This window comes from Amycolatopsis sp. NPDC005961, assembly GCF_040629235.1.
GTDB lineage: Bacteria > Actinomycetota > Actinomycetes > Mycobacteriales > Pseudonocardiaceae > Amycolatopsis > Amycolatopsis camponoti.
Genome location: NZ_JBEXVF010000066.1, coordinates 1 through 53,245 on the forward strand (window position 1 = coordinate 1; position 53,245 = coordinate 53,245).

Genomic DNA, 53,245 nt, shown 5'->3' on the forward strand with positions numbered 1-53,245 from the left:
GTGTTTTTGTCGGGGTGGCGGGCTGGCGGGCTGGCGGGCTGGCGGGCTGGCGGGCTGGCGGGCTGGCGGCCACACTTTACCCCCGCCAATACTTGGCAAACGACCACAGTCAGCATCACGCAACGACCAGTTGCAATTGCGAATACGCCAGGTCTTGACGCAAGTCGATCACTAGCGGCAAGTGACTCGCACCATGATCCGCAAAAGCGGGTGTCGCAGGTTCGAATCCTGCCGGGGGCACCTTCGGGTCGCGTCAAGCGCGGGCCAGGCGTAGGGCGACGTCGAGCATTACTCCTGAACCCACGACGAACACCAGCGTCACCACTGCGAGCAGCACGGTTTCGCCGCGGCGACTTGCGTTGCGCAGGCGATGGTTCGCGGCCAACGCGACCACAGCGGCGACAATGGGCAGGACCCACGACCAATGGGGATAGCGGACGATGCCCCAAATGGCGAAACCAACGAAGACGAGGCTCAGTAGCCACACGCCGAAATACGCCTTGCGCAGGATGGCGTCGGTGTCGAACAACGGTGATTCGTTTCGCGGGTCAGCCATCGAGCCAGTCCACCTCGGAGAAATCCTCGTCGTCGACGGAGTCTTGCCGTCCTCTGCGGGACGGCGCGGGGTTGTCGTCGGATGCCAGCTGTGACAACGCATTCCGCCCGGCTTCGGCTTGCGCGTCCTTCTCGGACTCGGACAGGTTGCCGTACCACTCGGTGAAGGCGGATGTGCTTCCGGCGAGCAAGTCGGCGTACGAGTTCGAGCTCAACACTCCGCGCGGGGTCACGTTGCCGGCCAGGAGCTCGCGGGCCAGCTCGGCCGCCGCCGGGTTGGTTGTGTTCGCCGCCAGCTTTGTCAGGAGTGCGTGACGGGCGCGGTTCTTCACCGGGTCCGGGGAGAATTCCTGGGACACGCTCAGACTCCGGGGTGGTCGTAGCCGGCCGGCAGGGGGTGGGCTTCGAAGGTGCCGCCCGAACCGATGATGTCGAGGACACCGCCGTGGATGAGACGGACTGTGTTCTGCACGTTCATCAGCAGGTTTGTCATCTGCTTCCAACCGTCGACGACGTTTTTGCATTCCAGTGCGGCAAGGCTCCAGAGAACGGCCGGGCCGACCACCGTTTCGGCAAGAACACCGCCGGCCGCGAGCTCGATCGCGCCCCAGAAGATGCTGTCGAAGATGTCCTGGATGACGTCGTTGATCGTTTCGGAGAACTCCCACACGCCCTGAGCCGCTTCGCGGTACTTGTCGCGCAAGGCGCCGAGACCCTCCGCGTAGCCGTTCACGGTGTCGGTCAGCCCGCTGAAGTACCGGAACGCTTCGTTGGCCGCGTTGCCGGTCCAGCTCGTCAAGAGGACGGTGATGTTCGTCTTCAGGTCCTGAGCGAGATCAGCGGCAAAGAAGGACAGGGAGTTCAGTGCGTCCGACGCCTTGGCGAACTGTTCCCAATCGCCGGCCACCCAGTTCGAAAACTCCTCGACCGGATTGACCTGGATGGTGGCGTCCAGGAACTGCTGCGCCCAGTAGCCCGCGCTGATCAGGTTGCCCAGGTCGTTGACGAGCTGGATCGGATTGCTGAAGTCGGCGGCCTGCGGAGGCTTCAGCCGTTCCGCCGGAAAAGCGGTCTGCCGGACGGCCTGCGTGCTGGTGTCCGCGGGCAAGCCCGGCACCGACGGCATCTGCGGCGGACGTCCGGGATCGGGATACGTCTGGTCCAGCCGCTCGGCTGAACCCGCGTCGACACGGTCGTACATCTGGCGGGTGCGATCGAGTTCGGCGCTGCTCGCCTCGCACACCGTGGCCAGGGCCGTCAGCGCTTTGACGATTTGGCCCTTGGCCTGCTCGTGGCTGCCGACCAGTTCGGCGATCAACCCGGGTTGCGCGCCGATCTGCAGGTTCGTCTCGGCGAAGCCCTCCGCGACCTTGGTGCCGTCGTGGTGGTTTCGCACGATGCCGCCGTACGAAGCGATCTGGAAGGTGTCCACCGTGAAGCCCACGCGAGCAGTATGCCCAGGACCAAGCCGCCGGACTGCCCGGTTCACTCGTCCGTGCCGCGCCAGCGGGCTCCGTACGCCAGGCCCGGCATGAGGCCGCGGAATTTCAACCCCACCTCCCCCGACGAGTCGACCGCGAGAGGGCGGCCTTGGTAGCCCGGGTCCGACACGTCCCTCTGGAACGCCCCGTCCAATGCCCAGACCTCGGGAGACGGGAGCCGACCGAAGCGGACCCGCAAGTCGAACGAATCGCACGGCTGACGCGGCACCGTGACCATGTACGGCCGCAACGACGGCGGCCGGAACAAGATCGCCACCTCCCACGACTCACCCCGCGTCAAGGGGCGGGGCAGCTCCAACCCGTATCCCCAGCGGGTCGACGTCTCCATCCCGCGATCCACCAAAGTCCCGCCGTAGAGAACAGTGGCCGAGGGGCATCCGGCGGGGAGCGACACCGCCAGATCGACAGAGCGGAGCCCGTCCTGGTCGGCCACGATCCGGCGCTGCTCGAGAACCACAAGCTCGTCCAGCACCAGCGCGATCGACAACGACGACGTGTGCCAGTCCCCAGAAACAGCCGGCGGGGACGACGACGCCGAAGCCAGCTCCGCCAGCAGGTCGATCGCCTCGTCGACACGCCGCCGGACCGTTCGGGGGTCGCGGTCCAGACGATGAGCCGCCCAACGGACTCTGTCCTGGTATAGCGGCTGGCGGGCTTCCGCGCAGATCGCGAAAGCCGCCAGCGCCGCCACTCGCAGGTCCTCCGGGAGGTCCTCCGCCAGGCCCGTCAAACGATCCGACACCTTCTCGCGGATCGCCACCATCCCGTCCTCCGCCGAGACCGCGCATGCCGAACGAAGACACGGCCCCACCCGGTCCTCGACGCGGCCCGCCAAGCCACGACCCTTGCGCAGCGTTTTCAGCTCCTGGACCAGCTCAGAACGCCCCACGGTTGCTCTCCTTCAGTGCGTCTCCATGGCCAGCACCCCCTTCTAGGACAGCGTGCGGCCGGGCGGTGGACCGGAAGTGGACAGAACGTGCATCACCGAGGCGATCAGCGCCGTCCCCAGACGGACGCCGTCGCGGCTCAGGTACGTGCGGAACGTGCCGATGCGGCCCAGCGCCTGCTCGTCCGCGTCGCCCACCCCGAACGCCACCACCCGGGGGCGGCGCGCCCAAGCCGGGTCGCACAACGACGAGAACGCCGACGGCCAGGTCACCGGATCCGTCGGCTGGCCGTCCGACAGGAAGAACACCAACGGCCGGTGGACCCGCACCCTGTGTGTCTCCAGGAGCCGGACGTCCACGTCGATGACCGAGCGCAGGAACGTGAACACCGGTCCGAAGTTGGTGCCCGCGCACGGGCTTGGCGGCGGCAGTTCGGCGACCTCGGCCGCGAGGTACAGCCCGTGGACCGCCGACGGCTCCTCCCCGAAGCCGATCACACTGCACAGGACCCGGTCGGCGACCGACGCGTCGGCGTGGACCGCCCCCCGGAACTCGCGTAGTCCCTTGTTCAGCTCCTCGATGTGGTCGGCCATCGAAAGCGAGATGTCGCACGCGACGTAACACGGCAACACGTCGGACCCCATACCGGTTTCTCCTTCACCCCTGATTCGACCGGCGGAGTCTGGCAACCCGGTGTGTATCGAACGTGCAAGAAATGCGGATTACCGAAACTCCAACGGCCGATTGCGCGACACAACCGGGGAAAGCAACCTGACGCCGGGGAGGCCGCGTGGAGTTTCGGATGCTCGGCCCGCTGGAGGCGTGGCACAACGGCGTGCCGGTGCAGCTGGGTGACCAGCAGCAACGGTTCGTTCTCGTCGTGCTGCTCCTGAACGCCAACAAGCCGGTGTCGAGCGCCCGCCTCGCCGAGATCGTCTGGGCCGACCGCGAAGCCAAGCCCACGCTGATCCGCGGGTACATCAAGCGGCTGCGCGACGTCGGCGTCGGCATCGAGACCACGCCGACCGGCTACCTCCTGCGTGTCGGCGACGACCAGCTCGACACCGTCCGGTTCGCCCGGTTGCGCGCCGAGGCCGGCCGGACCGACGACCCGCGCCGGAAGATCGAGCTGCTGAGGGAAGCCGTCGGCCTGTGGCGCGGGCGGTTCCTCGAGGACATCGACATCGACCGCGTCGGCGGGCCCGAGGTCGGGTTCCCGGAGGAGAGCCTGCCCGACGCCGTCGGCGACCTCGCCGAGCTGGAGCTCGACACCGGCGACCACCGGTCGGCGCGCGACCGGCTGCGGCCGCTCTTCCGGTCCGATCCCGCCAGCCAGAAGCACGCCGGTTTCCTCATGCGCGCCCTGCTCGCCGGGGGTGATCAGGTCGGCGCGCTGCGCGTCTTCAGCAGCACCCGCGACGCGCTCGCCGAGCTGCGCATGGAGCCCGGCCCGGTGCTGCGCAACCTCGCCGCGCGCGCCGAACACGGCGAACCGCCCAGCTCGCTGCCCTCCCGTCCCGGCGGGTTCACCGGCCGCGCCGCCGAGATCGCCGCGATCGAGACGGCCGCCGCGGCCGGGCGCCGCGCCGTCTGGGTCAGCGGCGCGCCGGGCGTCGGCAAGACCGGCCTCGCCGTCGAAGCGGCGCACCGGCTGCGTGACCGCTTCCCCGACGGCCAGCTCCTCGCCCGCCTGAACGGGTTCACCCCGGGCGTCTCCGAGACCAGCGTCGGCGACGCGCTCACCGAGCTGCTGGTCGAGCTCGGTGTGCCGGCCGAGCAGATCCCGGCCACCGTCGGCCGGAAGGTCACGCTCTACCAGACGACGTTGTGGGGTACGCGCACGCTGGTCGTGCTGGACAACGCCGCGTCGCCGGAGCAGATCCGGCCGTTGCTGCCCGAGGCGGACGGCTGTCTCGCCGTCGTCACCAGCCGGCGGATGGGTGACGTGGGCGAGCCCGTCCGGCTGTCACCGCTGCCGCCGGACGAAGCGACCGAGCTGTTCCACGCGCTGACCGACCCGTCGCGGGTGCGCGGCCGGGCGGCCGAGGTGGCGCTGATCGTCAAGCGGTGCGGGTTCCTGCCGATGCCGATCCGGGTGGCCGCCGCGCTGTTCCGGCGGCACGACCGGTGGCCGCTGGAGCACCTGCTCCACCTGCTCGAAGAGAACGGCCCCTGGGGCGAGGAAGACGGCATCGCCGCCGTCCGGGTGTCCTTCCAGCAGCTCGGCGAGCCGCAGCGGGCCCTGTTCCGGCTGCTCGGCAGCCTGCCCGGGCCGGACGTCGACGTCGTCGGCGGCGCGGCGCTGGCCGGGTGCGACGTCGCCGAGGCCCGGCGGCTGCTCGACGACCTGCACGAGGTCAGCCTGCTGGAGGAGGCCGCGCCGGAGCGGTACCAGATGCTGGACCCGCTCAAGGAGTTCGCCGCCGTCGAACCGGCGCCCGGGCCGGCCCTGGTGCGGCTGCTCGACTTCTACCTCGTCACGCTGGCGGCCGCGGTCGGCGCCGCGTACCCGTTCGACCGGGCGCAGCTGCCCGCGTCCGACCGGTCGTGCGCGGTGACCCCGGACTTCGCCGACGCCGGCGCGGGCCTGCGGTGGATCACCGCCGAGCGCGACAACCTCGTGGCCGCGATCCGGTACGCCGCGCGGCACGACCTGCCCGAGCACACGTGGCGCCTGGCGGTGCTGCTGTGGCGCTACTTCAACACGACGAACCAGTTCGAGGACTGGATCGGCACCCTCGAACTCGCTTGGGAGACCGTCGCGGCCGATCCGGGCAACGACTACGGCCAGGCGCACGTGCTGCTGCGGCTGGCCACCGCGCACGACCGGCGCGGGCAGCTCGCCGAGGCTCTGGAGCTGGCCGCGAAGGCGCTGCCGAAGTGGCGCCGGCTCGGTGACACGCGGGGCGAAGCGGCGACGTTGTGCGCGCTCGCGATCCCGACGATGGAGCTGGGCAAGCACGAGCAGGCGATGGCCCACCTCGAGGTCGCGTTGACGAAGTACGAGCAGAGCGAGGACCTGCGCGGCCAGGCCCACGCGCTGAGCATGCTCGGTTATCTGAACGAGCAGCGCGGCCACCTCGACGTCGCGCTGCGCCAGCATTCGGCGGCCGCGCGGATGCTGCGCGAAGTCGGCCACGTCCAGGGTGTGGCGCACACGCTGAACAACCTCGGTTCCGTGCAGGAGAACCTGGGTCTGCTTTCGGAAGCGTTGGCCAGTTACACGGAGGCGCACGCGCACGCCGCCGAGGTCGGGGATCACTGCGTCGAGGCTTACGCGCTGAACAACATCGGCAACGTGCACCGGCAGCAGGGCCGGCTCGCACACGCCGTGCGCTACCACGACAAGGCGCGTGAGGTGGCGGCGAACGTGCCGGACGCCGACCTGCGCACGCAGTTGTACCTCGACCGCGGCGCGACGGCGCTTGCTCGCGGCGCGCGGCGGGACGCCTTGACGGCGTGCAAGGCGGCTTTGGACTTGGCTGACGGCAGCGGAAACCGCGCTTACCAGGCGCGCGCTCATCGCGGTGTCGCCGAAACGCTCCACGCGATGGGTGAGCATTCCGGGGCTGTGACGCATTGGGCTGCCGCCGAAACCGGATTCGACGCGCTTGACCTGCCGGAAGCCGGGGACGTGCGAGAGGAACGCGCGGCGCTGGAATGCGCCTGCAGCGCGCGCTGACGCATTCCGGGCCGGCCGGGGTGCGGCCGGCCCGGGGCGTGTCAACCGTGCCAGGGGTTGCCGTTGGTGCCCGCGGGCGGCGGGCCGGTGGTGGTGGGCGGCGGGGGCGTGCCGCCGTCGCCGTCCGCGAACGCCGCGGTGGAGCCGATCAGCGGCGCCGCCGCGATGATGCAGAGCGCCACGACGGGGCCGCCGATTCTGGCCAGCTTCTTGGGCATGGACATGACGAATCCTCCAAAGGAATGGTGGTTTTCAGGGATTCCGGAGGATTTCCGGGCCCTGCAACCAGGATTCGTCAGGCGGGATGCGTCAACAAGGCGTTTCCTGTTGCCTACGGGAATAGGAAACAGGAAACAGGAAAGCGCCGGCGAGCAGGACGATCGCCGCGACGATCAGGGCAGTCGTGGCGGTCGAGAACGCACCCAAGATCGCCACGCCCAGGACCGCGCCCGTCTGGCGGGACGCGTTCAGTGCTCCGCCCGCGACGCCGGTCAGCTCCGGTGGCGCCGATCCCACCACCGCCGTCAGCAGTGAGGGGATCGTCAGGGATACGCCGAAACCCAGCAGTGCCAGCGCTATTACCGACCAGGGCGTGAATGCCTGCAGGAGCGTGCCCGTCGACATCAGGACGAAACCCGATATCGCCGGGATGCGCGGGCCGATTCGGGCGACCAGACGGCCTGTGAAGATCGGGTTGAACGCCGTCGGGATCGTCAACGGCAGGAATGCCAGACCTGTCGATGACGGTGAATAGCCGCGCGTCTCCTGGAAGTACAGCGACAGCACGAACAGCACGCCCGACAAGGCGAAGTTCACGATCGCGCCGGCCAGGAGGTTCCGGGAAAGCAGGGAAACCGGCAGCATCGCGCCTGGGCGGCGTTGGGATGCCACGAACGCCGCGGCCGCGATCATCGGCAACGGCAGCAACCAAAAGTTGCCCTCGACCAGCGTGTACGTCAATGTCGACAAAGCGACTACGGCCGTGATTTGGCCGATCAGGTCGACTTGTCGCGGCTTGGGCGGCGTCGCGGGGGCCGAGCGGGACAGCGCCAGTGCCACCAGCGCCACCGGGACGTTCACCACGAAGATCGCGCGCCAGCCGAACGCCTCCGTCAGGAGGCCGCCCAGGAGGGGGCCCGCCACCAGGCCCGTTCCGCTCACCGCCGCCCACACGCCCATCGCCTTCGCCCGGGCGGACGCGGATGGGTAAGCCGAAGCGATCAGGGACAGCGATGACGGCACCAGCAACGCGCCCGCGACTCCGAGCAACGCGCGGAGGGCGATCAACACGGCCGGCGAGAACGCGAAAGCCGACAACAACGACAACGCAGCGAACGACGTCAGGCCCGTGAAGAACACGCGACGCGCGCCGAAGCGGTCCGACCACGCGCCGGCCGTCAACAGGAAGGCCGCGAACGTCAGCGTGTAGCCGTTCGAAATCCATTGCTGGTCCGGCAAAGACGGCGACATCGACGGCAGCGCCACCGTCACGATCGTCGTGTCCAGCATGACCAGGAAGTAGCCCAGCGAGAGGCCTGCGAGGAGTCTTGCCACAAACGGAAGCCTGGACTCTCCGTGACACCGGCGGAAGCAGGCAGTTACGATGGCCGGTATCGGAAACGCCGATGGGGGTCCTCATGGAACTGCGTCACCTGCGCACCTTCCGCGTCGTCGCGCGGACGCTCAACCTCACCCACGCCGCCGCCGAGCTGCACTACGCGCAGTCCAGCGTCAGCGAACAGATCCAGGCCCTCGAAGCCGAGCTCGGCGCCAAGCTCTTCGACCGGACGAACCGGACGCTCACCGCCGCCGGGAAACGTCTGTCCGGGTACGCCGACCAGGTGCTCGAACTCGTCGAAGAAGCCAAGGCAGCCGTCGACGACGAACGCGGCGAGCCCGACGGCGACCTGACCATCGGCGCGCTCGAAACCCTTTGCGCGCACTGGGTTCCCGGCATCCTCAGCCACTACCGGACGCGGTGGCCCGGCGTCAAGCTGACGCTGAAGGAAGGCGGCCGCGGCGAGCTGTACCACGGGGTCCGGGAGTCCGAAATGGACGTCTGCTTCACCTTCGGCGACGCGCCGGGCGAGCCCACCTTCGCCAGCCGGAAGATCGGCGAGGTACCGCTCGTCGTCATCGTCCCGCCGGGACACCCGTTGGCGAGCAAGGAAAAAGCCGTACCCGGAGATCTTCGCGGGGTCGGGTTCCTGGCGACGCCGAAGGGGTGCGGCTTCCGGGAAATGCTGGACCGGCTCGACGGACCCGTCATCGACACCGAGGTGGGCAGCCTCGCCGCCCTCGGGCGGTGCGTCGCCGCCGGGATGGGCTGCGGGATCGTGCCCGCCCTGGTCGACCACCCCGGCGCCGTCGCCGTTCCGCTCGCCGGCGAGACCACCGACGTCACCCTGACGTGGCGGCGGCGCGACGAACACAAACCCAGCATCGCCGCGCTGCTCGCTAGTGCTTGACCACGGACAAGCCGTCCGCCACCACGACTCCGTCGTGGACGACTGTCCGATCGCGACCGCGGTCCATCACCGCACTGGCCGGCGTTTCGCCGTCGACCAAGACCAGGTCCGCTCGATCACCGGCGGCCAGGCCGGGGCGATCGGAAACGCCGGTCAGGCGCGGGACGTCGTGGCTCATGATCGACGCGCCACCCATCGTCGCCACCGCCAGCGCCAGCTCGATGTCCGCGTCACGGCGGAAGCCGCGGGTGAACGCCAGCTGCCACGTCCGGTCCAGCAGGTCGCAGTTGCCGTACGGGCTCCAGTAGTCCCGCTGGCCGTCCTCACCGAGTCCGATGCGGACACCCGAAGCAACCAAGTCCAAAAGGGACAGTTGACCGGCGGCAGAAGGCGCCACCGTCGTCATCGCGATGTCCAGCGACGCGAAGTCATCGATGACCCGGCGGCTCACCGACTCGGAGATCGAGCCCAGGTCGTACGCGTGGGACATCGTCACCTTGCCCCGCATGTCCAGCGCGCGTACGCGCTCGATCACCAGGTCCGTCGAGAACAGGCCGAGGTGCCCCGGCTCGTGCAGGTGGATGTCGATCTCCGCGTGGTGCTTTTCCGCCAGGCCGAACACCGCGTCCAGGTGTCCTTTCGGATCGCGATCCAGCGTGCACGGGTCGATGCCGCCGATCACCGTCGCGCCGGAGCGCATCGCCGCGTCCAGGACGTCCAGCGTGCCCGGTTCGCGCAGGATGCCGGCCTGCGCGAACGCCATCACCTGCACCTCGGCCTGGTCGGCGAACTTCTCCCGCGCCGCCAGGACGGCGTCGAGCTTCTCCAGCTCGCAGTCGACGTCGACCTGCGCGTAGCTGCGGACGCGCGTGGTGCCGTGCGCGATCATCCGCTCAAGGGTCCCGGCCACCCGTTCCGGCAGCGGGACCTCCGCCGTGCGCCAGTTCTCGCGGTCGTTCGTCATCATCGCCACCACGCCGGGCCCGCCGGTGTGCGGCCGGAACGGCAGCCCGATCCGCGTCGAGTCGAGGTGCACGTGGACGTCGCTGAACGCCGGGAACAGCAGCCGGCCGCGGCCTTCGACGGTCGCCGGCCCAGGCGAGTGCGGACGGACCGCCGCGATCCGGTCGCCCCGCACCTCGACGTCACTTCGCGCACCGCCCCACGGGCGGACATCTCGGATCAACATCGATGACACGCTACTTGCCCAGCGCGTCCACACCGGCCTGCGCGAACGCCTCGTCCTGCGCACCGGACGGCGCCCCGGCGACACCCACCGCGGCGATCGGGGCGGAACCCGCGGTCACCGGGACCGCGCCGGCCAGGAACAAGGTGCCGTCGATGTCCTTCAGCGTCGGGGTCTGCTGCAGGCGGCCGACCAGTTCGGACGTCTTCGCGTTCCAGGACACCGCCGTGAACGCCTTTTCCTGGGCGGAGCTGTAGGACTGCGGGCCCGCGCCGTCGCCGCGCAGGGTCAGGATGGTGTTGCCGTCGCGGTCCACGACGGCGACCGACACGTGCTGACCGGCCTTGCCCGCGGCGTCCAAAGCGGCCTGGGCGGCCTTCGAAGCGGCGGCGATCGACAGGTGCGACGTCTGGATGACGCCCTTGGGCGCGGCCGGGGCCGCGGTGGCGGACACAGCGCCGACGGTCGTGGCGCCGACCGCGGCGAGTCCGGCAACGGCGGCGGCGATCCGGGTACGGGTCGAGATCATGGTCTGCTCCTCGGGTTCGGAAGTGCGATGACTCCAGCTTCACCCCGCCGCGGGCACGATCCGGTCGTCGTCCCGGCCGACAACCGGGTCATCCGATCGGCTGATGCGCGGCCCTTCCGCCGGGCTGAGGCTGGTCTCGGACGAGGAAGGAGCCAGCATGGACGGCATGACCGGAGCCGACGCCGACACGAGGTGGCTCGCCGTGGTCATGCACTCGGCGTTCTTCCTGCTGGTGCTCGCCTCGGCGGTCCGCTTCCTGACGCGCCACGACGGCAACCCGCTGACCCCCTGGGTGATCGCGTTCACCGCCGCGCTGGTCCTCGCGTACGGCGCGGGCCTGGTCTTCCGGCCGAGCAGCCTGCTCTGGCTGACCGTGGTCCTCGCGCTCTGGGTCGTGCTGGTGGTGCTCGCCCCCAGCTTCGCCTGGTCGGCCATCCCGCTGTTCGTCACCGGCCTGCGCACGCTGCCGACCGGGCAGGCCCTCGCCCTGGTCACCGTGATCACGGTGCTGGTGGTCGTCTCGCAGAACCGGCTGGCCGACGGCTTCGACCCGAACCTGACCATCGTGCCGATCGCCATCGCGGCGGTCACCGCCGCGGTCATCACCTACATGCGACGCCAGGCCGAGCGGCTGCGCGAATCCGAGCGACGCGCCGGCGTGCTGGCCGAGCGGCACCGCGTGTCCCGGGAGCTCCACGACGCGCTCGCGCAGGGCCTGTCCAGCCAGGCGATGCTGCTGCAGGCCGCCGACCTGGCCTGGGACCGGCCCGACCTCGCGCGCGAACACGTGCGTGCGGCCCAGCGCATCGGCGCGGGCAACCTGTCGGAGGCACGCCGGCTCGTCCAGGACCTCGCTCCCGCCGACCTCGTCGACGCCACGCTCGAAGAAGCGCTGCGCGCGGTGGCCGGCCGGGCCGGGCTGCCGGTCGACGTCCGCATCGACGGCGCCGAGCGGCCGCTGCCCGAGCGCGTCCAGTCCACTGTGGTCCGGATCGCCCAGGGCGCGCTGGCCAACGCGCGCGAACACGCCGACGCCGGCCGCGTCGTCCTCACCCTCACCTACCTCGACGACCAGGTCGTCCTCGACGTCGCCGACGACGGGCGCGGTTTCCTCGAATCCGCGCCCGAGGGCGAGCGGGGCCACGGGCTGCCGGCCATGCGCGTCCGGGCTCAGCAGCTCGGTGGCAGGCTGACCGTGGAGTCCGCGCCCGGCCAGGGCACGGTGATTTCGGCCGCGATCCCCTGGGAGACCGTTCGATGAGCATTCGCGTGCTGGTCTGCGACGACCACGCCGTCGTGCGCGCCGGCCTGCGCGCCCTGCTGGGGGGTGCGGACGGCATCGAGGTCATCGGGGAGGCGGCGAGCGGCGAGGAAGCCGTCGCGACCGCCGCCGCCACGCACCCCGACGTCGTCCTCATGGACATCCAGCTCGGTGCCGGGATCGACGGGATCGAGGCGACGCGGCGGATCCGGAGCACCCCCAGCGCGCCCCGGATCCTGGTACTGACGACCTACGACACCGACGCCGACATCAGCCGGGCCATCGCCGCCGGCGCCACCGGGTACCTCCTCAAAGCCGGGTCCGCCAACGAGCTGTACACGGCGATCGAGGCGGCCGCGGCCGGGCGCACCGCGGTGTCCCCGCCGGTCGCCGACCGGATGATGGCCCAGCTGCGCGCCCCACGGCCCACGCTGACCGACCGCGAAGGCGACATCCTCCGCCAGCTGGCCCAGGGGCTGGGCAACAAGGAGATCGCCCGCGCGCTGTTCATCAGCGAGGCGACGGTCAAGACCCACCTGGGCCGGATCTACGGCAAGCTCGGCGTCGACACCCGGGCCGGCGCGGTCGCGGTGGCCAAGGAACAGCGGCTGCTGGACTGATCACGCGTTGTCCAACAGGGACAGGTGCTCGTCCGGCAGCGCCAAGGTGAACGCCGGCGCGATCGACTCGTAGTGTTCCCAGGTCCGCGGGCCGATCAGCGGAAGCACGCCCCGGTGGAGCAACCACGCCAACGCCACCTGGTTGCCGGACGCGCCCAGCGCCGAAGCCACCTTCGCCACCGCCGCCAGCCGCGTTTCCGAGGCCGGGCCCGCATACGCACGCCAGATCCGCGTCGACTCGCGGTAGGCCGCGTCGTCGTAGATTCCGCGCAGCAGCGACGAATACGCGGCCAGCGAGACGTCCGGGTGCAGCGACAGCCAGTCCAGCAGCTCGCCGCCCGCGATCGAGGGGACGTCGGGGCCGGTCGGGCGCAGGTACGAGTGCTGGACCTGCACCGCCGCCGGGGGCGCCCAGCCGTTGGCCAGCGCCAGGGACCGGATGCGGTCCAGGCGCCACGTCCGGACGTTGCTCCAGCCCGTGTAGCGGATCTTGCCCGACCGGACCAGACCGTCCAATGCGGACAGCGTCTCCTCCAGTGGTTCACGGCGGAGGTCGACGTGGACGTAGTAGAGGTCGATGTGGTCGGTTCCCAAGCGCCGCAGGCTTTCCTCCACCTCGCGCCGGATCACCGCGGCGCTCGCGCCTTCGTACGTCCGCTCGCGCGCCTCCCAGTCCGTCGTGCCGTCCGCACGGACGGCAGCGCGGGCCGCGGGGAGGTCCGTGGGCTGCGCCGAGACTTTCGTCGCCAGGAAGACGCGATCGCGGCGCCCCTTCAAGAGGCGGCCGAGGAGGGCTTCGCTTTCGCCGCCGGTGCACGACGGGCCCGCCCACCACGCGTAGCAGTTCGCCGTGTCCAGGAAGCCGCCGCCGGCGTCGAGGTACGCGTCCAGGATGCGGGCCGACGTCGGCTCGTCCGTCGACGTGCCCATCGTCATGCAGCCCAGCGACACCTGGCTCACCCACTGGCCGGTCCGGCCCAGTTCCACCTTCTTCATGCGACGAACCTACGACCGAATCGGTCCGGTACTACAGTCCAATGGTGTGGCCGGATCACAGACCAATTGGGGCGTCCTGCTGGACCTGAGCGGTCCGGGGCCGAAGCACGAACAGCTCGCGCGCGCCCTGCGCCGGGCGATCCGCGGGCTCGACGACGGCGTCTCCGTACCGCCGAGCCGGCAGCTCGCGGCCGACCTCGGGTGCTCGCGGTGGGTCGTCACGCAGGCCTACGCCCAGCTCGTCGCCGAGGGCTACCTCGACGGGCGCGCCGGTTCGGCCACGCGCGTGCGGCGGGTCGGGGACGCCGTCACGGCCAAGCCGCCGGCCCGGCCGGCGCCACCGCGGTACGACCTCGCGCCCGGACTCCCCGACCTGCGGCACTTCCCGCGGCAACGCTGGGCGGACGCCGTGCGCGGGGTGCTCGCGACCGTGCCGCACACCGACTTCGGGCTCCCCGATCGAGACGGTCATCCCCGGCTCCGCAAGACCCTCGCCGGCTATCTGCGGCGGGTCCGCGGCGCCGAAACCGACGACGTCGTGATCTGCGGGGGCGTCACCGACGGCGTGACCCGCGTCTGCCGTGCCCTGCAGGCGAACGGCGTCACGCGGCTGGCCGTCGAAGATCCCGGTTGGACACGGCTCCGGCGCGCCGCCGCGGCGACCGGGATGGCGATCGATCCGGTGCCGGTCGACGACGAGGGCGTCGACGTCGGACGGATCCCGCGCGGGACACGGGCCGTGCTCGTCACGCCGGCGCACCAGTTCCCCACCGGCAGCGTCCTCTCGCCCCGGCGGCGCGCCGACCTCCTCGCCTGGGCGCGGGAGGTCGACGGACTGATCCTCGAAGACGACTACGACGCCGAGTTCCGCTACGACCGGCGGCCCGTCGGCACGGTGCAGGGCACCGATCCGGGGCGGGTCGCGCTCTTCGGTTCGGTCAGCAAGACGCTCAGTCCCGCGCTCGGCCTCGGCTGGGTCTCGCTCCCTCCACAGTGGACTCTTCCCGGACACGCGCCGCCGGTGGTCGACCAGCTCGCGCTCGCCGGGTTCGTCGACAGCGGCGGCTACGACCGGCACCTCCGGGCCGCGCGGCTGCGGTACCGCGCCCGGCGCGACCGGCTCGTCGAGGCGCTCGGGCCCGGGCGGCTTTCCGGGGTGGCGGCCGGGCTGCACCTCCTCCTGCACCTGGACCGGGACGCGGCCGAAGTGACGAAGAGGGCGCGCGCCAAGGGCGTCAAGGTGGCCGATCTCGACGACTACCGCGAGGCTCCCGGCGAGCCCGCGCTCGTCCTCGGCTACGGCAACCTGGCCGACAACGCTGTCGGTGCCGCCGTCCGGTTACTGCGCGAAGCGGCCGGTTGAGGTCTTCTCAAACGCCCATCGAGGTGGAAAGCTGCTGACCGAACGACGGGCCTGACCAAAGGTCCGGTTCTGACAACGTTGTCATCTCCTGAGAGGTGCGCCCATGTGGTCGCAGAGCAGACGGCTGGCCGCCGCGGTGGCCGTGGGGGTGGTCGTCACCGGGCTGGCGCCGGCCGTGGCGGAAGCCGCCCCGCCGAGCGCGGATCCGGTGAGCCTGGTCAACCCGTTCGTCGGCACGCAGAACTTCGGCAACACGTTCCCCGGCGCGAGCGCGCCGTTCGGAATGGTGCAGGTCAGCCCGGACACCGGCGGTCAGGGCGGCTACGACTACCTGCAGAACGCGATCTACGGCTTCAGCCAGACGCACCTGTCCGGCGTCGGCTGCGGCGTGATGGGCGAGCTGCCGATCATGCCCACCACCGGCGCCGTCGACAACGTTGACAAAAACGCGTACAGGTCCGAATACAGCCACGACGACGAGCACGCCGAGCCCGGCTACTACCGCGTCGGCCTCAAGAAGTACGGCGTGAACGCCGAGCTGACCGCAACCGCGCGCACCGGCTGGCAGCGCTACACCTTCCCCTCGACCGGGCAGGCGAACGTCCTGTTCAACACCGGCCAGGCCAACCAGTCGGTGAAGGACTCCGAGATCCACGTCGTCGGCGACCGGACCCTCGAAGGCCGCGTCCGCGCCGGCGGGTTCTGCGCCGGCCACGACGAGCACACCGTCTACTTCACCGCCACCTTCGACCGCCCGTTCAGCTCGTACGGCACCTGGCGCGACTCGACGCGCACGCCGGGCAGCCGCGACGCCGCGGGCACTGGCGGCAACGGCGCCTGGGCCAGCTTCGACGCGAGCACCGACCACGACGTCGTGCTCAAGGTCGGCCTGTCCTACACGGGGCTCGACGGCGCGCGGAAGAACCTGGCGGCGGAGACTTCGAACTTCGACTTCGACGCGACGCGGGCGGCGCTGCACCAGCAGTGGGCCGACCGGCTCGGCGCCATCAAGATCGGCGGCGGCACGACCGAGCGGCAGACGGCGTTCTACACCGCGCTCTACCACGCGCAGCTGCACCCGAACCTGGCCGGCGACACCGACGGCGCGTACACCGGCTTCGACGGCAAGGTGCACACCGCGAGCGGGTACACGCCGTACCAGAACTTCTCGCTCTGGGACACCTACCGGCCGCAGAACCAGCTGCTCGAAATGCTCGAACCGCAGGTCGCGCGGGACGTCGCGCTGTCGGTCGTGGCCATCGGGCGGGACGGCGGGTGGCTGCCGCGCTGGGCGCTGGCCGAGAGCGAAACCAACATCATGACCGGCGACCCGGTGACGCCGTTCCTCGTCGAAGCGTGGTCGAAGGGCCTGCTCGCCGGGCACGAAGAAGAGGCGTACGCGCTGCTCAAGAAGAACGCGACGAGCACGCCGCCCGCCGACTCGCCGTACAACGGCCGTTCCGGCGTCACCTACTACAACGACCGCGGGTACATCCCGAGCGGCCTCGAGCTGGGCAAGGACTGCGCGGCCAAGGGCGGCGACAACGACTGCGAGCACCCGGCGTCCGCGACCATGGAGTACTCGGCGGCCGACGCGGCGCTCGCGCTGATGGCCCGCGGGCTCGGCCACCAGGCCGACGCGCGGATGTTCGCCGACCGCGGCCAGTGGTACCGCAATTTGTGGGACTCGGCCACGCAGCAGTTCCGCCCGCGCACGACCGAGGGCACGTTCCTCACGCCGTACAACCCGGTCGACGCCGACCACCAGTTCCACGAAGGCGGCGCGTACCAGTACCAGTGGCTCGTGCCGCAGGACCCGGCCGGGCTCGTCTCGCTGATGGGCGGCAAGCCCGCGACGCAGAAGCGGCTCGACTCGTTCTTCGCCTACGACAAGCTGTTGCAGGATCCGGCGGGCACCGCGCGCAACGACTGGATCGCCAGCCCGTACGACTACTACGGCAAGCCGACGTACAACCCGAACAACGAGCCCGACCTGCTCGCGCCGTACATGTACAACTGGGTCGGCGCGCCGGCGAAGACCGCGACCGTCGTCCGCGCGGCGATGACGCTGTTCACCACCGGCCCGGACGGCATGACCGGCAACGACGACCTCGGCACGATGTCCGCCTGGTACGTCTTCTCCTCGCTCGGGCTGTACCCGACGATGAGCGGCGCGAACTTCCTCGCGGTGTCGAGCCCGCAGTTCGAGTCGGCGACCGTCCGGATCGGACAGTACGGCCGGTCGCAGGGTGGCACGCTGACCGTGAACGCGCCGGGGGCTTCCGACGCGAACCGGTACGTCCAGAGCGTGTCGCTCAACGGCCGGGACGTCCGGCAGACGTCCCTTGATTGGTCTTCCCTGGCGCACGGCGGCGTCTTGAACCACAAGCTCGGGTCGAAGCCCTCCTCGTGGGGGACATCCGCCAGTGCCGAGCCGCCGTCGGTGAACAACGCCGTCGGTGACCTGCGGCGGCACGTCGACGCGTCGCTGCGGCAGTCGTCCGTGGTGATCCCGGCGGGGGCGGCGCAGCAGGTGCACCTCGACCTGGACGTCCTCGCGCAGAACCCGGCCCTGCAGCCGGTGACGGTCTCCGTCACCGCGCCGGCCGGGTGGAAGGCGAAGGTCCAGCCGGTCGACCTGATCTGGTCGGGACGGCTGCCGGTGCAGAAGACGGTGCCGATCACGGTGACCGTGCCGGCGGGGACCGCGCCGGGGACGTACGCGGTGCAGGTCAAGGTGTCCGGGCTGGGCGCGAACAGCGTGTCCCGGTCGGCGACGGTCGAGGTCCGGACGCCGTCGGCGTGTGCTTCGCCGGGTACGCAGTGCGCGGTCGACCTGGGCCGCGACTACAACCACGACGGCACGGCGACGGTCGAGGCGTCCATGGAGGGCAACTTCGACGGCGGCGGCTGGAGCTACGACGCTTCGCTGCTGCCCGCGGCCGGCCCGGTGACCTGGGACGGCGTGACGTACGCGGCTCCGGACGCTTCGGGGACTTCGCCCAACTTCGTGGAGGCCCGTGGGCAGTCACTGCTGCTCCCGGCGGGTCAGCACGGCGCGCTGCGGCTCGTCGGGGCCTCGCACAACGGCCCGGTGTCGACAACCCTGACGGCGCACTACACCGACGGCACGAGCGCCGACCTCGCCGTGACGTTCGCCGACTGGGCGGGCTCGGGGTCATCGGTCGTGCTCGACATGCCGCACCGCATCAAGGCGGGCAGCGGAGTCGACGGGCCGCCGGTCCGGCTGTTCGGGGTATCGGCGACCTTGGACGGCGGGAAGACGCTGCAGTCGGTGAGCCTGCCGAACGATCCGCGGGTCGAGATCTACGCGCTCACCCTGGTCTGAGCAGTGCGAAGGCCCCCTTGCCGGCTCAAGGTGCCGGCAAGGGGGCCTTCGACGTCTTTCGGAGAAGCGCGGTCAGGCGACGATGCGGGGCTCGGAAGCCAACTTCGACAGCGCTTGCGTCAAGCGCCGGGCCGCGGACTCCCACTCCTCCAGTGCGCTGCCCCGGCCCAGCGCCGCCGTTCTCAAAGACCGGCGCAGCTCCGGGTCCGCGTACCAGCGGTGCAGCGCGTCCGCCAGCGCGAACGGGTCGTTCGGTGGCACCAGCAACCCCGGCATCTCGCCGTCGGCATCCACGCCCAGTGCGTCGTACACCCCGCCGACCTCGGTGGCCAGTACCGGGATGCCGCGGGCCAGTGCCTGCGCTACAAACATGCCGGACGTCGCCGCGCGGGCCGAGATCACCAGCAAATCCGCCGCGTTGTACGCCGCGTTGAGGTCGACCGCGTCGCCCGCCAACGTTATGCGGCCGCCGAGGCCGAGCCGTTCGATGGACCAGCCGAGCTCGTCGACGTAACCCCGGTCGGCCTCCAGTGAGCCGGCCATGACGCAGGACAGCGCGAGGTGATCCACCTCGCCGAGGGCCTGGACCAGCAGGTCCTGGCCGTTGCGGCGGCTGACGTCGCCGACGCACAGCAGCCGGGAGACGCCGTCCGCGCCCGCGGCGAGCGGCGCCGCGTCCGTGCCCGGCTTGGCCACGTAGACGCGGCCAGGGTCCAGGTCGTGGCGGTCGATCAGCAGGCGGGCGAGCCACGGGCTCGTCGCGACGACCATCCCGGCCATCCGCAGCGTCTCGCGCTCGCACGCGTCCAGCTCCGCCGCGTGTGACGGGTCGAGGCCCGGCTCGTCGGCCAGGGCCTGGTGCACCAGCACGGCCAGCCGCAGCCGGCGCGCGTGCGGCACGACGATCTCGGGCACGCCCGACGCGATCACGCCGTCGAGCAGCACCACCGTCCGGTCCGGCAGGGCAGCCAGGGATCTGGCCAGGCGACGCCGGGACGTCGCGTCGGGCTCCGGCCAGTCGCCGGCCATCGGCAGCTCCAGCACCGGCTGCCCGACGGCGGGCAGGTTCTGGCACATGCGCTTGTCGTACGTGTCGCTCCCCGGCGGCGCGGCCGGGAGGATGAACACCATCGGGTCGGCGGGCCTCATCGCGCGGGCCGGGGCAGGACGGTGGGACGGGACACGGCTACCTCCGGCGCGGTCGACGACGATGACGGCTCATCTGTCACACGCGGCCGGAGGCGAGACGGTTCAGCCTTGGGAGTCAATCATCCAAACGCCCTTCACCTGGACCATCGTGAAGGTGTCGGTCTCGGCCTTGCCACCGTCGTAGAGGACGGTCGCGGTCACCTTGCCGGGGCCGGCGTCCTTCACGTTGGTCGCGTTCACCGACTTGTACCGGCTCCAGAAGCTCTTGTACGAGTCGTACGTCTGGTGCCGGGAAGCCTTGAAGTTGTCCGTCAGGAGGTTCCACGCCGCCGGCAGGTTGCCGGGCAACAGCCGGTAGTAGGCCGAGAGCGCGTCCGCGGCGCTCGTCGTCGCGGACACCGGCGAGACCGGCGTCGAAGTGGAGGGCGCCGTGGTCGACGGGGTCGGGGAAGGCGACGGCGAAGGTGACGCCGATGGCGGAGGTGTCACGGACGCCGAGGTCGATGGCTGCGTCGCGGGCGGCGGGGCCGCGGTGTCCGTCGGCGCCTTCTGCCGCACGACCAGCAGGATCGCGACGACGACCGCGACGCACAGCAGCGCCGCTCCCGCCCCGACCGCGATCATGCCCTTGCGCGCACCCGGCGACACGGTGGCGACTTCGCCGGCCGGCGGCACGGCGACGGTGGCCGGGACGGTCGGCACCGCGGCCGGCACGTCGGCGACCTCGGCCTCGGGGACCGTCGCCGCGAGGACCGACTCGCCCGGCTCCGCGTCCGTCAGCAGCGCTCGCAGCTCCTGCTCCACCTCGTCCATCGACGGCCGCTCGGCCGGATCGGTTGCGAGCATCCGCAGCAGCAGCGGGGTCAGCCGCTCCGCCTTGGTGGGCGGCTCGATCTCCCCGCTGGAGGCCTTGTAGAGCAAGGCGATCGGGTTGTCCGCCGTGCCGTACGGCGGCTGGCCCTCGACGGCGGCGTAGAGCGTGGCGCCGAGCGAGAAGACGTCGGCGGCGAAGTCCGCGTCCTCGCCGCGGGCCACCTCGGGCGCGAGGTACGCGGGCGTGCCGGCGATCTCGCCGGTGGCGGTGAGCTTGACGTCACCGATCGCGCGGGAGATGCCGAAGTCGGTGATCTTCGCCGTGCCGTCGTCGGAGACCAGGATGTTGGCCGGCTTCACGTCGCGGTGCACGATCCCGGCGCGGTGCGCGCCGGCCAGCGCCGAGCTGATCTGCGCGCCGACGCGGATGGCGTCGTCGACCGAGGCCGGTTCTTCGCCGATCAGCACGGCGAAGCTCTTCGACGGCAGGTACTCCATGATCAACCACGGCCGGTCCTCTTCCTCGAGGACGGCGAACACCGTGATCGCGTGGGAATGCTGCAGCCGGGCGGCGATCCGCGCCTCGCGCATCGCGCGGTTCTTCGCCTCTTCGGTGCGGTGCTCGTCGTGGTCGTGCGGCAGCAGGAGTTCCTTGATCGCCACGGTGCGGCCGAGCATTTCGTCCTGGGCCCGCCACACCGTGCCCATCGCCCCGCCGCCGATCGGCTCGAGCAGCCGGTACCGATCGCGGATCCGGCGACTTTCCACGAGCATCCACCATTCTCCGTACGTGCCTGCGAGATCCGGCCAGCATGCCAGGATCATCCGCCGGCCGGTACCAACGTAACCGAAAACCTCGGACGGACAGCGCAATCGCGCGCTGTGGCGCTGCCCACGGGGTACCCGGAATCCTAACGAACAACCCCGTACGCCCGATCAAGTGCGTCCAGAATCTCTTTGCGCAGACCGGCACCGACGGCGATCGTCGACGACGAACCGACCGTGTGCTCGCTGCCGTCGCGGTCCACGACGGCCCCGCCGGCCTCGCGCACGAGCAGCACACCGGCCATGGTGTCCCACGGGTTGTTGGACAGGATCAGTGCGGCGTCGAGCTTTCCGTCCGCCACCCAGGCGAGGTCGATCGCCGCGGTGCCGAGCATCCGGATCTTCTGCGCCCGCGCGCCGAGGTCGGACAGCAGCCGCAGGCGCGTCGCGTTCTTCTGTTCCGCCAGACGGCCGATCGCGAAGTCACCGACGGCGATCATGGCGTCCGACATTTCCGTCGCGACGGACGCGCCGACACGCTCTCCGTTCGCGAAAGCACCTTCGCCGCGCGAAGCGGTGTACGTGACACCGAGGTACGGCAGGGCGATCGCGGCGACCGTGCTGTGCTCGCCGTCCACCAGGGCCAGGGAAATCCCGCAGAGCGGAATTCCGCGGGCGAAGTTCGCGGTGCCGTCGATCGGGTCGAGCGCCCACCAGCGGCCGCCGCCGTCGCCGGTGCGGCCGCGCTCCTCGCCGAGTACGCCGATCTCCGGCGTCTCGGCCGTGAGGAACTCCCGCAGCGCGTCCTCGACCGCCGTGTCGACGTCGGTCACCAGGTCGCGATCACCTTTCGCGGAAACGGAAAAAGTCGGGCGCGACCGGACGATCTCCGTCGCCTTCGCCACGGCTTCGCGCGCGACGTCGAGTAGTGCGGCATGCTCGCTCATGACTTCCAACCTAGTGAAGGGACGTACCCGTGACCGATCTCTTCCCGCTCTCGACCACGGCCGACGAGCAGCAGCGGGGCGCGGCGGTCGCGGTGCTGCCGGTCGGCAGCTTCGAGCAGCACGGCGCGCACCTGCCCCTGGCGACCGACACGGTCATCGCGGCGACCCTCGCGAAGGCCATCTCCGGCGCCTACCCCGTGCTCCACCTGCCGCCGATCACGATCTCGTGCTCGCACGAGCACGCGGCGTGGACCGGCACGGTGAGCATCTCCGCGCGAACGTTGCACGCGGTGATCACCGATGTCGCCGCGTCACTGAAGGCGTCCGGGGTCGGGCGGCTCGTCCTGGTCAACGGGCACGGCGGCAACTACGTACTGTCCAATGTGGTCCAAGAGGCCGCCGGCGCGATGGCGTTGTTCCCCGGCGTCGCCGACTGGCAGGCCGCGCACACCGCGGCCGGCCTCCGGACGTCGCTGGACGACGACATGCACGCCGGCGAGCTGGAGACGTCGATCCTGCTGCACGCGCACCCGCACCTCGTGCGGCCCGGCCACGAGACGGCCGACCACGTCACCGACCGGGAGCACCTGCTGACGCTGGGCCTGCGGTCCTACACGGAGTCGGGGGTGGTCGGCCGTCCTTCGCTGGCGACCGCCGCGAAGGGCCACGTCGTGCTGGACACGCTGGTCCAGCGCTTCGCCGGCGTGCTCGAGGTGCTAGGCGCCTGAGAACGCCTGGCCCAGGTGCGGGAGCAGGTGGTCCATCCGTTCCGCCTTGGTCCGCAAGTACCGCAGGCTCTCGGGATTCGGCGGAACCAGCAGCGGAACCTGCTCGCTGATCCGGATTCCGTAGCGCGTGAGCTGTTCGACCTTGCTCGGGTTGTTCGACAGCAGCCGCACCGACCGGACCCCCAGGTCCTGCAGGATGCCCGCCGCCGCGTGGTAGTCGCGGGCGTCGACCGGCAGGCCGAGCGCCACGTTCGCGTCGACCGTGTCGAGACCCTCGTCCTGCAGCCGCATCGCCTTGAGCTTCGCGAGCAGGCCGATGCCGCGGCCCTCGTGGCCCCGGACGTAGACCAGCACGCCCGAGCCCTCTTCGACGATCCGGTCCAGCGCCGCCGCCAACTGCTCGCCGCATTCGCAGTGCGTCGAGGCGAGGACGTCGCCGGTCAGGCACTCGCTGTGCACGCGGGTCAGCGTGCCCAGCTCGCTGATCTCGCCGTGGACCAGCGCGACCTGCTCGGTCCCGGCGCGGTCGAGGTAGCCGACCGCGCGGAAGGTCCCGTGCCGGGTCGGCAGCCGGGTGTCGACGACCCGCTCGACCACGGGCCGGTGCGGCAGACCCCCGGCAAGATCACTGACGTCGCTCGCGGTCATTACTTGAACCCCACTTCCGATTCGATCCCGGTGCCGGCCGCCATGCGCGGGGCGAGCACGACACCGGTGTGCGGAGCGCGGGTCACGCGGAACCCGGCGACGCTCCGGACGAGCAGGACACCGGCGCCGGGCAGGCTCGCGACGAGCGTGAGCACGCCGTAGACCACAGCGACGGTGACACCTTGGGCGGCGCCCAGACCGGCCGCGCCGAAGAGCAGGGCGCAGACGCCCTCGCGCGGGCCGAAGCCGCCGACGTTGAGCGGGAGACCCATCGCGAGCAGCGCGAGGATCATCAGCGGCACGAGCTGCCCGACCGGCGCGTCCACGCCGGCCACGCGGGCGGCGACGACGAACAGCGCCAGGTGCCCCGCCAGCGTCGCGACCGACAGGAAGCCCACGCCGGGCCAGGTCTCCCGGGTGAACAGGCCGAGCCGCAGGTCGGCGAGCGTGACGGCGAAGCCGCGCCGGACCTTCGACGGGCTGTGGATCCAGCGCCCGCCGAACACGCGCCCGGCGACGATCGCGGCGACCACGGCCAGCACGACGACCACCCCGGTGATCGTCACGACCTCGCGGAACGCGCCGGGAACGACGTCCGGCGACACCAGCACGACGGCGACCGCGGACGCGATCAGCACGAGCTGGCCGGCGGTGCGCTCCAGGACGACGGCGCGCACGCCGCGCGGCACGTCGCCGGAGTCGCGGCCGTGCTGCACCGCGCGGTGGACGTCGCCGAGGACGCCCGCGGGCAGCACGCCGTTGAGGAACAGCGCGCGGTAGTAGTCGGCGACCGCGGTCCGCAGGGAAAGCCGCAGGCCGAGCCGGGTGGCGACGATCTGCCAGCGACCGGCGCTGAACAGCGTCGTCGCGAAGCCGATGACCAGCGCGGCGAGCACGCCGGGCGTGTTGATCCGGCCGAGGCCGTCGAGGAAGGCGGCGCTGCCGAGCTGCCAGACGAGAACGCCGAGGATGGCGAAAGCACCGAAGATCCGCAGCCAGGCCAGTGCGCGCTTCACGCCGCCACCTCCAGGCTCGGCGGCAGGACCAGCAGGTCGCCGTGGTGGATCACCGCGTGCAGCTCGCCGGCCTCGGCCATCTCGAGCCGGCGCTGCAGGTAGACGTCGGCGGCCGGGCGCAGCTCGGGCAGCTGCTCGACGGCGGCGCCGACCCACCCCTCGAGCCACTGCCGCTGCAGTTCGGCCTGGTCGGGCCCGAGCCGCCAGGCGCTCTCGGCGCGCACGACCGTGGCGCCGAGCCGGCCGAACGCGGTCGCCGCGACGTCCACCGCGGTGGGGCCGAGCAGCCGCCGGCCGCCGGTGAGCCGGCGCTGGTGGGCGTTGAAGGAGGACGAGAGGGCGGCGTCGAGCGGGTCGGCGGGCGACAGTTCCACCCGGCCGGTCACCGAGAGCATCAGCAGCGCCGCGCAGCCCGCCTCGACGATCGCCCTGGCCAGCGCCGTGACCTCGGCTTCGGTCAGCAGATCGAGCAGGGCGGACGCGGTGACCAGCGACGTCCCGGCGAGGTCGGCGGCGCGCAGCGCGGTGACGTCCTGCTGCTCGGCGACGACGTCGATGGGGCTGCTGTCCAGCGCGGTGGACGGTAGGGAGGTGCGGGCGTGGGTGAGCAGCTCGGCGTCCTCGTCGTGCAGGATCCAGTGCTGGGGGCCGGGCAGCCGGGCGGCCAGCCAGCGGCCGAGCGAGCCGGTGCCGCAGCCCAGGTCGCGGATGACGACGTCTTCGTGCTCCGGGAGGAAGTCGCGAAGCGGGTCCAGCAGCTCTGCGGCGCGGGCGGTGGCGTCGGCGGGTTCCCGCAGGTACAGCCAGTCCGGGGCGAACGCGGCAGCGCTGACCGATTCGCTCGCGAGCTCACTCATGCCGCCGCCTCCTGCCGCTGCAGGATTTCGGCGATCCGGCGGGCCGTGTCGTCCCAGCCGGTCAGCGTCTCGCGGCGCAGCTTCGCCGAGGCGCGCAGCCGCGTCCGCAGGTCCGGCTCGGTGAGCCAGCGGCGCAGGGCGGTGCCGAGCGCTTCGACGTCGTCGCCGGGCACGAGCATCCCGGGCACCGAGCCGTCCGGCGCGACGCCGACGGTGTCGGGCAGCGCGTCGACGTTGGTGGTCAGCACCGGCACGCCCCGGGCGAGGGCCTCGGTGACGACCATGCCGAACGTCTCGCCGCGCGAGGGCAGCACGAGCAGGTCGGCGGAGTGGTAGGTCGCGGCCAGCGCCGCGCCGGTGCGGGGGCCGGTGAGGGTGAAGCGGGCGCCGAGCCGGTGCTCGCGCAGCCGCTCGACGTACTTCGTCTCGCGCCGGATCCCGCCGACGCATTCGCAGGTCCAGCGCAGGTCGGCGACGGTTTCCAGGGCCTGGGCGAGCACGCCCTGGCCCTTGCGCGGGGTCACGTTGGCCACGCAGACCAGGCGCGACATGCCGTCGGTGCCGATGGCCGGCGGTGCCGGGTCGACGCCGGGCGGCACGGCGTGCACGCGGTGCGGGGCGAGACCGTGGTGGCTCACCAGCCGGCGCGCGGCCCACTCGCTGGTCGCGACGACCGAGCTCGCGGCCCGCAGCGTTTCGCGCTCGAGGGCGTCGAGCTCGGCGGCCAGCGCGGGCGGCAGGCCGGTCTCGTCGGCCAGCGGCAGGTGCACCAGCACCGAGAGCGACAGCCGACGCGCCTGCGGGACGACGACCTCGGGCACGCCACAGGCGACCAGGCCGTCGAGCAGCACCGCGGACCCGGTGGGCAGCGCGGAAAGCAGGTGACCGAGGACCGCGCGGGCCTCGGTGTCCGGGCGCGGCCAGGAGCCGGAGACGGCGATCTCGTGGACGTCGAGGCCGGCGTCGGCGAGCCGGTCGCACATCCGGCGGTCGTAGGTGTTGCCTCCACTCGGGACGGACGCGTCGTCGACGTCCCCGGGGAGGATCACGTAGAGGCTGTTCACAGCGCACGCTCGTAACTCGCCCAGGCGACGTGCGATTCCTTCAGCGAGACGGCGATGCCTTCGAGGCCGCGCGCGCCTTCGCCGAGGCGTCCGGCGTGGACGGCGTCGGCGAGGCGGTCGGCGACGACCTTCGCGAGGAACTCGGTGGAGGTGTTGATGCCCTTGAACTCCGGCTCGTCGTCGAGGTTGCGGTAGTTCAGGTCGCTCAGCACCGCCCCGAGCTCTTCCGTGGCCTTGCCGATGTCGACGACGATGTTGTCCTCGTCGAGCTCGGCGCGGCGGAAGGTCGCATCCACCACGAAGGTCGCGCCGTGCAGGCGTTGCGCGGGTCCGAAGACTTCTCCGCGGAAGCTGTGGGCGACCATCACGTGGTCACGGACGGTGATGCTGAACACCAAGACCTCCGATGCGTTCGGGTGGACGTGGTCACTGCGGCTGATACATGACACGGAGGCAGAGGGCGGAAAGTTCATTCGTGGCCAACCTGGGTAGCACGGACGGAAGATCTTCAAACACGCACTCGCCGCTGACCAGTGCTTCGAAGGCCGGATCGGCGAGCAGCTCGAGGGCGAGGCCGAGCCGCTGGGCGTAGTCCCGGTCGGGCCGCGCGACCGTCCCGACCTGGCTGCTGCGGATCGTCAACCGTCGCGAATGGAAGTTCTCGCCGAGCGGCACGCTCACCCGGCGGTCGCCGTACCAGGACAGCTCGACGACCGTCCCTTCCGGCGCGAGAAGCTCCAGCGCCTTCGCGAGCCCCGCTTCGGACGCGCTCGCGTGCACGACCAGGTCGCAGCCGTCTTTCGCGGCTTCCGGCGTCGAGAAGTCGACCCCGAGGGCGTCGGCGATCCCGGCCCGCGAAGGGTCGACGTCGATCAGCTGCACGCGCGTGGCCGGGAAGCCCTGCAGCAGCTTGGCGACACTGCAGCCGACCATGCCGGCGCCGATCACCGCGATCCGGTCGCCGAGCTTCGGCTTCGCGTCCCAGACGGCGTTGACCGCGGTCTCGACGGTCCCGGCGAGGATCGCGCGGCCGGGCGGGACGGCGTCCGGCACCGGCGTCACGGCGCTCGCGGGGACGACGTACGCGGTCTGGTGCGGGTAGAGGCAGAAGACGGTCTTGCCCTTGAGGTCGGCCGGGCCCTGCTCGACGACACCGACGTTGAGGTAGCCGTACTTGACCGGGCCGGGGAACTCGCCCTCCTGGAACGGCGCGCGCATTACGTCGTGCTGGTTCGCCGGGACGCCGCCGCGGAAGACCAGGGTTTCGGTGCCGCGGGAGACGCCGGAGAAGAGCGTGCGGACGAGGACTTCGCCGGGTTCCGGCTCGCGCAGGGTCACCGGGCGGAGGGCGCCTTCGCCGGGGCTTTGAACCCAGAAAGCCTGTTCCACGTGTTCTCCCTTGCAGGCGACCGGAGGCTGGTGTCGCCGCCACCTTATGAGCAGCCGTGCCGATTCGCGGAGTAAAAGATGATCAAGAACGAGGTTCTCCTACGCTCGGTGGCCCCGATGTCGGTGCTCGCCGCCGGGGCCTTCGCGAGCGGTGTCCTCGCCGTGGCGACCGGGCTCGCGTACGGCTTGGCGCTGGTGTTGCTGACGGGCTGGGGCCTGCGGCGCAGCGGCCGTGGCGCGTTCGGCCCGGCGGACTGGATCACGTTCGCCCGCGCGGTCCTGGTGGGCTGCGCGGCCGAGCTGATCGCGGCCGGCGGCCACCAGCTGTGGTGGCTCGTCGGGATCGTCGCGGTCGCGCTGGCGATGGACGGCTTCGACGGCCAGGTCGCCCGCCGCACGGGCACGGCGTCGGAGTTCGGGGCGCGGTTCGACATGGAGGTCGACGCGTTCCTGATCCTGCTGCTGTGCATCCAGGTGTCCCGGACCTTGGGGCTGTGGGTGCTGGCGATCGGCCTGATGCGGTACGCGTTCGTGGCCGCGTCGTGGGCGTTGCCGTGGTTGACGGCGCCGCTGTACCCGAGCATGGCCCGGAAGACGGTGGCCGCGGTGCAGGGTGTCGTGCTCCTGGTCGCGGTGTCCGGTTTGCTTCCCTGGGCTCTCTCGTTCGCGTTGGTCGTGGCGGCGCTGGCGTCGCTGGTGTGGTCGTTCGGCCGGGACACGGTCTGGCTGGCCCGCCACCGCGTGCAGGCGGAGCCGGGCCGGATCGTCGAGATCACCCGCGCGACGCTCCGGCGGCCGCACGGGCCCAGCTGGCGCGGGCACAACCAGGCGGCTTAGCCCGACTCGCGGGCCGCCCGGGCTCGGCGCTTGCCCTCGTGCATCGCCACCACCCGGGCGATCGGGATCGTGTGCCCCTCCGCCACCAGGTCGTCCGGCAGCACGAACGGCTCCGGCATCTCCCCGGTCCACGGGTCACCGCCGCCGAGCAGGTCCGGCACGGTGTGCACCGTGAAGTCCGCGGGCTTGACGCCGTCGAGGTCGGCCCACGCAACCGGGAACGACACCGGCGCGCCCGGGCGGTGGCGGGGGCTGTACACCGACACCACCGTCGCGCCGCCCGCCCGGGTCGAATCCAGGAACACCTTGCCCGCACGGCGGTCCTTGACGAACTCGGTCGTCCCCAGCGACGGGTCGATGCGCTCGGCACGGGCCGCGACGGCCCGAGTGGCGGCCGCGATGTCCTCGGTCGACTGCCCCGGCGCGAGCGGCACGAAGACGTGGACACCCTTGGAGCCGCTCGTCTTCACGGCGCCGTCGAGCCCGTCGTTGCGCAACGCTTCGCGCACCAGCTTCGCGGCGCCGATGGCCAGGGAGAACGCCCCGTCCTCCGGCGGGTCCAGGTCGAGGATCAGGTGCGTCGGGCCGTGGCTCGGGTCGCCGCGGTAGAGGGACGTGTGGAACTCGATCGCCCGCTGGTTGCCGAACCAGATCAGGGTGCGGAGGTCGTTGCACAGCGCGTAGGAGACGTCCCGTTTGGACGTCTCGGCCCACACGCTGACCCGCTCGACCCAGTCCGGGGTGTACTTCGGCAGGTTCTTCTGCATGAACGGCCCCTGACCGCGCAGGACCCGCAGCACGGTCAGCAGCCGGTCCCGCAGTTCGGGGAGCATCCGGTCGGCGACGGCTTCGAGGTAGTCGAGCCACTCCCGCTTGGTCACCCCGGCGCCGGGGAAGACCTCCTGGTCCAGACTGCTCAGCTTGACGCCGTGGCGAACCTCGTCGCTGCTCATCGGCCCACCCTTGCGCCCCCGCGGGACGCGGTCAACTCTCAGAAGGGCAGCTGGCCGCGGAGCCGGTCGAGCCAGCGGCCGACGGTCGCCTCGGGCCGGTTCGGATCGTTGACCTGCCGGGCGGCGTCGGCGCGCTGCCGGACGTGCTCGCCGACCGTCCCCGCGTACTGCGGCAGGACGAAGATGTCCTGCCAGTACCCGGCCCGCATCTCGACGGAGGCGACCTGCTCGTAGCCGGCGGTCGCCCGGGCCGCGTCGAAGCCGTAGCGCTTGCCCACCGGCTGCGGTCCCACGGACGTCACGACGAGCACCGTCGGCCGCCGTCGCATCACCACTTCCGTCGGGTCGGCGCCGTGCGCGATCTCCGGGTCGTTGAGGCCGATGTAGTCGATCGAGGTCCAGCCGCTGTAGTACGGGATCGCCCCGGCATCGGTGACGGCGACGCTGCGCGCCGGCACCGGGACGTCGGCCTCGGCCAGTCCCTTGCCGATCGCGACGTGCGCGCGCTGCAGGTCCGGTCCGTAGTTGGCGATCAGTCCCAGCTCGGGCGAGCTGACGCCGGCGACGGCCGACCAGCCGACGGCCACCAGCCCGAGCACGGCACCGGCAACGCGCTGGGCCAGCGTCCCCACCGCGATCCCGGCGCCCAGGCAGAGGACGGGAAACGCGTGGTCGGCGAAGCGGTCGAGGTAGTCCATGGTCGGGCCGGAGACCGCGTACGTCAGGTACGTGACCGCGACGGTGGCCACCAGGAGCCCGCCCACCGCCCGCGTGGCCTTGCGGAACACCAGCGAAAGCGTCAGCAGCAGGAGCGGGAGGAGCAGCACGGTCGTGTGCTTCGTCCAGATCCAGCCGGAGTCGAGGTTGCCGAACTTGACGTAGAAGGTGTTCGGGAGCAGCTGGCCGTAGAAGCGCCAGCGCCACACGAAGTACGCGGCGCCGACGACGACCGCGGCGAGGGTCCACGCCCAGCGCTTCGAACCGCGTTCGCGCACGAACCACACGAGGAAGACCGGCAGCGCGGCCAGCACGCCTTCCGGGCGCAGCATGCCGAGCAGGAGCAGCAGCGCCGGCGGCTCCCACGTCCGCACCGGCTCGTTCGCGAGCACGCGCAGCCCGAGCACGACGACGCGCAGCAGCACCGCGGCGAACGCGGCCGTTTCGAGCCCGGCGGTGATGTGGAAGTACGTCGGCAGGAACACGACGTACGCGCCGGCGCCGACCAGGACACCGGTGAGCCCGGCGCGGCGGTGGCCTTCGCGGATCAGCAGGTACAGCGTGGCCAGGCCGAGCAGCAGCGACGTCACCTTGGCGAACAGCGGCAGCGCCAGCCCCAGCCAGGCGCCGAGCCCCGACCAGACGACCCAGGCGAAGTTCGTGAAGCCCTCGACGCGCGGCCCGTCGACGTTCCACACCGGGCCGTGCCCGGCCGCGAGGTTCGCCGAGTAGCGGAAGCTGATGAACGCGTCGTCGATGGTGAGGAACCAGGCGGCCCAGGCGCCGACGAGGAAGACGGCCACGAGGACTGCGGACACCACGATCAGCGGTGCGCGCCGGGTGCCCTCTTCGGACGCGACGCCGGTCTCGATCGCCGTCATGGAGTCCCCTCGGGTGGCTGTGCCGAGCCGCCACTCTAACGGGGGAACCTCAGACCAGCGGACGCCCGGTGCGCAGCCGGCGGCGCAGGTCCCAGAGGCAGAGGTTGAAGGGGAACCGCCGGACCGCGGCGGGCAGCACGCGGGTGACCCGGCCGAGCGCGGTGAGGAGAGCGTCGAACCGGCGCTGGTCGGTGTCGGTCCAGGGCAGGCGCATCTCGTCGCGGAAGCGCTGCGGGAGGAAGCCGGTGGTGACGAACCGGTGGAACCGGCGCCCCGGCACGGCGACCACCGGGTGCAGGAACCGCAGGTCGACGAGATCGGTGAGGTAGCGGCGGACGGTGTCGTCGACGCTGACCTCGGCGAGCCCGGCGGCCCAGTAGTCCTCGAAGGCCGCGCGGTCGGGCGGCCACATCCCGGGCTGGACCTGCAGCGTGGTGCCGAGCTTGGCGGCGTCGCGGTAGAAGCTGCCCGGTTCGCCGCCGACGAACGCGAGGTGGACGTCTTCGAAGCCCTTGTAGAGGCAGGCCGCGACCCACAGCTGGAGATCGGTGTCAAAGGCGTTGTAGGCGACGGGGCTGCCGTCCCTCGAGTGCACCTGGGCGTGGGCCTCGTTGACGCCGCGCCGGTACGCGGCCCGCTCGGCGTCGGTCCCCATGCTGGCGACGGCGAGGTAGGTGAGGGTGGTCCGCGTCCGCTTCACCGGGTGCCGGAAGAGGTTGCCGCTGTCGACGCGGCTTTCGACCACGCCATACCCGACGGGCGCGCGGGAGAGCTGCATGATCACGTTCGCCGTACCGGCCAGCAGCCCAGCCCCGACGACAGCGTCCTGGAGCGCGGTTTCGGTCACATCTTCCAGGGAACGACGCTGTTGACGAGATGTCAAGAGCGGTAGTTGCCTCGGGCGAAGGCGATCAGCGCCCGCGCCGCCGGGCTCAGCGGGCCGTCCGTGCGCCACGCCAATGCCAGCACCCCGCGCAACCCCGGCCCCGCGATCGTCACCACCCGCAGCTCCCCCTCGTGGTAGCGGCCCAGCGACTCCGGCACCACCGCCACCCCGAGCCCGCGCATCGCCAGCTGCACCAGGACGTTCGGGTCCGCCGCCTCGAACGCGATCCGCGGTGTCAGCCCCTCTCTCACGAACGCCGCGTCCAGCGCCGTGCGCAGGCCCGTCCCCTTCGGCAGCGCCATCAGCGGCACCCCCGCCAGGTCCGCGATCGCGACCTCGGCACGGTCGGCCAGCAAACCCGAGGTCACCGCCACGAACGGCTCGTCGACCAGCACCTGCGTCGCGATGCCGGACGGGGGATCCGTCGACAACCCGACCACCGCCAGGTCGAGCCGGCCTTCGCGCAGGGCCGTCAGCATCGTGTCCGAGTTGGCCTCGGACAGCGTGATCTCGACCGCCGGGTAGCGCTCGTGGAAGCGCGCCAGCAAGTCCGGCAGCCGGACCGGCCCCGCCGACGTCACCGCGCCGATCGCGACCTGGCCGCGGACCAGCCCGGCCAGCTCGTCGACGGCTTCGCGCACCCCCTTCACCGCCGCGAGCGCCGCCCGTGCGTGGGGCAGTGCCGCGGCGCCGACGTCGGTGAGCCGGACCGTGCGGCCCGAACGGTCCAGCAGCTCCTGCCCCAGCTCGCGCTCCAGCCGCCGGACCTGCGCGCTCACCCCGGGCTGGGCGACGTGCAGCCGTTCCGCCGCGCGCGTGAAGTTGCCTTCCTCGGCGACCGCGACGAAGTACGCGAGCTGGTGCAGTTCCATAAGCAATGATTCTAGCGACCAGACAAACCAGATCTTGGACTTCTGATCATCGCGGCCCGAAGCTGGAGACATGCAGACATTCCGACCCGGCGAAGACGGTTACGCCGAAGAGATCGCCGGCTTCCAGACGTCCGTGGCCACGCAACCCGCGGTGGTCTTCGCCCCCGAGAACGCGGACGACGTCGTCGCCGCCGTGAAGTACGCCGCCGAGCACGAGTTGCCGGTCGCCGTCCAGGCCACCGGACACGGCTTGACCGCCGGTACTGACGGCCTCCTGATCAGCACCCGCCGGTTGACCGGGATCGAGATCGACGCGGGCGCCAGAACCGCGCGAGTCGAAGCCGGGGTCCGCTGGGGCGCGGTGATCGAGGCCGCCGCTCAGCACGGACTCGCCCCGCTGAGCGGCTCATCGCCCGACGTCGGCGTCGTCGGCTACACGCTCAGCGGCGGCTTCGGCCTGATGGCGCGGCGGTTCGGCCGCGCGGCCGACCACGTGCGCGCGATCGACGTCGTCACCGCCGACGGCGACCTCCGCACCGTGACGCCCGGGGACGACCTGTTCTGGGCCCTGCTCGGCGGCCGCGCCGGCTTCGGCGTCGTGACGGCGCTGGAGTTCGGCCTCGTCGAGGTGACCGAGCTGTACGGCGGCGGGCTGTACTTCGACGCGGCGGACCTGCCCGCGGTGCTGCGCGCGTGGCGGACGTGGGCGGTGGCCGCGCCCGACGAGCTGACGACGTCGATTGCCGTGGTCGGGCTGCCCGACCTGCCGTTCCTGCCGGAGCCGATCCGCGGGAAGCACGTCGCGAACGTCCGGATCGCCTACCTCGGCGACGACGGCGACCAGCTCGTCCAGCCGCTGCGGGCCGCCGCGCCGGTGCTGCTGGACACCCTGAAGCGGTTGCCGTACACGGATTCCGGGTCGATCGCGAGCGATCCGCCGCACCCGCACCCGTACCACGGGACGAACGCGACGGTGGAGGTCTTGAACGACGCGATGCTGGCGTCGATCGTCGAGCACGCGGACTCGGAGACGGTGCTGATCATCGACCGTCTCGGCGGCGAACTGGCCCGCCGTCCGGCCGAGGGCGTCGACTGGGACTCGAAGGCGGAGTTCGTGGTGCGGGCGCTGTCGGTCGTCGAGGACGACGTCGAGACGATCCGCCGGGCGCACGCGAAGCTGTTCGACGCGCTGGCGCCGTGGTCCACGGGCCGGCTGCTGCCGTTCCTCTACGGCGAACACTCGGCCGGGGAACTGGCGACGGCCTTCCCCGCCGGGGACCGCGCCCGGCTGAAGCAGCTCAAGGCGAAGTACGACCCGGCGGGGCGGTTCGGCTGACCGTCAGCGCTCGAGGACGACGATCGGGATGACCCGCGTCGTCTTCGTCTCGTAGTCGGCGAAGCCCTCGGCGTGCGCGACCATGCCGGCGTAGAGGCGGTCACGCTCGGCGCGGTCTTCGATCACGGTGGCCGTGGCCTCGAACTTCTCGCTGCCGACCTCGACGGTGACCTTCGGGTTGGCGACGAGGTTGTGGAACCAGGCCGGGTTCTTCGGCGCGCCGCCCATGGACGCGGCGATGACGAGGCGGTCGCCGTCACGGGTGTAGACCAGCGGCGACAGGCGCTCCTGCCCGCTCTTCGCGCCGACCGTGGTGAGCAGGAGCACGTTCTTGCCCTCGAACATGCCCGTCACCACGCCGTCGTTGGCCCGGAACTCCTCGACGACCTGGTTGTTGAATGCGTTCATGTCGGCTGGCGCTGTCATGGGATCCCCTGTTTCTGGCCGGTACGCTCGTTCGTGTCCCGAGGTAGGCTCGAGACATCGAGAAGCGTTTGCTTTGCAAACAAAGTTACCGAGGGGAGGCAGGCGGTGTCAACGGAGCCCGGGTTGAGCCTCGACGACGGCGTGCGCCGGCTCCTGCTGCTGATGCCGCGCCTGGTCGGCCGCGCGAAGCGGACGCCGGTCCCCGAGGAGCTGAACGGCTGCGCGCTCGCGCCGCGGCACCTGTCGTTGCTGTCGATCCTGCTGTTCGACGGCCCGATGACGGTCACCGAGCTGGCCGGCCGTCTGGAGGTCGCCCCGACGACGGCGAGCCTGATGGTCGGCGACCTCAGCCGTCAGGGCGTGCTGAACCGCGACGAGGACCCGGCGGACCGCCGCCGGACGATCGTGAGCATCACGCCGGAGCGGCGCCCGGCGGTCGACGCGTGGCTGGCGCGCGGCGCCCAGGCGTGGAGCAACGCGCTGGCGCCGTTGACGCCGGCCGAGCGCCGGCTGGTGATCTCGACGCTGGAAGCCTACGAACACGGGACCTGCGAGGGTCCCGCCTGCTAGCTCAGTCCTCGGTCCGCTTGTCCCTGGCCAGTTTCCGCTGAGCCTCCGCGCGCTCGCGGCACTTGCGGAGGAATTCCTCGTCGTCGTCCGGACGGCCGGCCGCGAACCGGCCGGGGCGGTCGTACTCCGGGTACGCCGGGGCGTTGCGCTCGTACGGGCCGCGCGCCCGCACCACCTGCTGCGGCCGGCCCGCGACCAGCCAGATGATCGACCCGACCAGCGGCAGCACCAGCACGACGAGCAGCCACAGCCCCTTCGGCAGGTTGCGGCAGGACGACTCGTCCGTCGTGATCACGTCGACCAGGCAGAAGATCCACAAGCCGAGCGTGACGATGCCCAGCAGACCGTCGAAATACAGCATGCGCGCGCGCCTTCCCCCAAGAAGATGAACGCGGTAAGTAGTAGCAGAACCCGCCGCCGGGTCAGCCGCGGGTCGCCCGCATCGCCGTGAGCACGCCGATCGCCAGCGCGATCGCGTGCGCCGGCCCCGGGCACTCGCGCCGGCCCGCGCCGAACGGCGTCCCGGCCAGCGGCACCAGGACGTCCTCGCCGCCCACCCGGCGCCGGGTGTGGGCCACCGGCGGGTCCGCGCGCAGCACTTCCGCCACCGCCTCCTCCAGCGGCTTTCCCGCCCGCACCAACGGAACCGCGGTGCCGATCAGCTTGGCGGTGGCTTCGCAGGCCTGGACCAGCAGGCCGATCCGCGCGGCGACAAGTTCGTCCGTGGTGCCCCCGCACGCCGTGACCAGCCGCCCCAAGGCCGCTTCGGCTTCCGCGGACGACGTCACGTGCGGGTGGTAGGCGGCCGCGACCGCCACGACGTCCGACGCCACCACCGGCAGGCCCAGCTCCCCCGCCAGCACCTCGACGACGATCAGGCGAGCGTCGCCGCCGGTCGTTTCGGATGCCTTGCGCCGCAGCACTTCCGGCTCGACCGAAGCCAACGCGGACACGGCCAGCGAGCGACGGCGAGCGTGGTCGGGACCATTGCTGAACCGGCCGACCGAAGCCCGCAACCAGGCGACGCTCCCGGGAACGACATCAGTGGGCACCGGCGGAACCGGAGCGGAAAGCGAAGTCATGCGGCGACGGTAGCCACGGGAAACGTCGGCAGCGGCCGAAGCTTCTAGAGCAGCGAGGCAGGGAACCACGTCGCCTGCGGACCACCGCAGCGCGTGGTCCGCGGGACGGCGTGCTGGAACCACCACGCCTCGGTCTCGCGCCCGTCCGGCAGCCGGTACGTCGGCGGGCCGGCGACACGGGCGAGTCCCGCGGCCAGCAGCGAACGCGCGCTCGCGACGTTGCCGACCTCGGCGCCGGCCCGCACCCGCGGGAGGCCGAGGTGCTCGTGCGCCAGGGTCAGCCCGGCGGCGAACAGCACCCGGCCGTTGCCGCGGCCACGGTAGTCCGGCGCGAGGTAGCCGCCGGTCTCCGGGCCGCCGTCTTCGCCGGTGTGCACGCTCACCAGGCCGACGCACCGGTTGGCCTCGACGTCGATCATCACCAGGTCGATCGACTGCGGGTCGGGCGACTCCCAATCCGGGCCGGTGCCGGGCACGACGCGCAGCGCGTCCGCCCGCGCGCCCCGGGCGACGATCGAGTCGCGCTGCCAGCCGAGCCAGCGCTGGGCGGCCGGGTCGCTGCCGCAGGCGACCGCGGCGGCGTACTCCCACGCGGTCGGCGTCCGGAACAGGAACCGCCCGTCGCGCAGCACGTGGCCCTGCCGGTCGCAGGTCCGTTTGGTCATCAGACGGCCGCGGCGGGTGAGCCGGTCGAAGATCCCCTTGGTGGCTGGCAGCATCGCGGCGAAATCGTAGCGGAGCGATCGACAGGGGACGCGATATTGTGGCCCGATGACGGCCGTACCCGAGGCAACCGAACTGGACGGCTCCGGCCGTGCGGCCCAGCCTCGCCAGCTCATCGTGACGGTGTACGGCCTCTATTCGCGCACCGAGGGCGGGTGGCTTTCGGTCGCCTCGCTGATCGACCTGCTGGCCGCCGTCGGCGTCGACGAGCCCGCGGTGCGCTCGTCGATCTCGCGCCTGAAGCGGCGCGGGATCCTGGAAGCGGTGCGCCGCGGCGCGACGGCCGGTTACGAGCTGTCCGCCGACGCGCGCGAGATCCTGCGCGAGGGCGACGAGCGGATCTTCCGCCGCGGGCGCGCGACCGCGGCCGACGGCTGGCTGCTCGCGGTGTTTTCGGTGCCGGAGACCGAGCGGCACAAGCGCCACCTCCTGCGCACCCAGCTCGCCCGGATGGGCTTCGGCACGGCCGCGTCCGGCGTCTGGATCGCCCCGGCGCACCTGCACGCCGCGACCGCCGAGGCGCTGACCCGGCTCGGCCTGGCCGGGTACGCCGACCTGTTCCGCGCCGACCACCTGGACTTCGGCGACGTCCGGGCGAAGGTCCGCGACTGGTGGGACCTCGACCGGCTCGACGAGCTGTACACGACGTTCCTCGACGAGCACGGCCCCGCGCTGCGCCGCGAGTCCGTGACCGACGAGCAGGCGTTCGCCGACTACGTCCGGGTCCTGACCGGCTGGCGGCGGATGCCGTACCTCGACCCCGGCCTGCCGGCGGAGTTCCTGCCTCCCGGCTGGTCGGGAATCCGCGCGGCCGAGCTGTTCTTCGAGCTGCACGCGAAGCTGGAGGGCCCGGCCCGGGCGTACGTCGCGAAGTCGATCAGCTTCGGCTGACGAATCAGCCGGGATACGCTGGTCGGCTCCAGGACTCGTGGAGGCGTCGATGCCGCTCGTCAACGGACAGCCGGAACTCCAGAACTTGCAGGCCTTTCGCGAAGTCGTCCATCAGGTCGCGAGTTTCACCCAACCCTGGATGCCCCCGTTCACCGACGGGCCGACCGTGGTCCGGTTCCACCTCGGCCTCGAAGTGATCGGCGAGGTGACGAACTCCGGCCACGGCTGGCATTTCCGAGAGGTCACCAACGACGGGCCCTCCCCCCATTGGCACCTTCTAGCCGACCATGAGTGTTCCCCGCTGCAAGCGGCGATGGGGGTAGTGCAGCAGCTGATCGTCCGCCTTTGCGCAGTGGTTCAGAACGTCGAGTTGCCGCTCAAAGACCGCTCCTACGCCGCCGGCCTCCTGCAGTCGATCATGACCCGCTTGGAAGAGAGCTTCGGCTGACGACCGCGAACCCCTGCACCTCGACCAAGGCCTCCTCGTCCCAGAGCCGGGAGACGCCGATGCCGGCCATCGCCGGGTACTCCGTGCCCGCGAGGCGCTTCCAGACCGCGCCGATCTCGCGCGCGTGGGCTCGGTAGTCCGCCATGTCGACGATGTAGATCGTCACGCTGCACAGGTCCGACGGGGAACCGCCCGCCGCGCGCAGGGACGTCAGCAGGTTGCCGAGCGCGCGCTCGAACTGCGCGACCACGCCGTCGCCGACGATCTTGTTCGACGCGTCCAGCGCCGTCTGCCCGGCCAGGAAGACGACGCGGCCTTCGGCCACCACCGCGTGCGAGAACCCGGACGGCTTGCCCAGCTCCGGCGGGTTGATGCGTTCCATGCGGGACACCGTACGCCATCTATCGCGTTATTGACGGTCGTAGAGGTGACGACATACCCTGGTCGGCGTGCGTATCGCGGTCATCGGTGGCGGCCCGGCGGGTCTGTACTTCGCCGCGCTGGCGAAACAGCTCGGTCCCGGACACGAAATCACCGTCTGGGAGCGCAACGCCCCGGACGACACCTTCGGCTTCGGCGTCGTGTTCTCCGACGAGACGCTCGGCGGCATCGAGCACGCCGACCCGGCCGTGCACGAAGCGATGCGCGCCGAGTTCGCGCGCTGGGACGACATCGACGTCCACTACCGCGGCACGGTCACCACCTCGGGCGGCCACGGCTTCGCCGCGATGAGCCGCAAGCGCTTGCTCGGCATCCTGCAGAGCCGCTGCGCCGAACTCGGCGTCGGCCTCCACTTCCGCGAGGAGGCCCCAGCGGACCTCTCGGGTTATGACCTGGTCGTCGCCGCCGACGGCGTCAACTCCGCGGTCCGCGCCGCCCACGCCGAAACCTTCCGGCCGAGCGTCGAGACGCGCCGGTGCCGCTACATCTGGCTGGGCACGGACCTGGTGTTCGACGCCTTCAAGTTCTACGTCCTCGAGACACCGGCCGGGATCATGCAGATCCACGGCTACCCGTACGGGCGCGACGGCAGTACGTTCATCCTCGAGGTGCAGGAAGACGTCTGGCAGCGGACGTTCGGGCCGATCGCGGCGACGTCCCTCAAACCGGGCGAGAGCGACGAGAAGTCCATCGCGCTGATCCGCGAGCTGTGCGCCGACGTCCTCGGCGACCACAAGATCATGGCGAACAACTCGAAGTGGGTCACGTTCGGCACCGTGCGCTGCGAGACCTGGGTGCACGGCAACGTCGTCCTCCTCGGCGACGCCGCGCACACCGCGCACTTCTCGATCGGCTCCGGCACGAAGCTGGCGATGGAGGACGCGCTCGCGCTGGCCGCCTGCCTGCACGAAAACGACGGTGTCGCCGAGGCGCTCAAGGCGTACGAGCTGGAACGGCGTCCGGTCGTCCAGTCGACGCAGCGCGCCGCGCAGGCGAGCCTGGAGTGGTTCGAGAACATCGCGCAGTACGCGCACCAGGAGCCGCCGCAGTTCGCGTTCAACATCCTCACGCGCAGCCGCCGGGTCACCTACGACAACCTCCGGCTGCGCGACCCCGAGTTCGCGACCGAGCTGGACCACTGGTTCGCGACGTCGCTCGGCACGACGTCGCGGCCGCCGATGTTCCAGCCGTTCAAGCTCGGTTCGCTGGAGTTGCCGAACCGGATCGTCGTGTCGCCGATGGACATGTATTCCGCTGTGGACGGTGTGCCGGGCGACTTCCACCTGGTGCACCTGGGAAGCAAGGCCCTCGGCGGCGCCGGGCTGGTGATGACCGAGATGGTCTGCGTCTCCCCCGAAGGCCGGATCACGCCCGGCTGCGGCGGGCTGTACACGGCGGAGCAGGAAGCGGGCTGGAAGCGCGTCGTCGACTTCGTGCATTCGCAGTCCCCCGCCCGCATCGGTGTCCAATTGGGACACTCGGGGCGCAAGGGGTCGACGAAGCTCATGTGGGACGGCATCGACGAGCCACTGCCCGCGGGCAACTGGGAGGTCTGCGCCCCTTCGGCTTTGCCGTACTCCTCGCAGAACCAGGTCCCGCGCGCACTGTCCACTTCGGAGATGGCGGCGATCCGCGACGAGTTTGTCGCCTGCGCCGAGGCGGCCGCCCGCGCCGGGTTCGACGTCCTCGAACTGCACTGCGCGCACGGCTACCTGCTGTCGTCGTTCCTCTCGCCGCTGACCAACCGGCGTGACGACGAGTACGGCGGCCCGCTCGAGAACCGGCTGCGGTTCCCGCTCGAAGTCTTCGACGCGGTGCGCGCGGCTTGGCCCGCCGAGCGGCCGATGACCGTCCGGATCTCGGCGACCGACTGGGCCGACGGCGGCATCGGTGCCGACGACGCGGTCGAGATCGCCCGCGCCTTCGCTTCCCACGGAGCGAACGGCATCGACGTCTCGACCGGCCAGGTCGTCAGCGACGAGAAGCCGCAGTACGGCCGCAGCTACCAGACGCCGTACGCGGACCGGATCCGCAACGAGATCGGCGAGGAGTACGGCATCGCGGTGATCGCGGTCGGTGCGATTTCGTCGTACGACGACGTCAACTCGCTCGTCCTGGCCGGACGCGCGGACCTCTGCGCACTGGGCCGCACGCACCTCTATGATCCACAGTGGACATTGCACGCGGCGGCCGAGCAGGGCTACCCGATGCCGTGGCCGAAGCCGTTCGCCGCCGGTAGCCGGAAGCCGCAGTCGGGCCGCACCGACGGCCCGGAGCCGCGGCTCGACCTCGTCCGGTCGGGTCCGACCGGCACGTCCCATGCCCGCTGGCGACCGGGAGCCCCGTCATGACCTTCACCCTCGACCCGTCCCAGCAGGCGTTCGCCGCGGAGGTGCGGCGGCTGGGTTCGGAGCAGCTGCGTCCGCTCGCCGAGTCCGGTGTGGAGGGTGCGGTGAACCGCCCGCTCCTCAAGGAGATGGGCGCGCTCGGCCTGCTCGCGCGGCTCTTCCCCGGTGTCGCTTCCGGTAAGCCGTCCCGCCAAGCGGCCGCCACCGACCTGTGCATCCTGCGGGAGAACCTGGCCACGGTGAACACCGAGGCCGAAACGGCGCTGGCGTTGCAGGGACTGGGAAGTTACCCGATCCTCCAGTCCGGACAGGACGATCAGGTCGCGAAGTGGCTGCCCGCCGTGGCGGCCGGGGACGCGGTGGCGGCGTTCGCGCTGACCGAGCCGGACGCCGGTTCGGACGCGGCCGCGCTGTCACTGGCGGCCGAGCCCGACGGCGACGGTTGGCGCCTGACGGGCGAGAAGATGTGGATCTCGAACGCTCCGGAAGCCGACTTCTACACGGTGTTCGCCCGTACGACGGAAGGCGCCGGCGCCCGGGGGGTCAGCGCGTTCGTCGTCCCCGCCGACCGGCCGGGACTGGGCGGCGAGCACCTGGACCTGGTCAGCCCGCACCCGATCGGCACGCTCACGTTCGACGGCGTCGAGGTCCGGCGCGAGGAGCTGCTCGGCGAGGAGAACCGCGGCTTCGCGGTGGCGATGCGGACGCTGGACCTGTTCCGCCCCAGCGTCGGCGCGTTCGCGGTCGGGATGGCCCAGGCGGCACTGGAGGCCACTGTGGACTACACCGGTGCGCGGGAAGCCTTCGGTGGGCCACTGATCAAGCAGCAGGCGGTGGCGCACGCGCTCGCGGAGATGGCGACGCGTACGGAAGCGGCTCGGCTCCTGGTCTACGCGGCCGCGGGCGCGTACGACGCGGGCGAGCAGAACCTCGGCGGCCGCGCGGCGATGGCGAAGCTGTTCGCGACGGAGGCGGCCCAGTTCGTCGTCGACTCGGCGGTCCAGCTGCACGGCGCCCGCGCCTTGCGACGCGGGCACCTGCTCGAACACCTCTACCGCGAAGTCCGGGCCCCGCGCATCTACGAAGGGGCGTCGGAGATCCAGCGGACGATCATCGCACGCTGGCTGGCTTCTTCGCGGGCCGCCGCTCCAGGATCAGCTGGCTGACGATCAGCGCGAACGCCAGCCCGCCCCAGGACGACAGGGCGCCGACGCTCTGGCTGTAGGCCAGCTCGCTGCCGCCGAAAGTCGTGGGGATCTGCGGCTCCAGCACGATCATCGCGATCGGTGAGATCACGCGGTTGACGATGATCGAGAAGGTCAGCGTCACGCTGCGGATCATCCACTTGCGATGGTCGCCGAAGCGGCGCTCGCGGACCGCGCGCCAGCCGGCGATCGTGCAGCCGATCCACAGCACCGAGGCGAGCACGTCGCTGACGCGCGTCACCGGGCCGAACGGGCTCTGCGACCCGATCGTCAGGGCCATCAGCCCGGACGGCAGCACCCCCGCGAACACGTACGCGCGGCCGGCGTAGCGGTGGACCACCGGGTGTGTCCGGCGCAGCCACGGCCAGATCTGCAGCACCGCGCCGATCATCGCGATCGAGCCGAAGACGACGTGCCCGACGAGGAACCAGTAGTGCGCCGGGAACCCTTCGGGCGCCGGGACCCGCGACTGCGCGGGGTCGAGCGCCAGGTACGGCGGCAATGAGAAGGAGAGGAAGGCGAGCACGACGAGCGCCAGCGGGCCGATCCACGGCCGTCGCCACCAGGCCTTCGCCGTCGTCACCGGGCGCGGGATGGGCCTGGCCTCGGTCCGGACCGCCATGGTTCCCCCTGTCAGTCGATGCGGGATCTTGCCCGTCCGACGTTAGGGGTGCCCAGGGGTTGACGACCATGGTGCGCACCACCGACGCGGGGGTGGGGCGTACCCCACCCCCGACCGGGTGACGCCTCAGCTGCCGCGGACCCGGCGAACCGTGTCGCGGTAGAAGTAGCCGCTCTGCTTGATCGTGCGCTCCTGGGTCTCGTAGTCCACGCGGATCAGGCCGAAGCGCTTCGCGTAGCCGTACGCCCACTCGAAGTTGTCCAAAAGGGACCATGCGAAGTACCCGCGCACGTCCGCGCCGGCATTGCGGGCCGCCGCCACGGCCGCGATGTGCGACGCCAGGTACGCCGTGCGTTGCTCGTCGCGGACGAAGCCGGACGAGTCCGGGTCGTCGTCGAACGCCGAACCGTTCTCCGTAATGTACATCGGGAGGCCCGGGTAGTCGCGGCCCAGCCGGGTCAGCAGCTCGGTGAACTTGTCCGGCAGGATCTCCCAGCCCATCGCCGTCGTCGGCTCGCCGAACGGGACCGTGCGGGACGCCGGGACGCCGTCGTCGTCCACCGCCTTGCCGGACTCGTCCACGCCCGAGAACTGCTGGCCGAAGTAGTAGTTCACGCCGAGGAAGTCCAGCGGGGTCGAGATCACGGACAGGTCGCCGTCCTGGATCGGCAGCTTCACCCCGCGGTCGGCCAGGTCCTCGACGACATCCGCCGGGTACTCACCCTTGACCAGCGGGTCCAGGTAGATCCGGACGCCGAGGCCGTCGGCCTGCCGCGCCGCGCGGACGTCCTCCGGCGAGTCCGTCGCGGGGTCGGCCGTGCACATGTTGAGCGTGATGCCGAACTCCGTGTCCGGCGGCGCGGCCTCGCGCATCCGCTGCGTCGCGAGGCCGTGGCCCAGCAGCAGGTGGTGCACGGCGTGCAGCCCGGCGGTGTAGTCACGCCGCCCGGGCGCCATCACGCCGTGGACGTACCCGTGCATCGCCGAGCACCACGGCTCGTTCAGCGTCGTCCAGTGCCGGACGCGATCGGACAGCCGGCCGAACACCAGCATCGCGTAGTCCGCGAACCGGTACGCCGTGTCGCGGGCCGGCCAGCCGCCCGCGTCCTCGAGCTCCTGCGGCAGGTCCCAGTGGTACAGCGTCAGCCATGGCGTGACGCCGCGCTCTAGGGTCTCGTCGACCAGCCGCTCGTAGAACCCGATGCCCGCCTCGTTGACGCCACCGCGGCCGCGCGGCTGGACCCGGGGCCACGCCACGGAAAACCGGTAGGTGTCCGCGCCCAGCTCGCCGACCAGCCCAATGTCCGCCGGCATCCGGTGGTAGTGGTCGCACGCGATGTCACCGTTGTCATTGTTGTCGATCGCCCACGGGACCTGGCAGAAAGTGTCCCAGATGGACGGTGTGCGCCCGTCTTCCGCGACCGCGCCTTCGATCTGGTACGCGGCGGTGGCCACGCCCCAGCGGAAGTCCGGCGGCAGCGTGTCGATCAGCGCCTGCTGTTCGGCGGTCGCGGCTGTGGTCTCGGTCAAGGCGGGTCTCCTCCAGGTGTACCGGACAGGACGGACGGCGTTCAGTGGGCGGCGACGGGGTGCAGGAAGCACGCCACTTCGCGGGTCGGGTCGCCACCGGGCAGGCCGAGCTCGGGCACCTTCGAGTCGCACGGCTCGAAGGCCTTGGGGCACCGCGGGTGGAACGCGCAGCCGGCCGGCATGCCGCGCGTGTCCGGCGGTGACCCCGGGATCCCGGCCAGCTCGCGGCGCGGACCGCGCAGGGCCGGGAACGAGTTCAGCAGGCCGAAGCTGTACGGGTGCAGCGCGTCCCGGTAGAGCTCGGCCGCCGGCGCCTGCTCGACGATCCGGCCGCCGTACATGATCGCGATCCGGTCCGAGAACTCCACCAGCAGCGAAAGGTCGTGCGTGATGAACAGGACCGAGAAGCCCAGCCGTTCCCGCAGTTCCACGAGCTGGCCGAGGATCTGGCGCTGCATGACGACGTCGAGCGCGGTGGTCGGCTCGTCCATGATGACGACGCGTGGTTCGAGCGCCAGCGCCATCGCGATCATCACGCGCTGGCGCATGCCGCCCGACAGCTGGTGCGGGAACGCCTCCAGCCGGTCGGCCGAGATGCCGACCAGCTTGAGCAGGTCACGGGCCCGCGCCACCCGGCTCGCGCGAGTCGACTTCGGCTCGTGCGCCTTGATGACGTCGACCAGCTGCGTGACGACCTTGTGCACCGGGTTCAGCGAGTTCATCGCGCCCTGGAACACGATGGACGTCTCCGCCCACCGGAAGTCCCGCAGCTGCTTGTCGGACAGTCGAAGAACGTCGTAGGGCTCGCCGTCCGCCGGGTGGTAGATCACCTCACCGCCGCGGATCACGCCCGGCGGTGCGAGCAGCCGCGTCAGCCCGTAGGCCAAAGTGGACTTCCCGCTGCCGCTTTCCCCCGCCAGGCCGAGGACTTCGCCGCGGTGCAGCGTCAGGTGCACGTCCCGGACCGCGCGCACGGCCTCGTCGCCGACGCCGTAGTCGACGTCCAGGCCCTTGATCTCCAGGACCGGGTCCATCATGGCTGTTCCTCCCGCCCGAGCACGGGCGTGAAGCCCACGCGCATGCGATGCGTGCGTCCGTCGGCACCCTTGACGCGGGCCTTGCCGCTGCCGCGCAGCCGCGGGCTGACGAACTCGTCGATGCCGAAGTTGAGCAGGGACAACGCGGTGCCGAGGATCGCGATCGCCAGCCCGGCCGGCACGAACCACCACCACGCGCCCTGCGCGAGGGCCTGCTGGCTCTGCGCCCAGAACAGGATCGTGCCCCAGTTCCAGTTGGACAGTCCCGAGACGCCGACGAACGCGAGCGTGATCTCCGACATCACCGCGAAGATCACCGTGCCGACGAAGCTGGACGCGATCACCGCGGTCAGGTTCGGCAGGATCTCGAAGAAGATGATCCGCCACGTCGACTCGCCGGTCGCCCGGGCCGCTTCGACGTATTCCCGGCCCCGCAAGGAAAGAGTCTGCGCTCTGAGGACTCGCGCGCCCCACGCCCACGACGTGAAGCCGATGATGACCGCCACCAGGTAGTCACCGCCGGTGGGCACCGCGCTGCCGATGATGATGATCAGCGGCAGCGCCGGGATCACCAGGAACACATTGGACAGTGCGGACAGTCCTTCACCGGGCGTCCCGCCCAGGTAGCCGGATGTCACGCCGACGATCACGGCGAGGATCGTCGCGACGATCCCGGCGGTCAGCCCGACGAGCATGACGCTGCGCGTGCCGACCACCACCTGGCTGAAGATGTCCTGCCCGAGGTGGGTGGTGCCGAACCAGTGCTTGCCCGACGGCCCCTCCAGCAGGTCGTTGCTGCGCGCCGACGGGTCGTACGGCGCGATCCACTCGCCGATGACCGCGATCACGACGAAGAACACGAGCACGCTCAGGCCGGTGACCGCCTTGCCGCCGGTGAGGAACCGGAACCGGCGCCGCTTGGCACGCCCGGCGATCGCGTCGACGGGGAGGGCTTGGGCGGCTTTGACGTCCGCCGCGGGTACGGCCATGTCAGCCCTCCTTCCGGGTGCGGGGGTCGAGCGCGAGGTACGCGACGTCGGCGAACAGGTTCGCGACCAGCACGGACAGCGTGATGATCAGGAAGATGCCCTGCATCAGCGGGTAGTCCTGCGAGCCGACGGCCTGGAACAGCTGGTAGCCGACGCCGGGGTAGGAGAAGACGATCTCCACCAGCAGCGTGCCGCCGACGATGAACCCGAGCGCCAGCGCGAAGCCGGACACGCTCGGCAGCAGCGCGTTGCGGGCGGCGTACCCGACCATCACCCGGCGCTCGGGCAGGCCCTTGGCGTGCGCGACGGTGACGTAGTCCTCCGACGCGACGGTGACCATCATGTTGCGCATGCCCAGGATCCAGCTGCCCATCGAGCTGATCAGGATGGTCAGCGCGGGCAGCAGGCTGTGCTGGATCGCGCTGCCGATGAACGTGCCGTCCCAGCCCGGGATGGTGCCCGGGTCGTAGCCGCCGGACGACGGGAAGAAGCTGCCCGGGCCGGCCAGCAGCGCGAGCGCGATCAGGCCGAGCCAGAAGTACGGGATCGACGAGAGGAACGTCGTCACCGGCAGCAGGCCGTCGACCCACGAGCCGCGCTTCCAGCCGGCGACCACGCCGAGCCCGGTGCCGAGCGCGAAGCCGACGATCGTGGTGATGCCGACCAGGATGATCGTCCACGGCAGGCTGTCGCCGATCAGCTCCGACACCGGCGACGGGAAGAACGTGAACGAGATCCCGAGGTCACCGCGGAAGAGCTGGCCCCAGTAGTCGAAGTACTGGGAGATCAGGCTTTCGTTCTTGTCCAGACCGAAGAGGGTGTACAGCGACTGCATCGCTTCCGCGCTGATCATGCCCTGGTTCTTCGCGATCAGCGACTGCACCGGGTCACCCGGGATCATCCGCGGGATGAAGAAGTTGATGGTGACGGCGGCCCACGCGGTGAAGACGTAGAAGGCCAGCCGTTGCAGCAGGAACCTCATCGGGCGGCTCCGTCGTACAGCCAGCACGCGGCCCAGTGGCCGGGCGCGTCGTCGACCTCGAACCGCGGCGGCAGGTCGGTCTTGCACCGCTCCATCGCCACCGGGCAGCGCGGGTGGAACCGGCAGCCGGACGGCGGGTCGATCAGGCTCGGCGGCTCGCCGGCCCCGCGTTCGGCGGGTACCTCGCCGGGGTCGAGCTCGGCCGCGCCGCCGACCAGCCGGTCGGGATCGGGCGCGGAGTCGATGAGCAGGCGCGTGTACGGGTGCGCCGGGCTCTGCGTGATGGTCTCGCTGTCGCCGCCTTCGACCATCCGGCCCGCGTACATCACCATCGTCTCGTCGGCGAAGTAACGCGCCGACGCGATGTCGTGCGTGATGTACAGGATGGCCAGGTGCAGGCGCTCCTTGAGGTCCCGCAACAGGTTCAGCACACCGAGCCGGATGGAGACGTCCAACATGGACACCGGCTCGTCGGCCAGCAGCGCCTCCGGGTCGGCGCCCAGCGCCCGCGCGATGGCGACGCGCTGGCGCTGCCCGCCGGACAGCTCGTGCGGGAACTTGTCGATGTACCGCTCCGGCGGCGTCATCTGGACGCGGGCGAGCAGGTCGTGCAGCGACTTCTCGAGGTCGTCACCCGCCCGGCCGTGGATCTTCAGCGCCCGCGTCAGGTGGTACCGCACGGTGTGCACGGGGTTCAGCGACGCGAACGGGTCCTGGAAGATCATCTGGACCCGCCGGGCGTAGGCGCGGAACGCCCGGCCGTGCTTGACGTTCACGGTCTCGCCGTGCAGCCGGATCTCCCCGTCGGTGCGCGGGTAGAGCCCCGCGAGCAGCCGCGCGACCGTCGACTTGCCCGAGCCGGACTCGCCGACGAGGGCAGTGACCCGGCCCCGCCGCAGCGTGAGGGTCACGTCGTCGACGGCCTGGACGGCACGCCGCGGCCCGGTGAGGGCCGCGCGGCCTTTGCGGCGGACGGGGAAGTGCTTGGTGAGTCCCGCCGCCTCCAGGACGACGGGGAGGTCCCCCTCCGACCCGACGGCGACGGGGTCGGAGGGGGACTGCTCGGTCGTTGCCACGGACTCCGCCATCGATCAGGCCGCGGGCTTCAGGTGCAGGACGATGTCGAGCGCGTTGCGCAGGGTGGGCTGCGCCGGGCCGTACGGGTTGGCCTCGTCCGGCCAGCCGACCCAGTTCTTCGTGCTGTACTCGCCACCGGAGTTGGCCGCCGAGGTCGGGACCATCGGCTGCTGGTCGATCATGATCTTCTGCAGCGTCGCCATGGCGGCGGTGCGGGCGGCGTCGTCCTCGGCGTTGGCGTAGGTCTCGAGCGCCTTGGTCGCCTCGTCGTTCTTGAAGCGGCCGTAGTTGCCGTTGATGCCACCCTGGCCGGTCGGCTTGTAGCGGTTGCCGTCCATCACGTCGCGGTACATGTCGTACGGCGTCGCACCGTCGTTGGTCCAGTGCATCAGGCCCTCGAAGTCACCGGTGTCGACCGACTTGATCCACGCGTCCTGGTTCATCTTCTCGACCGTCGCGGTGATGCCGATCTGCGACAGGTTGTCCTTGATGATCTCCAGGTCGGTGATGTAGTCCGACCAGCCCGACGGGACGGTGAGCTTGAGGGTGACCGGCTTGCCGCTCGGGTCCGCCAGCTTGTCGCCGTTGAACTTGTAGCCCGCGCCCGTCAGCAGCGACTTGGCGCCCGGGACGTCGACCTGGACCGTCTGGCCCTTGTACTGCGGCGCGATGAACGGGTCGCCCGCCGGCGTCGGAATGCCGGTGACCTGGTCGTTCTTCGGGTAGAAGTAGCCGGCCTCGCCCTGGTTGAAGATGTCGTCGCGGTTGATCACCTTGCTGACCGCCTGACGCAGCTTCGCGTCGTTCCACGGCGCCTTCTCCGTGTTGAACCACAGGCCGTGGACGGCCAGCTGCGCGGGGAACCACAGCTTGTAGTGCTGCGGGTCCTTGTTCGTGTAGACGGCCTTGTAGTTCGGGATGAAGACGAAGCTCCACTCCGACGCCCCGCTGACCAGCGCCGCGACCTGCGCGTTGTTGTCGGTGTAGGAGGTGTAGCGGATCTCCTTGACCTTCGGCGCTTCCTGCCAGTAGCCGCTGTCGCGCCGGGTGACGATCATCGTCTGCGGCGTGGCCGACTTGAGCGTGTACGGCCCGGTGCCGATCGGGTTCTTCACGGTGTCGAGCGCCGGGTCCTTGACGGACTGCCAGGCGTGCTTCGGCACGACGAGCGTCTGCAGGATCTTGACCTGGTTGACGAACTGGGAGCTGTCGAAGCCCAGCGTCACCTGGTTGCCGGCCGGGGTGATGTCCTTGTACGGGACCGCGTCGACGTTCAGCGCCTTGTTGTCGCGCAGCAGCTGGAACGTGTAGGCAACGTCCTCGGCGGTCATCGGCTGGCCGTCGGAGAACTTGACGCCGTCACGGACGGTCAGGACCAGCTTCTTGTAGTTGTCCGACCAGTCCCACTTCGTCGCCAGCCACGGCTTGCCGGGCTCCTGCGGCTTGACGCGGTTGAGCATGACCAGGGGCTCGTAGATCATCCACCGGTAGCCCATGTTGGACAGGGCGGACGTCTCGAGGAACGGGTTGTTGTTCTCCGACTGCGGGCCGTCGGGCTTGCCCACGTTGAGCACCTGGTCCGGGTTGCTCTGCGCGGCGTTCGAGCTGCCGCCCGAACACGCGGTCAGGCCTCCGAGGGCCATCACGGCCACCAGCGCTGCGACGATGGAGCGCTTGACTCGCATCGTTCCTCCTAGTCATCGACGACGTGCGTAGGTGTCGACTGGTAGCGAGCCCCGACCGCCGGCGACCGAACGACGTCCAGAAGTCAACCCGGGTGACTCGGGTCACGTCAATAACACGGCGGTAACGTTTTGTACCTAAGTTTAAGTAATAAAAGAACTGGCGGTCTGGACCTGTCGGCCGCATTACTCCTTGCGCCGCAAGGGAATCAGCCGGTCCGTCCCCCGTTCGCGAGCAGCTGCGCGATGGGCAGGGTGGCCGCGCCGAGCGCGACCGCCTCCGGCCCGAGCCGGCCGAGGACGACCTCGGTGTGCCCGGCGAGGTAGTCGAGCGCGTGCCGGCTCACCGCGTCGCGCACGGCGGGCAGGATCGCCGGTCCCATGATCGCCCCCGCCGAGCCGGAAAGCACCACCCGATCCGGGCTGAGCAGGTTGACCAGGTTCGCGATGCCGATCCCCAGGTACTCGGCGGTCTCGGCGAGCACGTCGGCGGCGGCGCCCGCGGTCCGCGACTCGGCCACGATGCGCACCAGTTCGTCGTCGCTTTCGTCCCCGATGACCGGTTCTTTGCCCACCCGGTCGGCGTAGTGGCGGACGACCGCCTCGGTGCCGACGTAGGCCTCCAGGCAGCCGTGCGAGCCGCACCGGCAGGCCGCCCCGGCCGCCTTGACGACGGTGTGGCCCCACTCGCTGGTCGTGATGTCCGGGTGCGAGCGCCCGGCCGTCGCGACGGCGGCCCCGACCCCGACGCCGAGGAGGGCGACGATGGCGCGTTCGGCACCCCGGCCGGCACCGCGCCAGGCCTCGGCCTGCCCGAGCGTGCGGGCGCGGTTGTCGAGGTGGAGGGGCGCTTCGATGTGGGGGTGGATCAGGTCGGCGAAGGCCACGCCACGCCAGCCGAGGGTCGGCGCGTGCACGATCCCGCCGTCCCGGACCGCGCCGGGCACGCCGATGCCGACGCCGAACACCGCGTCCGGTTCGCCGCCTTCGAGCACTTCCGCGATGCCGGTTCGCACCAATCCGGCCACTTCGTCCGGATCCAGCCGGGTGCCGACGAGCGGGTGACGCACGGTGCCGAGCGTCCCGAGCGCCCAGTCGAACAGGCCGACCTCGACGTGCGTTTCGCCGACGTCGACGCCCACGACGTGCCCGAAGTCCGGCCGCACGGCCAGCAGCGTCCGCGGCCGCCCACCGTCGGATTCGACCGAGCCGGCCTCCGCGACGACGCCGTCGGCGATCAACTCGGAGACGACGTTGGTAACGGTGGCGGCCGAAAGTCCCGATTCAGCTACTAGCTCCAGTCTGCTGACGGGGCCGCGGAGGTAGAGGGAGGACAGGAGCGCCGCGCGGTTGTGCCGTCGGAGGTCTCTCGTTGTCTGGCGTACCACCTGGGTCACCTGGGGGATTGTGCCAGAGAGTGTCCGTGGCACTATCGGTTCGGGACTTAGTTCATCACTTAATACATAGCCACAACTTACGGCGATCAGGCATTCTGGCAGGGAGCCGGTAAGAGTTCAGATGGGTTGCCCATGGCGAGCAAGCGCACCACCGTCCGTGACCTGCGGAGGCACAACCGTTCCCTGCTGCTGTCGAAACTCTACTTCGACGGCCCGCTGTCGCGACACGAACTCAGCCAGCTCACCGGATTGAGCGCGGCCACGGTCAGCAACGTGACCGCCGAACTGGGCGAAGAACGGCTCATCACGGAGGCGGGACAGGTCGAGTCGGACGGCGGACGGCCCCGCGTGCTGCTGCGCGTCGACCCGGCGTACGGGCACGTCGCGGGGGTCGACATCGGCGAGACCGGCGTCAAGGTCGAGCTGTTCGACCTGGCGATGAACCGCCTCGCGACGGTGGAGCACCCCCTGCCGAAGGCACCGGACCCGGCGACGGCGGTCGACCAGGTGACGTCCGGCCTGCGCGAGGTGTTCGCGAGCGCGGGCATCGACGACTCGGCGGTGCTGGGCGTCGGCATCGGCGTGCCGGGCATGGTCGAGCAGGGATCGCGGGTGCTGGTGCACGCGCCGACGGTCGGCTGGGAAGCGGTGCCGCTGGTATCGCTGCTGCGCGAGGCCGGCGTCGGGCTGCCCTTGTTCGTCGACAACGGAGCGAAGACGCAGGGCCAGGCGGAGATGTGGTTCGGCGCCGGCCGCGGAGCGCGTCACGCGGTGATAGCACTGATCGGCTCGGGCGTGGGCGCGGCGGTGGTGACGGACGGGACGACGTACCGCGGATCGACGAGCAGCGCGGGCGAGTGGGGCCACACAACGATCGCGTACGGCGGAAACGACTGCCGCTGCGGCGCGCGAGGCTGCCTGGAGGCGTACATCGGCGCGGCCGGGGTGCTGTCCCGCTACCGCAAGGTGCGCGGCAAGGAGGTCCCGGGCGAGGACGAGCAGGCCCAATTCGCGGCCCTGCTGGAGGCGGCCCCGAAGTCGAAGACGGCATCCCGCGTCCTAGACGAGACGGCAGGCTACCTGGGGGCCGGGATAGCAAACTTGATCAACTTGTTCAACCCGGAGCGCATAGTGATCGGCGGCTGGGCCGGCCTGGCCCTGGGAGAGCTGCTGCTGCCAAGAATCCGCGAGGCGGCAGGCGAGCACGCGCTACAGCACCCGTTCAGCCAGACATCGATCCAGCTGGGCTCCCTAGGCCTGGACGCGGTGGCAACAGGAGCAGCAACCCTGCCAGTGGCAGACCTCCTGGACCAGGGAGCAACATCAAGAACGGCAAAGCCAGGAGCACCGGACTCCGACGCAGCCTAAGCAGGCAAGCGAGCAAGCGGACACGAGAACCGGCACCGAAGAGAACCCAGACTCCCCCGCACCCCGATCCGAAGCCAGAACACGGCCGGCGGCGCCGGGTCAAGGCATCTTTCCCGCCTTGACGCGGTGTCGCCGGCCGTAGTCACAATGAGGGCTTCGGGGTGCCCGGGA

At 71.0% G+C, this 53,245-nt stretch carries 51 protein-coding genes; 15 read left to right on the plus strand and 36 right to left on the minus strand.

The genetic code is table 11. The features are described from left to right. Positions 1 to 253: 253 nt before the first annotated feature. The 5 genes from ABZ342_RS38865 to ABZ342_RS38885 all read right to left on the minus strand — a co-directional run bounded on the left by ABZ342_RS38865 (position 254) and on the right by ABZ342_RS38885 (position 3,588). Positions 254 to 556 (minus strand): hypothetical protein, encoded by a 303-nt coding sequence (locus ABZ342_RS38865; protein ID WP_360484099.1) that lies wholly within the window; start codon positions 554 to 556, stop codon positions 254 to 256. Beyond that, positions 549 to 914, minus strand: coding sequence for a hypothetical protein (locus ABZ342_RS38870; protein ID WP_360484102.1), 366 nt, complete (start codon positions 912 to 914; stop codon positions 549 to 551). Before ABZ342_RS38870 ends, ABZ342_RS38865 begins: the two co-directional genes overlap by 8 nt. 2 nt (positions 915 to 916) lie before the next feature. After that, complete coding sequence (locus ABZ342_RS38875; protein WP_360484105.1) at positions 917 to 1,999, minus strand: hypothetical protein; 1,083 nt, start codon at positions 1,997 to 1,999, stop codon at positions 917 to 919. Between the two features lie 41 nt (positions 2,000 to 2,040). Then, on the minus strand, positions 2,041 to 2,820 hold the full coding sequence (locus ABZ342_RS38880; protein ID WP_360484108.1) for a hypothetical protein: 780 nt from the start codon (positions 2,818 to 2,820) through the stop codon (positions 2,041 to 2,043). A 168-nt stretch (positions 2,821 to 2,988) separates the two neighbouring features. Then, positions 2,989 to 3,588: a hypothetical protein gene (locus ABZ342_RS38885; protein WP_155540824.1), complete on the minus strand. Its 600-nt coding sequence runs from the start codon at positions 3,586 to 3,588 to the stop codon at positions 2,989 to 2,991. 146 nt (positions 3,589 to 3,734) lie between these two features. On the opposite strand from ABZ342_RS38885, the gene ABZ342_RS38890 reads away from it, so the two are divergent. Next, entirely contained in the window at positions 3,735 to 6,626 is a 2,892-nt protein-coding gene (locus tag ABZ342_RS38890; protein WP_360484111.1) for a BTAD domain-containing putative transcriptional regulator, read from the plus strand. 41 nt (positions 6,627 to 6,667) lie between these two features. Here the strand turns inward: ABZ342_RS38890 and ABZ342_RS38895 are convergent, their stop codons facing one another. Together ABZ342_RS38895 and ABZ342_RS38900 are read right to left on the minus strand one after the other, a co-directional pair. Beyond that, complete coding sequence (locus tag ABZ342_RS38895) at positions 6,668 to 6,850, minus strand: hypothetical protein (protein ID WP_155540823.1); 183 nt, start codon at positions 6,848 to 6,850, stop codon at positions 6,668 to 6,670. An 85-nt stretch (positions 6,851 to 6,935) separates the two neighbouring features. Beyond that, complete coding sequence (locus ABZ342_RS38900; RefSeq protein ID WP_360484116.1) at positions 6,936 to 8,180, minus strand: MFS transporter; 1,245 nt, start codon at positions 8,178 to 8,180, stop codon at positions 6,936 to 6,938. Between the two features lie 83 nt (positions 8,181 to 8,263). Here ABZ342_RS38900 and ABZ342_RS38905 point away from each other — a divergent pair, with 83 nt between their 5' ends. Then, positions 8,264 to 9,094 (plus strand): LysR family transcriptional regulator, encoded by an 831-nt coding sequence (locus ABZ342_RS38905; protein ID WP_360484119.1) that lies wholly within the window; start codon positions 8,264 to 8,266, stop codon positions 9,092 to 9,094. Here the strand turns inward: ABZ342_RS38905 and ABZ342_RS38910 are convergent. Both ABZ342_RS38910 and ABZ342_RS38915 read right to left on the minus strand, forming a co-directional pair. Beyond that, positions 9,084 to 10,283, minus strand: a complete 1,200-nt coding sequence (locus ABZ342_RS38910) for an amidohydrolase family protein (protein ID WP_360484122.1) — start codon at positions 10,281 to 10,283, stop codon at positions 9,084 to 9,086. The two genes, ABZ342_RS38905 and ABZ342_RS38910, sit on opposite strands and share 11 nt — an antisense overlap. Positions 10,284 to 10,293: 10 nt before the next feature. Then, positions 10,294 to 10,809, minus strand: a complete 516-nt coding sequence (locus ABZ342_RS38915; protein WP_360484124.1) for a heme-binding protein — start codon at positions 10,807 to 10,809, stop codon at positions 10,294 to 10,296. A 157-nt stretch (positions 10,810 to 10,966) separates the two neighbouring features. Between ABZ342_RS38915 and ABZ342_RS38920 the strand changes: the two genes are divergently transcribed. After that, entirely contained in the window at positions 10,967 to 12,070 is a 1,104-nt protein-coding gene (locus ABZ342_RS38920) for a sensor histidine kinase (protein WP_360484127.1), read from the plus strand. After that, positions 12,067 to 12,690 (plus strand): response regulator transcription factor, encoded by a 624-nt coding sequence (locus ABZ342_RS38925; protein WP_360484130.1) that lies wholly within the window; start codon positions 12,067 to 12,069, stop codon positions 12,688 to 12,690. Before ABZ342_RS38920 ends, ABZ342_RS38925 begins: the two co-directional genes overlap by 4 nt. On the opposite strand, the gene ABZ342_RS38930 is transcribed toward ABZ342_RS38925, so the two are convergent. Next, positions 12,691 to 13,686: an aldo/keto reductase gene (locus tag ABZ342_RS38930; protein WP_360484133.1), complete on the minus strand. Its 996-nt coding sequence runs from the start codon at positions 13,684 to 13,686 to the stop codon at positions 12,691 to 12,693. Between the two features lie 46 nt (positions 13,687 to 13,732). Between ABZ342_RS38930 and ABZ342_RS38935 the strand changes: the two genes are divergently transcribed. Then, positions 13,733 to 15,049 carry a PLP-dependent aminotransferase family protein gene (locus ABZ342_RS38935; protein ID WP_360484136.1) on the plus strand — a complete coding sequence of 439 codons (1,317 nt, stop codon included), beginning with the start codon at positions 13,733 to 13,735 and terminating at the stop codon, positions 15,047 to 15,049. A gap of 103 nt (positions 15,050 to 15,152) precedes the next feature. Beyond that, positions 15,153 to 18,398, plus strand: coding sequence for a GH92 family glycosyl hydrolase (locus ABZ342_RS38940; RefSeq protein ID WP_360484139.1), 3,246 nt, complete (start codon positions 15,153 to 15,155; stop codon positions 18,396 to 18,398). A gap of 72 nt (positions 18,399 to 18,470) precedes the next feature. Here ABZ342_RS38940 and ABZ342_RS38945 read toward each other — a convergent pair whose 3' ends face one another. From ABZ342_RS38945 to ABZ342_RS38955, 3 genes are all read right to left on the minus strand, one after another. Further along, positions 18,471 to 19,529, minus strand: coding sequence for a glycosyltransferase (locus ABZ342_RS38945; protein ID WP_360484142.1), 1,059 nt, complete (start codon positions 19,527 to 19,529; stop codon positions 18,471 to 18,473). Positions 19,530 to 19,649: 120 nt separating this feature from the next. Further along, positions 19,650 to 21,134 carry a protein kinase gene (locus ABZ342_RS38950; RefSeq protein ID WP_360484145.1) on the minus strand — a complete coding sequence of 495 codons (1,485 nt, stop codon included), beginning with the start codon at positions 21,132 to 21,134 and terminating at the stop codon, positions 19,650 to 19,652. Between the two features lie 137 nt (positions 21,135 to 21,271). Further along, positions 21,272 to 22,072 (minus strand): inositol monophosphatase family protein, encoded by an 801-nt coding sequence (locus ABZ342_RS38955; protein ID WP_360484148.1) that lies wholly within the window; start codon positions 22,070 to 22,072, stop codon positions 21,272 to 21,274. A gap of 29 nt (positions 22,073 to 22,101) precedes the next feature. Here ABZ342_RS38955 and ABZ342_RS38960 point away from each other — a divergent pair, with 29 nt between their 5' ends. Further along, positions 22,102 to 22,800 (plus strand): creatininase family protein, encoded by a 699-nt coding sequence (locus ABZ342_RS38960; protein ID WP_360484151.1) that lies wholly within the window; start codon positions 22,102 to 22,104, stop codon positions 22,798 to 22,800. Here ABZ342_RS38960 and ribA read toward each other — a convergent pair. The 6 genes from ribA to ABZ342_RS38990 are packed head-to-tail and all read right to left on the minus strand — an operon-like array spanning position 22,789 to position 27,774. Continuing rightward, the gene (ribA, locus tag ABZ342_RS38965) at positions 22,789 to 23,448 is read right to left on the minus strand and encodes a GTP cyclohydrolase II (protein ID WP_196425144.1); all 660 of its coding nucleotides are present in this window, start codon (positions 23,446 to 23,448) and stop codon (positions 22,789 to 22,791) included. The genes ABZ342_RS38960 and ribA overlap by 12 nt on opposite strands. Then, positions 23,448 to 24,464, minus strand: coding sequence for a lysylphosphatidylglycerol synthase transmembrane domain-containing protein (locus ABZ342_RS38970; RefSeq protein ID WP_360484154.1), 1,017 nt, complete (start codon positions 24,462 to 24,464; stop codon positions 23,448 to 23,450). The genes ribA and ABZ342_RS38970 overlap by 1 nt, the downstream gene beginning before the upstream one ends. Then, positions 24,461 to 25,321 carry a class I SAM-dependent methyltransferase gene (locus ABZ342_RS38975; RefSeq protein WP_360484157.1) on the minus strand — a complete coding sequence of 287 codons (861 nt, stop codon included), beginning with the start codon at positions 25,319 to 25,321 and terminating at the stop codon, positions 24,461 to 24,463. The genes ABZ342_RS38970 and ABZ342_RS38975 overlap by 4 nt, the downstream gene beginning before the upstream one ends. Beyond that, entirely contained in the window at positions 25,318 to 26,385 is a 1,068-nt protein-coding gene (locus tag ABZ342_RS38980) for a glycosyltransferase family 4 protein (RefSeq protein ID WP_360484160.1), read from the minus strand. The genes ABZ342_RS38975 and ABZ342_RS38980 overlap by 4 nt, the downstream gene beginning before the upstream one ends. Then, positions 26,382 to 26,780, minus strand: coding sequence for a 6-carboxytetrahydropterin synthase (locus ABZ342_RS38985; protein ID WP_155540806.1), 399 nt, complete (start codon positions 26,778 to 26,780; stop codon positions 26,382 to 26,384). The genes ABZ342_RS38980 and ABZ342_RS38985 overlap by 4 nt, the downstream gene beginning before the upstream one ends. A gap of 31 nt (positions 26,781 to 26,811) precedes the next feature. Continuing rightward, on the minus strand, positions 26,812 to 27,774 hold the full coding sequence (locus ABZ342_RS38990; RefSeq protein WP_360484163.1) for a zinc-binding alcohol dehydrogenase: 963 nt from the start codon (positions 27,772 to 27,774) through the stop codon (positions 26,812 to 26,814). 78 nt (positions 27,775 to 27,852) lie between these two features. Here ABZ342_RS38990 and ABZ342_RS38995 point away from each other — a divergent pair, with 78 nt between their 5' ends. Next, positions 27,853 to 28,611, plus strand: coding sequence for a CDP-alcohol phosphatidyltransferase family protein (locus ABZ342_RS38995; RefSeq protein ID WP_360484166.1), 759 nt, complete (start codon positions 27,853 to 27,855; stop codon positions 28,609 to 28,611). Here the strand turns inward: ABZ342_RS38995 and ligD are convergent. Genes ligD through ABZ342_RS39015 form a run of 4 tightly spaced genes read right to left on the minus strand, consistent with a single transcriptional unit; the run spans position 28,608 to position 32,920 of the window. Further along, entirely contained in the window at positions 28,608 to 29,564 is a 957-nt protein-coding gene (gene ligD / locus ABZ342_RS39000; protein WP_360484169.1) for a non-homologous end-joining DNA ligase, read from the minus strand. The two genes, ABZ342_RS38995 and ligD, sit on opposite strands and share 4 nt — an antisense overlap. Positions 29,565 to 29,602: 38 nt before the next feature. Beyond that, the gene (locus ABZ342_RS39005) at positions 29,603 to 31,162 is read right to left on the minus strand and encodes a hypothetical protein (protein ID WP_360484172.1); all 1,560 of its coding nucleotides are present in this window, start codon (positions 31,160 to 31,162) and stop codon (positions 29,603 to 29,605) included. A 49-nt stretch (positions 31,163 to 31,211) separates the two neighbouring features. After that, entirely contained in the window at positions 31,212 to 32,009 is a 798-nt protein-coding gene (locus ABZ342_RS39010) for an oxygenase MpaB family protein (protein WP_360484175.1), read from the minus strand. A gap of 32 nt (positions 32,010 to 32,041) precedes the next feature. Then, a complete protein-coding gene (locus ABZ342_RS39015) occupies positions 32,042 to 32,920 on the minus strand; it encodes a LysR family transcriptional regulator (protein WP_360484178.1) in 879 nt (292 codons plus the stop codon). 70 nt (positions 32,921 to 32,990) lie between these two features. Between ABZ342_RS39015 and ABZ342_RS39020 the strand changes: the two genes are divergently transcribed. Further along, entirely contained in the window at positions 32,991 to 34,256 is a 1,266-nt protein-coding gene (locus ABZ342_RS39020; protein WP_360484181.1) for an FAD-binding oxidoreductase, read from the plus strand. Between the two features lie 3 nt (positions 34,257 to 34,259). On the opposite strand, the gene ABZ342_RS39025 is transcribed toward ABZ342_RS39020, so the two are convergent. Then, positions 34,260 to 34,682, minus strand: a complete 423-nt coding sequence (locus ABZ342_RS39025; protein ID WP_155540799.1) for a nitroreductase family deazaflavin-dependent oxidoreductase — start codon at positions 34,680 to 34,682, stop codon at positions 34,260 to 34,262. Between the two features lie 105 nt (positions 34,683 to 34,787). On the opposite strand from ABZ342_RS39025, the gene ABZ342_RS39030 reads away from it, so the two are divergent. Beyond that, positions 34,788 to 35,252 (plus strand): MarR family winged helix-turn-helix transcriptional regulator, encoded by a 465-nt coding sequence (locus ABZ342_RS39030; protein ID WP_360484184.1) that lies wholly within the window; start codon positions 34,788 to 34,790, stop codon positions 35,250 to 35,252. A 1-nt stretch (position 35,253) separates the two neighbouring features. On the opposite strand, the gene ABZ342_RS39035 is transcribed toward ABZ342_RS39030, so the two are convergent. From ABZ342_RS39035 to ABZ342_RS39045, 3 genes are all read right to left on the minus strand, one after another. Beyond that, complete coding sequence (locus ABZ342_RS39035; RefSeq protein ID WP_155540797.1) at positions 35,254 to 35,613, minus strand: PLDc N-terminal domain-containing protein; 360 nt, start codon at positions 35,611 to 35,613, stop codon at positions 35,254 to 35,256. 61 nt (positions 35,614 to 35,674) lie between these two features. Then, positions 35,675 to 36,334: a hypothetical protein gene (locus ABZ342_RS39040; RefSeq protein WP_360484187.1), complete on the minus strand. Its 660-nt coding sequence runs from the start codon at positions 36,332 to 36,334 to the stop codon at positions 35,675 to 35,677. Positions 36,335 to 36,378: 44 nt separating this feature from the next. Continuing rightward, positions 36,379 to 37,053, minus strand: coding sequence for a GNAT family N-acetyltransferase (locus ABZ342_RS39045; protein ID WP_360484190.1), 675 nt, complete (start codon positions 37,051 to 37,053; stop codon positions 36,379 to 36,381). Positions 37,054 to 37,105: 52 nt separating this feature from the next. On the opposite strand from ABZ342_RS39045, the gene ABZ342_RS39050 reads away from it, so the two are divergent. Both ABZ342_RS39050 and ABZ342_RS39055 read left to right on the plus strand, forming a co-directional pair. Continuing rightward, entirely contained in the window at positions 37,106 to 37,948 is an 843-nt protein-coding gene (locus ABZ342_RS39050) for a PaaX family transcriptional regulator C-terminal domain-containing protein (protein WP_360484193.1), read from the plus strand. A 49-nt stretch (positions 37,949 to 37,997) separates the two neighbouring features. Next, the gene (locus ABZ342_RS39055; RefSeq protein WP_360484196.1) at positions 37,998 to 38,396 is read left to right on the plus strand and encodes a hypothetical protein; all 399 of its coding nucleotides are present in this window, start codon (positions 37,998 to 38,000) and stop codon (positions 38,394 to 38,396) included. Here ABZ342_RS39055 and ABZ342_RS39060 read toward each other — a convergent pair. Next, on the minus strand, positions 38,365 to 38,778 hold the full coding sequence (locus ABZ342_RS39060; protein WP_360484199.1) for a RidA family protein: 414 nt from the start codon (positions 38,776 to 38,778) through the stop codon (positions 38,365 to 38,367). The genes ABZ342_RS39055 and ABZ342_RS39060 overlap by 32 nt on opposite strands. A 67-nt stretch (positions 38,779 to 38,845) precedes the next feature. On the opposite strand from ABZ342_RS39060, the gene ABZ342_RS39065 reads away from it, so the two are divergent. Next, on the plus strand, positions 38,846 to 41,188 hold the full coding sequence (locus ABZ342_RS39065; RefSeq protein ID WP_360484202.1) for a bifunctional salicylyl-CoA 5-hydroxylase/oxidoreductase: 2,343 nt from the start codon (positions 38,846 to 38,848) through the stop codon (positions 41,186 to 41,188). Beyond that, positions 41,185 to 42,351: an acyl-CoA dehydrogenase family protein gene (locus ABZ342_RS39070; protein WP_360484205.1), complete on the plus strand. Its 1,167-nt coding sequence runs from the start codon at positions 41,185 to 41,187 to the stop codon at positions 42,349 to 42,351. The genes ABZ342_RS39065 and ABZ342_RS39070 overlap by 4 nt, the downstream gene beginning before the upstream one ends. Here the strand turns inward: ABZ342_RS39070 and ABZ342_RS39075 are convergent. The 8 genes from ABZ342_RS39075 to ABZ342_RS39110 form a co-directional block, all read right to left on the minus strand. Further along, complete coding sequence (locus tag ABZ342_RS39075) at positions 42,296 to 43,012, minus strand: DUF2306 domain-containing protein (RefSeq protein ID WP_360484208.1); 717 nt, start codon at positions 43,010 to 43,012, stop codon at positions 42,296 to 42,298. The genes ABZ342_RS39070 and ABZ342_RS39075 overlap by 56 nt on opposite strands. Positions 43,013 to 43,138: 126 nt before the next feature. After that, positions 43,139 to 44,542, minus strand: a complete 1,404-nt coding sequence (locus tag ABZ342_RS39080; RefSeq protein WP_360484211.1) for a GH1 family beta-glucosidase — start codon at positions 44,540 to 44,542, stop codon at positions 43,139 to 43,141. 41 nt (positions 44,543 to 44,583) lie between these two features. Further along, positions 44,584 to 45,579, minus strand: a complete 996-nt coding sequence (locus ABZ342_RS39085) for an ABC transporter ATP-binding protein (RefSeq protein ID WP_196425143.1) — start codon at positions 45,577 to 45,579, stop codon at positions 44,584 to 44,586. Then, the gene (locus ABZ342_RS39090; RefSeq protein WP_360484216.1) at positions 45,576 to 46,568 is read right to left on the minus strand and encodes an ABC transporter permease; all 993 of its coding nucleotides are present in this window, start codon (positions 46,566 to 46,568) and stop codon (positions 45,576 to 45,578) included. Before ABZ342_RS39090 ends, ABZ342_RS39085 begins: the two co-directional genes overlap by 4 nt. A 1-nt stretch (position 46,569) precedes the next feature. Then, positions 46,570 to 47,550: an ABC transporter permease gene (locus ABZ342_RS39095; protein WP_360484219.1), complete on the minus strand. Its 981-nt coding sequence runs from the start codon at positions 47,548 to 47,550 to the stop codon at positions 46,570 to 46,572. Continuing rightward, positions 47,547 to 48,626: an ABC transporter ATP-binding protein gene (locus ABZ342_RS39100; protein WP_360484222.1), complete on the minus strand. Its 1,080-nt coding sequence runs from the start codon at positions 48,624 to 48,626 to the stop codon at positions 47,547 to 47,549. Before ABZ342_RS39100 ends, ABZ342_RS39095 begins: the two co-directional genes overlap by 4 nt. 15 nt (positions 48,627 to 48,641) lie before the next feature. After that, positions 48,642 to 50,312 (minus strand): ABC transporter substrate-binding protein, encoded by a 1,671-nt coding sequence (locus ABZ342_RS39105; RefSeq protein WP_360484225.1) that lies wholly within the window; start codon positions 50,310 to 50,312, stop codon positions 48,642 to 48,644. 206 nt (positions 50,313 to 50,518) lie between these two features. Continuing rightward, the gene (locus ABZ342_RS39110; RefSeq protein WP_360484228.1) at positions 50,519 to 51,706 is read right to left on the minus strand and encodes an ROK family transcriptional regulator; all 1,188 of its coding nucleotides are present in this window, start codon (positions 51,704 to 51,706) and stop codon (positions 50,519 to 50,521) included. Positions 51,707 to 51,838: 132 nt separating this feature from the next. On the opposite strand from ABZ342_RS39110, the gene ABZ342_RS39115 reads away from it, so the two are divergent. After that, a complete protein-coding gene (locus ABZ342_RS39115) occupies positions 51,839 to 53,074 on the plus strand; it encodes an ROK family transcriptional regulator (protein WP_360484231.1) in 1,236 nt (411 codons plus the stop codon). The last annotated feature ends 171 nt before the right edge of the window (positions 53,075 to 53,245 follow it).

Excerpts from the sequence above, each read along its gene's own strand:
- ABZ342_RS39045 (WP_360484190.1), bottom strand. The coding sequence starts at position 37,053 with ATGCTGCCAGCCACCAAGGGGATCTTCGACCGGCTCACCCGCCGCGGC.
- ABZ342_RS38975 (WP_360484157.1), bottom strand. The coding sequence starts at position 25,321 with ATGAGTGAGCTCGCGAGCGAATCGGTCAGCGCTGCCGCGTTCGCCCCG.
- ABZ342_RS39090 (WP_360484216.1), bottom strand. The coding sequence starts at position 46,568 with ATGGCCGTACCCGCGGCGGACGTCAAAGCCGCCCAAGCCCTCCCCGTC.
- ABZ342_RS39025 (WP_155540799.1), bottom strand. The coding sequence starts at position 34,682 with ATGACAGCGCCAGCCGACATGAACGCATTCAACAACCAGGTCGTCGAG.
- ABZ342_RS38885 (WP_155540824.1), bottom strand. The coding sequence starts at position 3,588 with ATGGGGTCCGACGTGTTGCCGTGTTACGTCGCGTGCGACATCTCGCTT.
- ligD (WP_360484169.1), bottom strand. The coding sequence starts at position 29,564 with ATGAGCAGCGACGAGGTTCGCCACGGCGTCAAGCTGAGCAGTCTGGAC.
- ABZ342_RS38895 (WP_155540823.1), bottom strand. The coding sequence starts at position 6,850 with ATGTCCATGCCCAAGAAGCTGGCCAGAATCGGCGGCCCCGTCGTGGCG.
- ABZ342_RS39040 (WP_360484187.1), bottom strand. The coding sequence starts at position 36,334 with ATGACTTCGCTTTCCGCTCCGGTTCCGCCGGTGCCCACTGATGTCGTT.
- ABZ342_RS38945 (WP_360484142.1), bottom strand. The coding sequence starts at position 19,529 with ATGGTGTTCATCCTCCCGGCCGCGCCGCCGGGGAGCGACACGTACGAC.
- ABZ342_RS39115 (WP_360484231.1), top strand. The coding sequence starts at position 51,839 with ATGGCGAGCAAGCGCACCACCGTCCGTGACCTGCGGAGGCACAACCGT.
- ABZ342_RS39060 (WP_360484199.1), bottom strand. The coding sequence starts at position 38,778 with ATGGAACGCATCAACCCGCCGGAGCTGGGCAAGCCGTCCGGGTTCTCG.
- ABZ342_RS39075 (WP_360484208.1), bottom strand. The coding sequence starts at position 43,012 with ATGGCGGTCCGGACCGAGGCCAGGCCCATCCCGCGCCCGGTGACGACG.
- ABZ342_RS39070 (WP_360484205.1), top strand. The coding sequence starts at position 41,185 with ATGACCTTCACCCTCGACCCGTCCCAGCAGGCGTTCGCCGCGGAGGTG.
- ABZ342_RS39105 (WP_360484225.1), bottom strand. The coding sequence starts at position 50,312 with ATGCGAGTCAAGCGCTCCATCGTCGCAGCGCTGGTGGCCGTGATGGCC.
- ABZ342_RS38865 (WP_360484099.1), bottom strand. The coding sequence starts at position 556 with ATGGCTGACCCGCGAAACGAATCACCGTTGTTCGACACCGACGCCATC.
- ribA (WP_196425144.1), bottom strand. The coding sequence starts at position 23,448 with ATGACCGCGAGCGACGTCAGTGATCTTGCCGGGGGTCTGCCGCACCGG.
- ABZ342_RS39085 (WP_196425143.1), bottom strand. The coding sequence starts at position 45,579 with ATGATGGACCCGGTCCTGGAGATCAAGGGCCTGGACGTCGACTACGGC.
- ABZ342_RS38910 (WP_360484122.1), bottom strand. The coding sequence starts at position 10,283 with ATGTTGATCCGAGATGTCCGCCCGTGGGGCGGTGCGCGAAGTGACGTC.
- ABZ342_RS38995 (WP_360484166.1), top strand. The coding sequence starts at position 27,853 with ATGATCAAGAACGAGGTTCTCCTACGCTCGGTGGCCCCGATGTCGGTG.
- ABZ342_RS39055 (WP_360484196.1), top strand. The coding sequence starts at position 37,998 with ATGCCGCTCGTCAACGGACAGCCGGAACTCCAGAACTTGCAGGCCTTT.
- ABZ342_RS39095 (WP_360484219.1), bottom strand. The coding sequence starts at position 47,550 with ATGAGGTTCCTGCTGCAACGGCTGGCCTTCTACGTCTTCACCGCGTGG.
- ABZ342_RS38915 (WP_360484124.1), bottom strand. The coding sequence starts at position 10,809 with ATGATCTCGACCCGTACCCGGATCGCCGCCGCCGTTGCCGGACTCGCC.
- ABZ342_RS38955 (WP_360484148.1), bottom strand. The coding sequence starts at position 22,072 with ATGAGCGAGCATGCCGCACTACTCGACGTCGCGCGCGAAGCCGTGGCG.
- ABZ342_RS38905 (WP_360484119.1), top strand. The coding sequence starts at position 8,264 with ATGGAACTGCGTCACCTGCGCACCTTCCGCGTCGTCGCGCGGACGCTC.
- ABZ342_RS38925 (WP_360484130.1), top strand. The coding sequence starts at position 12,067 with ATGAGCATTCGCGTGCTGGTCTGCGACGACCACGCCGTCGTGCGCGCC.
- ABZ342_RS39035 (WP_155540797.1), bottom strand. The coding sequence starts at position 35,613 with ATGCTGTATTTCGACGGTCTGCTGGGCATCGTCACGCTCGGCTTGTGG.
- ABZ342_RS38940 (WP_360484139.1), top strand. The coding sequence starts at position 15,153 with ATGTGGTCGCAGAGCAGACGGCTGGCCGCCGCGGTGGCCGTGGGGGTG.
- ABZ342_RS39050 (WP_360484193.1), top strand. The coding sequence starts at position 37,106 with ATGACGGCCGTACCCGAGGCAACCGAACTGGACGGCTCCGGCCGTGCG.
- ABZ342_RS39005 (WP_360484172.1), bottom strand. The coding sequence starts at position 31,162 with ATGACGGCGATCGAGACCGGCGTCGCGTCCGAAGAGGGCACCCGGCGC.
- ABZ342_RS38930 (WP_360484133.1), bottom strand. The coding sequence starts at position 13,686 with ATGAAGAAGGTGGAACTGGGCCGGACCGGCCAGTGGGTGAGCCAGGTG.
- ABZ342_RS39015 (WP_360484178.1), bottom strand. The coding sequence starts at position 32,920 with ATGGAACTGCACCAGCTCGCGTACTTCGTCGCGGTCGCCGAGGAAGGC.
- ABZ342_RS39020 (WP_360484181.1), top strand. The coding sequence starts at position 32,991 with ATGCAGACATTCCGACCCGGCGAAGACGGTTACGCCGAAGAGATCGCC.
- ABZ342_RS38880 (WP_360484108.1), bottom strand. The coding sequence starts at position 2,820 with ATGGTGGCGATCCGCGAGAAGGTGTCGGATCGTTTGACGGGCCTGGCG.
- ABZ342_RS38920 (WP_360484127.1), top strand. The coding sequence starts at position 10,967 with ATGGACGGCATGACCGGAGCCGACGCCGACACGAGGTGGCTCGCCGTG.
- ABZ342_RS38950 (WP_360484145.1), bottom strand. The coding sequence starts at position 21,134 with ATGCTCGTGGAAAGTCGCCGGATCCGCGATCGGTACCGGCTGCTCGAG.